Raw genomic sequence first — 54,083 nt, 5'->3', positions numbered from 1 at the left:
GCCAGGTTGCCGTGACCGGTTCGATCCGGCCGGATGGCGCGGAGACTGCTAGACCCTTCGACTCCGTCATCGAACCCGACGGGCTCCGGGGTCACTGGCTGGACGTCGCGGCCGCGCTCGGTGCGGGTATCGGGGCCGGCGATGTCGTGGCCGTCGAGCTGCGACCTCGAGGCGACTGGCCAGAGCCGGTCGTTCCCGAGGACTTCGCCGCCGCGCTCGCGGAGGCACCCGAATCCGTCGCCACCTGGAACGACATCACGCCGATGGCGAGGTGGGAGTGGGTGCGATGGATCAACGCGACCCGCAACCCGCAGACGCGTCTGCGCCGCGTCGAGGTCGGCCTCTCGAAGCTCGAGGCGGGCAAGCGCCGCCCGTGCTGCTTCGACCTCTCCTCGTGCACCGACCCTGAGCTGTCGAAGAGCGGCAAGCTCGCGGTCTAGCCTCGACGCCGACCGAAGACCGTTCCTGTGGCGAGCAATAGCGGCACGACCGAGACGCTCATGAGCACGATCCCGAGTGGGGCGAGCTGCGGCAGCAGGAGCACACCCGCGATGAGCAGCGCGGCGAACACGATCGCCGAGACGACCCCGCGCAGCATCCGCTCGAGTGAGCGCATGTACCGGTCGACGCTGGGGGTCTGCACCTTGAGCTGGCCGGCCTCGAGGCGAGTGGTGAGCGCGTCGAGTCGACCGGGGAGGGTGACTGCGGTCGCCAGCGCGGAGATCGCCTGCTTGGCGACGGCCTGTACCGTGTTGCCGCCCTCGTCGCGGGTGAGGGTGCGGGCGAACGGGTCGACCGCCTCCCACATGTTGAAGTCCTTGTCGAGCGCCGAGGTCACGCCGGAGACGAGCGAGATCGCTCGGATGATGAGCAGGAAGTTCTCGGGCAGCTGGAACGGCATCTCGCGGATGGTGTCGCGGAAGCGGTCGGCGAAGTCGCCGAGCTCGGCAGGGTCGACGCGTTGCAGCTCGGCGACGCCCATTCCTCCGAAGCGGCCGAAGAGCTCGGTCATCGCCTGCTCGAGCTCGATGGTGTCACCGGCAGGGAGGAGCACGCCGACGCTGCGCATCGACCGCACGAGCCCTGGCCCGTCGCGAGAGACGATCGCGAAGATCAGCTGGCGGAGGCTCGCGCGGAGGGTGTCGGAGATGACGCCCATCATGCCGAAGTCGATGTAGGTCAGCTCCCACGTGACGGGCGCGAGCGTCTCGGGGCCGCCCTCGGCATCGGCGTCCGTCGGGGCGGGCTGTCTCGGTGTGGCCAAGGGCGTGACGAAGATGTTGCCGGGGTGCGGGTCGGCGTGGAAGAACCCGGCGACGAACAGCTGCTGGAACGTGGCCCTCGCCAGTTCGTTTGCGACCTCGACGGGGTCGATGCCCGCCGCGCGCAGGGCATCCACGTCGGTGATCTTGATCGCGGTGACGTCGGAGAGGGTGAGGATGCGCGACGCGGTGCGCTCCCACACGACCTGGGCGGCCCCAACGCGCGGGTCGGTCTCGAAGTCGGCGGCGAATCGCTCGGCGCTCGTGCCCTCGTGGATGTAGTCGATCTCTTCGAGGCTCGTCGCGGCGAACTCCTCGACGAGGGCGGGGGCGTCAGCACGCTTCGAGACGAGCTCGACTCGCTTGAGGAGCTGGCCGACGCGGCGCAGTGCGCGGAGGTCGGTCTCCACGAGGTCCTCGATGCCGGGCCGCTGCACCTTCACGACGACGTTGGAGTAGCCGGTCTCCTCGGCGAGCGCGGGGGTGAGCACAGCGCGGTGCGCCTGCCCGAAGGAGGCGGCGGCGATGGGAGTCTCGTCGAAGCTCGCGTAAGCCTGTCCGAGCGGCATGCCGAGCTCAGCCTCGGCCTGTGCGCGGATGGCCGGGAACGCGACCGCGGGCACCTCATCCTGCAGCCCCTCGAGCTCCGCGGTGATCTCCGGTGGCAGCACATCGAGGCGCGACGACAGGAACTGGCCCACCTTGATCATGAGCCCGCCGAGCTCGACCGCGAGGGCGTGGAAGCGTCGGGCGAGGCGCTGCATGCGCGCCGTGCGTCCGCGTTCCGCGAGCTTCCCGAGACGGATGCGGGGCAGGAAGATCTCGAACCACCAGATCTGCACCATCGCACGCTGCGCGAACCGCACGATCCTGCGGTACCTGGCACGGCCTTCCGCCGAGAGCTTCGTATCGCTGCTGCGGACGGCACCGGGCCGGGTGACGGCTCGCGCCTGCGCCGCGGCTGCGGTCAGTCTGCTCTCGGCGGCCAGCTCCTCCGTGAGGCCGGGGCCATCGGTCACGTTCAGTCCTCGGCGAGGATCGAGTACAGCTTGCGCCGTGTCTCGTCGAGCAGTGCTGCGGCCCGTTCGGCCTGGTCGGGGGTGGCGCTGCTCTGCACCTGGACGACGGCCTGGGCGAGGCGAGCGCCGGCCTTCGGGAGGGTCGCTGCGCGCTCGGCGCGGCGGGCGGCAGGCGACTCCCAGGGGAGCTCTCCGGCTGAGGCATCCACCGCGACGGCGCGGCCTTCTTCGGTGAGCGCGTAGACCTTGCGCTCGCCGGTGACCTCGGGCACGACGAGGCCCTCGTCGGAGAGCAGCTGGAGTGTGGGGTAGACCGAGCCGGGGCTGGGCTTCCAAGCGCCACTCGTGCGGGCTTCGATGGCCTGGATCAGCTGGTAGCCGTGCTGTGGGCCCTCGAGGAGCGCGACGAGGAGGGCGGTCCTGACGTCTCCGCGGCCGGCTCGAGCAGTGGTCGGTCGCGAGGCGAAGGTCTCGCGGATCTCATCGACGGCTTCGCGGAGGCCGAAGCCGAGTCCGCCTGGGGTGTGCTGAGCGACCATGTGCATTCCTTTCGAGTGCCGAGCATCCGGTGGCGATCGTGTCGACCGGGTGGATGCGCGGATTGGCGATACCTGACGACACCCGACGATACATCGGTGAATGTCGGCGAAGCTGTGCATTCCGGGTGGCTCTGAGTGTTGACAGACAATCACTTGTCTTTGTTGCTAAGTACCAGTACTCGGTGTTACTTTGTACCGGTATTCATTGTTACTGAGTAGAGAAGGTGGCCGATGGGCAGGCAGGCATCCGAGATGCTCAAGGGCACGCTCGAAGGCATCGTGCTCGCGATCCTCGCGAAGCGCTCCGCCTATGGGTACGAGATCACGAGCTGGCTCCGCGAGCAGGGCTTCGTCGACATCGCCGAGGGAACGGTCTACGCGCTCCTCGTGCGCATCGAGCAGAAAGGCCTCGTCGACGTCGAGAAAGTCCCGTCCGAGAAGGGCCCGCCGCGGAAGGTCTACACGATCAACGCTGCGGGCACCGAGTACCTCGCGGAGTTCTGGCGCACGTGGGGCTTCCTCGTCGAATGCCTCGAGCAGCTCCGAGGCACCATCACCGCACCATCCGCTGCAACCAGCACAGACATCGAGAGAGGCAACTGACATGGCCGCCAAGTGGATCGAATCGCTCACGGGCTCATTCGAGGAGAAGAAGCAGTACAAGGAGGCACAGGCTCGGCTGGATGCGCTGCCGGAGCCCTACGGCAGGGTTGCGAAGGCCGTCCAGCGCTACCTCATGTACTCCAGTGGCGTCGTCGATGGCGAGTCGATGGTGCGCATGAACGCTGATCTCGCCGACCTCTGGGAGCGGGCCGTGGCCGATGACGCGCCTGTCCGCGACATCGTGGGCAGCGACCCGGTCGACTTCGCCGAGACGTTCGGGCAGTCGTACTCAGGGAAGCAGTGGATCGACAAGGAGCGCGCCCGCCTGGTCACGGCCGTCGAAGAAGCGGAGCGAGGGCAGTAGTCAGCCCCCCACCGACGGTCTCAGGCGGGCGGGAACGTGCAGGTGACGGTGGGGAGCTCGATTCTGAGGTCGTCGTTCGCCATCAGGTCGCTTGGAGCGATCGCCTTCGAGAAGAGCAGTCGCAGCGTGACCATTCCAGCCGCGCCTCCGGAGTGGTGGGCGAACGTGATCGGGGTCATCTTCGGGTCTGCGCTCTGCGTGACCGGAAGCGTCTGTGTCGGCGCCGGATCGGCGGATGCCGTGGAGAGCACTGCGAGGGATTCGATCATCGTCCCCCTCCCGTCGACGACCTCCACGGCGACCGCCGCGGGGCGGCTCGACCCCGCTGCAGACGAGCGGCGGGTCGCGCGCGCCCGGGTGGTGAAGGTGTACGTGCGGCCAGGGGTCACCGGGAAGGCGTAGCTCGCACTCCAGGTGGCGGGAGCAGCCGTGCCAGCGGCGTCCATCCCGGAGACCAGGGTGACACCCGTCGGGCTCTCGAAGCCGTTCGTGCCCGAGCCCTCGACGAACGCACCCGTGAGCGGGCCGGCGTCGATCTTCCACGCCGAGCGTGAGGTGGAGTTTCCGAGGCAGGGGTACTCGGGGGGAGCAGTAGGGGCGACCGCGGCCGCAACGACAGGTGCGCTCCAGGCCGGGCCCCTCAGAATCCGTCGCGCGGTCATCTGCAGGGTGGCGGTCAGTGTCGGTTCCCGTCGCGCTTCTGCTGTCGCTTTTTCGCGCTGCGTCGTTTGGTGATGATGCCGAGGGCAAAGGTGATGATGCGGAGGAACATGGTGGTGGAGCTTTCGGATTGGAGCTGGTTCGTGCTTGTTGGGTGTGGGTCTGGCTACTGCAGGCGAGTCGGCTTCTGGGTCTGTGCTCTGAACCCGCCGGTCAGCTGGAGGAGCACCGGCAGTTCCCTGCCGAGCAGTGCGTCGAGGGTTTGGAGGTCACGTTCGACGAGGTCTGCGGCGTCCCTCGGGGAGACCCCTCGCCGACAGCTCGCCGAGACTTTCAGCGCCGGGGTTCCGCGCACCTCGTAGGCGGAGACGGTTGTCGCGATGAACTCATCGCGTTCGCCGAGCGAGTCCGAGAGCGCGTCTCTGGCGACACTGACGTCCACGACAGTCGGTCCCGCCTTCGACGCTCGGTCGTGGACGATGGTGCCGGTGCGCCCCTGGCCCTGCCGAAGCGTGAAGGCGAGGAGCAGGATGATGCCGATCAGGAGGACGGCGACGACGGCGATCATCAGCCAGCTGAAGTCCGTGCCGGGGAACGGCGTCTGCTGGAGCCAGCTGCCGACCTGCGTGGTGACCGCTTCGGAGATCGGGGTCCAGGTGTCCTTCGCCCCGGGCAGCCAGGCGCCGATGGCGGCGGCGGCTCCGATGGCCAGGAGGAGGACCCCGAGGGTGGCGATGAGGAGGCGATTGAGGCCGCGGTTCGTGTTGTTCATGCGCCGACCTTTCCGGTCTGGGCGACGCGCACCTTGGCGGTGACGCGTGGGGTGAGCTCGTACTGCTCGAGCTGCTGCGTGACGGCCGCTGCGATGACGGCCTTGTCGACGGGGACACCGGATGCGGGCGTGAGGTGCACGTCAGCTCGTCGGTGGGACACGGACACGGTGACGTTGTCCGGGCTGACCTTGCCGGCGTGCGCCGCATGGCGGGCCAGTGCTGAGGCGATGACCGCGTTGTCGGCGACGGTTGCGGTCCTGGTGGAGGCGATCGTGTGTCGTCCGCGTCGACCTGGGGTGAGTCCTGCGATGAGCAGGATCAGCCCGATGATGGCGACGACGACCCCGGCGATGCCCACATATTGTGCGGGCTGCTCGAGGACACCCAGTGTCGAGGTGAACATGTCAGCCGGTGCCACCAGGAGCGCCGGGAGGGCGAGGAGTGCCAGCACCACCTCGGTGCCGACCCAGGCCGCGACGATGATCAGCAGCACGGCCAGGACGATCGCGAGCGCCGACCGTGGCGAATGCGTCTCGCGCCGAGCGACCCGTTTGTAGAGGGAATCGTGGTTGCTCATGTGACTCGTTCCTCGGGTCGGATGTCGAGCCCGGTGATCCGCAGCATGACGCGGTCGACGTGCGAGTCGGTCAACGTCTGGAAGCGGTCCCGGATCGCGACCTTCGCGGCTTCGACTCGATCGAGGATCGCCCCGCCGCTGCGTTCGATGGCGGCGTCCTGCGAGCGGATGCGGGAGAGGGAGGGCACACGAATCGGTGTGCTGATCCGCAGCGCGAGGTTGCCGTTGTGGTCGTCGAGGTCGACGTTGACGTTGCCGGCGTCGACCCCGAGGGCGTCACCGGCGACAGCTGACGCGACACGAGTCAGGGCCTTCGCGGTGAGTCGTGTTGTGCCTCGCTGCGCCGCGCCGTGGTGTGTGGTCGCGGCGATGCTCATGAGGAGGTGTTCCGTCCTCGGATGACGTCGACGAGGGCGCTGGCGTCGAGCTTTCCTTCGAGGATGCGTCCGATGACGCCGCCGATGATCATCGCGATCGCGACGAAGAAGAACGCCCAGAAGCCGAGGATGATCCAGGTGAGCGCGAGGACTGCGCCGATGAGGATGCCGGTTCGGGTGAGGGATGCGGTGTTCACTCGACTCGCGCTTCTTCCGTCTTGTTGGTGTCGTTGTCTTCGGAGGGGAGGTGGACGTCGTTGACGGTGACGTTGACCTCGGTGACCTCGAGGCCGACGATCGTCTCGACGGCGCGGATCACGTCGGCGCGGACGCCGTCCGCGACGTCCTGGAGGGAGACGGGGTACTCGGCGACGATGGTGACGTCGACGGCGACCTGCTTCTCGCCGACCTCGACGCTGATGCCCTGGCTCTGGTCGGTGGCGTTGATGGCGTTGCGGATGGCGCCGATCGCGCGGGCCGCGCCGCCACCGAGGTCGTAGACACCACGGGCGTCGCGGGCGGCGATGCCGGCGACCTTCGCGACGACGCCGTCATCGATCGTGGTCTTGCCGTTGGCGGCGTGAGCGGGGCGCAGATCCTTGCGGTCGCTGGACGAGGTGCTGACGTTCGGGGTGGTGTTCGACATGATGCTCTCCTTGTGGTTGCCCGGCGGTGCGGGTGCACCTGCTGCGGGGTCGTGCTGGTGAGACGTGTGCTTTTCATGATTTGTCACGAAATACTTGAGAAAAAAAATTTAGGGCCCGATCGCGCGTCGTGATGGTGCGGGCGAAGGGGTGAGAAGAGGTCTTGGTTGGGGTGGAGGTCGCAGCTGCGGTCCGCTGTAATGCGCGAGTGGTATTTCACATTGCGTGCACCTAGCGAAGTGAATTCGTATCTGCCCGGTGAGCATATGCACGGCGTACGCGGCGGTAGCCGAGAGTTCCTCCCCGCTTTGTGGCCCAATTCGGGTCTGATACGTCTCCTGATCTGGGTTTTCCTGTGAATGCGAATACTGGATCGGCTCGCGGACGACTTTGATTCAGCTCGCCGACGGAAATGATTCTGGCGGGGAAGAAGTCGCCGAGTGACTCGCAGTTTGCTGCGTTCCAGCTCACTTCCCCGGGTGTTTTCATCCGGTGAGATGCCCGACCTGGTTCTCCAACCCATCCGACAGAATGGAATGTGTGACGAACACCGCGCTCGTGTCGTCTCACCAGGGAACGTGCGGTCTGCGCGTTCTCCGAATGACATCGAGCGATTGGAGTGGGTGAGGTGCAGGAGCACACGAGTCAGGCAGACACCGAGGTTGCCATGAGGGAGTCGAGCGACGGCCAGTGGCCGACGCGGACGGAACTCCCTCGGGTGGTCTCGCTCACTGTCGACGAGGTGGGGCCGGAGGCCGTCGAGACCGTGCGGGGCTGGGGATGGCATCTCCAGTCGGACGGTCAGGACTTCAGGGTCGTCGGCGATGTGCTCAAGAACGACACCTTCGCCCTCAGCCGCTACCGCCACACGGCAGCGACCTTCCGATACGAAGTCCCGAGCGCCTTCGCCGGGGGCGCCGCCAGGCTGCTCCTCGCCTGCCTGGAAGGCGAGGTCGTGGTCGACATCGCCGGAACGCTGGAGACGCTCACCCCCGGCAGCGTGCTGTTCGCCAACCCGGAGGATCTCGTCAGCAAGACGTCGAATGGCCCGGTCAGCAGCCTCCTGGTCATCTTCCCCCGCCCCCAGTCCTTCACGGAGAACTACGTCGGAACGACCTCGGCGTCGGATGCCTACCTGCAGGTGCTCGTCGACGCCTCCGCATCCATCCTCAGCGGCGGACTCCGTGCTGAGGACCCCGCCTTCACCCGCGTCGGGCTGGGCGTCGAGGCGCTGGTCTGGGCGCTGGCGACTCAGACCGAGCTCCGCACGCTCAGCACGGCGAGCACCGACCTCGCTCACGTCTACAGCGAGGCCGTCAAGTACGTCTCCCGGTTCGCGTCAGACGAGGCGACCACGGTGAACTCGATGGCCGCCGCCCTCGGCGCATCCCGGGCGCACCTGTATCGGGCATTCGCCGCGACGGGTGACACCGCGTCGGCCTACCTCAGGAGGGCGCGCGTGCGCCTCGCACAGCGCCTGCTGCTCGAGGGAGCGAATCAGGATGCGGCCGCCAGGGGCGCGGGTTTCGGCACGGCGCGGCGCATGCGGAGTGCCCTGGCCGCGGCCCCGGACGCCGCGGTGTCGCCGCAGAAGGCGATCCTTCCCGCGGCGGAGTGAGCTGACGCTCGCTTGCTCGTCTCGCCCGCACGGAGTCTCGTCTTTCCGTCGAGCCCTCCGCTCGGCAGTCTGCCTCAGGGATAGATCGGGGTTCAGGGGTGCGAGTCCTGCGCAGCCACGTGCTCGACGCGCGTGTTCTCGCTCGTCAGCAAGCTCCCATCGGCGGCCTTCGGGGTGAGCTCCGGCACCCGGATGCCGTCCTCGCCGACCAGTGACGAGTGCGCCTCCCCGCTGGAGAAGGCGTGGTGTTCGCCCCACTGCCGCAGCGCGACGATGACGGGAAAGAGGTCACGACCCGCTTCAGTGAGCTCGTACACTCTGCGTTTCCCGGTCGGCGCATCCACCTGGGCCAGGAGCCCGGCCGAGATGAGTTTCCGGAGTCGATCGGTGAGGATGTTGCGCGCGATGCCGGTCCGCTGCTGGAAGTCGGTGAAGGAACGGGCGCCGTCCATGGCGTCGCGGACGACAAGCAGGCTCCAGCGGTCGCCGACCAGGTCAACGGTGCGGGCAACTGGACAGCTCGGGTCTGTCCAGTCTTGGCTCGCCGTGGAGCTCGACATGTGATCTCCCTTGAGTTGCGTACTGCAACCATTTTGCCCTACGTTCAAACAGTTGCAATGTGCAACTGATTGCGAGGGGTCTGTGAATCGAGGTACGAGAGCGCTGCTCGCGGTCATCTGCGGAGTCGCCGTGGCGAGCATCTACGCGAGCCAGCCAGTGCTCGGACAGATGGGTCGCGAGTTGTCGGTGCCCGTCGAGGCCGTCGGGTGGCTTGTCGCCGCCGCCCAGCTCGGCTACCTCGTCGGCCTGATCCTGCTCGTGCCATTGGGGGACCTGCTCAACCGCAGACGGCTCATCGTGGTGCACCTCGTCCTGCTGGCCGGTGCACTTGCCCTCGTCGCGGCTGCGCCCGTCGCCTGGGTCGCCTTCGCGGGCCTCGCGAGCACCGGGATGCTCGCCGTCGTCGTGCAGACGGTCGTCGCCTACGCCGCCGCGCTCTCGGACCCTGCGGAGCGCGGCCGCACCCTGGGTGTCGTCACCTCCGGCGTGGTCATCGGGATCCTCGGTTCCCGCATCCTGTCTGGCGCCCTTGCCGACCTCTGGGGCTGGCGCAGCATGTTCGTCGCCCTAGCGGTGCTCGCCGTTGGCCTCGCGGCGGTCGCCCTGTTCAGGCTCCGGGCGGACTCCCGCACCGTACTGGTGCCGCCGTACCTGGGGGTGCTGCGCTCGTTCTTCCACCTGCTCGCGCAGCCGTCCCTGCTCGGACGCGGTGCGATCGCCTTCTTCCTCTTCGCCTCATTCGGCGCACTGTGGAGCGGGATGACCGTGCCTCTGGCGGGTGCTCCCTGGCATCTCAGCGAGACGCTCATCGGTGTCGTGGGCATCGCGGGACTCACAGGTGCCCTCGGCGCAGCACGAGCCGGACGGTGGGCGGACGCGGGACACGCGAATCGCGTGGCGGGAATCGCGCTCGTCGTGCTCCTCGCGTCCTGGCTCCTCATCGCCCAGCTCACCTGGTCGCTCATCCTCCTGCTGCTGGGAGTCGTCGTCCTGGACTTCGCCGTCCAGGCCGTGCACGTCAGCAACCAGCACATCCTCACCAGCGCCGACCCGGGCCGGGTCAGCACCACCATCGGCGCATATATGGTCTTCTACTCCCTTGGCTCGGCCACCGGTGCGGCGTCCACCACCGCCGTCTACGCCTGGGCGGGTTGGCACGGGTCCGCGATGCTCGGAGCCGCGTTCGCGGCCGCCGGCCTCGTCGCCTGGGTGCTCGCCTCTTCCGTGCGGCGGGCCTCACACGCGACCGAGGGAATGTCGGAGCCCCGTCCTAGGCTGGTCGCATGACGACGGCGACATCACTCCAGGGCACCTTCAACTTCCGAGACACCGGCGGCATGCCGCTGGCGGCCGGCGGCACGACGACGCCCGGCGTCTTCTACAGGTCAGATGCGCTGAGCTCCCTCACCCAGACCGGCCTCGAGGAGCTCGCCGCGAGCGATATCGGTGTCATCGTCGACCTCCGCACCCCCTCCGAGCGGCAGATGGCGCCGGACCGCCTCCCCGTGAGTCGCCCGTTCCGTGTTGCGGAACTGCCCCTGCTCGAAGGGGCCGTATCCGGTCTTGTCCAGCAGGGGCTGCAGTCGGCGGCGGGCGGTGGAGACCCGGCCGAGCAGGCGAAGGCTCTCGACGCGGTGCTCGCGCAGATCCCGTCGCTCGGCGAGCTCTACGTCGGCATGCTCGAGCACGGGGCCACGTCGTTCGCTGAGCTCGCACGCCTGGTCGCCAACGCGACGACCGCCCCGCCGACAGCGGTGCTCGTGCATTGCACCGCAGGCAAGGACCGCACCGGAGTGGGCTCGGCGCTGCTGCTCGACGCGGTCGGCGTCGAGCGATCGGCGATCGTCGCCGACTACACGTCGTCCGGTGAGCACCTCGCGGGCGAGTGGGCTGAGCGCATGTACGGCATGGTCGCGCAGTACGGCCTGCCGCTCACCGACGAGATCAAGGACCTCGTCGCCGCCACCCCGGCCTCGGCCATCGAGCGTGCCCTCGAATGGGTGGATGCCCACGGCGGCTCGGCCGCCTACCTGCAGTCAGGCGGGCTCACCGGTGCGGAGTTCGCTGCGCTCAAGGGCCGCCTCACCGGCGCCTGAACCGGGATCCTCGGGCGTCGGGGCGCTCGGTGGCGCGGCGCGTCCCGCCGAGCGCTCGACGCCGATGCCCGCCACGATGACCAGCGCGAGACCCACAACCGGCAGGATGCCCGGCACCTGGTGCAGGAGCAGCAGCCCGATGACCAGTGCGACGGCGGGCTCAAGGCTCGTGAGGGTTCCGTACGCGGCCGCGGTGATGCGGCGCAGCGCCTGGATCTCGAGCATGAACGGCACGGTCGGCAGGAGAACGGCCAGGCCCAGGCCCGCGAGGGCGGCCTCCCAGGTGAGCAGCGGGATCGTGCTCGGCGCCGCGATGAGGCTCGCGATGACGGCGGCGACCGGAATCGACACGGCGAGGCCGCGTACCCCGCTCAGCTCGTCACCCACCCGCTGCGTGCAGAGGATGTAGACGGCCCAGCAGGCGGCGGCGGCGAGCGCGTACAGCACGCCGAGCGGGTCGATGTTCCCCGTCCACGGCTCCGTGAGCAGCACGACCCCGACGGCCGCGATCAGCGGCCAGAGCAGTGCCCGGCCGCGGCTGCGCAGCACGGCGACGGCAAGCGGGCCGAGGAACTCGAGGGCCGCGGCAGTGCCGAGGGGGATGCGGTCGATCGCGAGCGTGAAGAGCAGCGTCATTCCCGAGGTCGCCGCGCCGAGCACAACGCACGCCAGGAAGCTGCTGCGCGTGAACCACGAACGGCGTGGGCGCACGATGACCAGCACGAGCGCTGCCGCGAACACGAGGCGGATCCAACCGGTGCCGAGCGGGCCGAGCTGCTCGAACAGGCCCGTGCTGAGCGCGAGCCCGAGTTGCACGAAGAGCATCGCTGAGATGGTCATGAGCGTGCCGGAACGCGCAGTTCCCCGCGGAGCTGGCGCGAGCTTGGACGTGGTCATGGAATCAGGATGTCGCTCGGCGGTGTCCGTGTCCACGCGAGATGAGCGAACACATCGTTCGCGAAAGACGCACAATGATGGAGTGGACGGTGACGCCCGCGACCAGGATCACCGGCTGGAGGGCCCATGGAGACACGACGCCTCGAGTACCTCGTCGACCTCGACCGGCTCGGCTCCATGCGCGCGGTCGCCGAGCTCCACCGAACCACGACGTCCGTCGTGTCACAGCAGCTCGCACTCCTGCAGCAGGAGCTGGGTGCGCGACTCCTCGAGCGAATCGGACGCGGGGTGCGGCTGACCGCCGCGGGTGCTCGGCTCGCGACGCGCGCATCCGGAATACTGGCGAGCCTCGACGATGCGAAGCGCGACTTCGACCCCGAGGGTGAACCGCAAGGCACGCTGCGCGTTGCCGGCTTCGCCACGGCGGCCCGCGCCCTGTTCCCGATCATGCGCGAACTCGCCGCCTCGCACCCGGGGGTGCGCCTCGTGCTCGAGGAGCAGGAACCCGACGAAGCGCTCGCGCTCGTGGATGCCGGCCGAATCGACCTGGCACTCGTCTACGACTACACGCTCGCCCCGCTGCGCATCCCCGCCCGCTACGAGAGCGTGCGGCTCTGGCAGGGGGAGTGGGGCATCGGCATGGCGGACCGCCACGCCGACGCGCTCCCGGGCCGCGGGCGGGTGCCGCTGCCGAACCGCGAGCTCATGCTCGCGCTGCGCGACCAGGAGTGGATCGGCAACTCCAGGAACAACGCCGATGAGATCGCGATCGGCGTGCTCGCATCGCTCGCCGACTACGAGCCGAACGTCACCCACCAGTCCGACGACCTGGCCCTCGTCGAAGACCTCATCGCCGCCGAGTTCGGGGTCGGGATGCTGCCCCTCACGAGGCAGCAGCGCGACAACGTGCGGATCGTGCGGATGCAGGACCCGCCCATGCTGCGCGCATCCGCCGCGTACCTCCGCGGCACCGCGGAGTGGCCGCTGCTGCGCCACGTGCTCGACCGGCTCACCCCCGGCTGACCTGGTTGCGCCCCCTCCTGCTGGCCTTCCGTCCGCGGTCCGCCCGGTGTTCGCTCCACATTCAGGCCCCCTGGTTCTCGGGATGGGTTCCACGCTTCGGGATGGGTTGCAAGCCATCTGCGTGCGTCGGAGCCATCCCGAAGCGTCGGTGTCCTCCTGACCTGAGTCCGCGGTCGCCGACGGCCGACCGGATTGGCGCGGCGGACCGGACGCGGTTCCGCGAATCTCCCTCGCGCGTGGGTGTGGCTGCTGTTTCGGGATGGGTTCCACGCCTCGGGGTGGGTTGCAAGCCATCCCGAAGCGTGGAACCCATCCCGAAACGGGGTGGTGGGTGGCCGATCCGCCGCGCTGGAGCCGCCGCGCTAGATCCAGCCGCGCTCGCGGGCCACGACGGTCGCCTGCTGCCGGGTCGAAACGGCGAGCTTGCCGAGCGCCGACGACACGTGGTTGCGGACGGTGCCGGGGGAGAGGTGCAGGGTGCGGGCGATCTCCGCGATCGTCTCGCCGCGCTGCCCGGCCCGCAGAACGTCGAGCTCTCGGTCGGTGAGGGGGCTGCGTTCGTCGGCGAGCGCATCCGCGGCGATCTCCGGGTCGACGTAGCGTCGGCCAGCGGCGACGCGGCGGATGATGTCGGCCACCTCCTCGGCGCGGCGGGACTTCGGGATGAACCCCTCCACCCCCGCGGAGAGCGCCCGACGCAGCACCCCGGGCCTCGCGTGCCTCGTGACGACGATGCACCGCACCTCGGGCAGCCCCTGCAGACGTTCGGCGACTTCGACACCGTCGAGGCCGGGCATCTCGAGGTCGAGCAGGCAGATGTCGGGCTTGAGGCGCAGGGCCGTCTCGACGGCGGCCGTACCCGTGCTGCACTCGGCGATCACCTCGAGGTCGTCCTCGAGGCGCAGCAGCGAGGCGAGCGCCGTGCGGATCATGTCCTCGTCGTCGGCGAGCAGGACCCGGATCATGCGTGTCCCTCTGCGCTCGCCGCAGCCTGCTGGGCGGCGACGGGCAGTCGCACCTGCACCGTGAAGCTCGTGCCGTCGTTCCAGGCTTCGACTTCACCGCCGCTCGACTCGAGGCGCTCGCCCATGCCCGTGAGGCCGCTGCCCCAGGCGACGTCGGCACCGGCGCGAGTCCCGGAATGAGTACCGGCCCCGGCGCCGACCCCGCTGCTGTCACTGCGGTCGGCGGCATCGTTCACCATCCGGTAGAGCCACGTGTCGCCGTCACGGCTGAGCTCGATCCGGGCGCGGGCGCCGTCGCCGTGCTTGAGCACGTTGGTGACGCTCTCGCGCACGATCGGTCCGAGCACGGCGGCTGGGGCCGATGCGGTGCCCGGTCCCACGTGCATCCGCACGTCGTGGCCGGCGGCGCGCAGCAGGTCGGCCGCGTTCTCGAGCTCGTCGGGCAGGGGCACGCCTCGGAAGCTCGTCGCGAGCGCCCGGGTGCCGGCGCGCGCCTCGTCGACGGCGCCCTGGGCGGCGCGGATCTGCTCTGCAGCCGCCGCCGGGTCCTTCGTGAGGAGCCGCTCGGCGAGCTCGAGCTGCAGCGCGATCACCTGCAGGTGGTGGCCCTGCAGGTCGTGGACGTCGTTGGCGAGGCGAAGGCGCTCACGGGTCGCGGCGAGCTGGCTCTCGGCGGCGCGGGCCCGATCGAGTTCGAGGACGATCTCCCACCACCATAGCGAGAAGGCGGTCATGGTGGGCAGCATCACGATGAAGAACGCGGGTGCCGAGAACGCGCTGGAGGGGATGCCCTGCCTCGTGAAGCTGGACGCCTCCACGAAGACGAGCGCGGTCACGAGCACCGTCGCCCCGACGACGACCCGCCACCGCACGCCGGGTGTCCACGGCCGGACGGCCAGGACGAACCCGAGAACCCCGACCGCGGCCAGTACCGACGACGTGCCGACTCCGAGCAACAGCGCGCCCAGAGCGGCGAACGCGAACCCGGTCATGTTGAGCGGCGACCGCGGGTGCCGTTCGCCGTCACGGGCGGCGTGCACGCTCGGTCGGTAGTCGAGGAGCAGGAAGACGCTGGACGCGATCCAGGCGGCCCCGCCGGCGATCGCGACGGGGAGCCGCCAGGGCGCGTCGAGCGCCGGCGACGCCCAGGCCCACAAGACCCAGAACATGCCCGTGAACGCGACGAAGGAGACGACCCCCACCGCCGTGTACCACCAGGTGGCGGTCACGCCGCGGGCCAGCGCGATCTCGCCGATGCGTGGAGTGCTCATCCCTCCACGGTAGGCCAGCGGGGGGCGCGCGACCCGTGACATATGTCACGAAGCGGCACGCGCATCCTCACGAGGAGTGGTGACGCGGTGACACTGCTGCTGCGCGAGCATCCCGACTGGAATGGAGTCATCACCGCGGTACTCCGACGCGGCAGCTCAGATCGCAGCTTCGAAAGGCCACACCATGAATCCCATCGCAGAGCTCATCCTCGGCTTCCAGAACCTGATGGCGCAGCTGCCCGAGTGGCTGCAGCCGCTCATCGTGGCACTCGCCGGCGCGGTTCCCTTCATCGAGGGGGAGGGGGCGGCGACGATCGGCATCATCGGCGGCATCAACCCGGTTATCGCCGCGGTGGCGGGCGCCCTCGGGAACTTCATTGCGGTAGCCCTGGTCGTGTACCTGGGCGCTGCCATCCGGGCCCGCTTCGCGAAGTCGCCGGCGGATGCGAAGCCGAAGACCGCGAGCCGCGAGAAGTTCCAGCGCGCGTTCAACCGCTACGGGGTCGCCGGTGTGAGCCTCCTCGGCCCGCTGCTGCTCCCGACGCACTTCACGGCCGCCGCGCTCGCGGGAAGCGGCATCTCGAAGGGGCGTGTGCTGGTGTGGCAGGCGGCCGCGATCGTCCTGTGGACGACCCTGCTGACGCTCATCATCACGGGCGTCATCCAGTTCGCGGTCTGACGGCTCGCTGTTCGAGCCGACGCCACGTCAGGCTGAGGATGGCGGCTGGCGCGGGTCAGCTCTGAGGGGTCCACCCGAACGGGGTGGGTCCCTCGAGTGTCGCGCGCTCGCGGTCGGCTGCCGCTGACCAGCCCTGGGCCGCATCCACGGCGTCGAACCCGCCGCGCGCGACGCGGAACCCGACGTCCTCGTGGTGCATGCGGGGCGCACCGCCGCGGCGAACGGAGGCGCGGACGCTCCACGTGTCGTCGGCGTAGCCGCCGCCCCTGAACACGCGGTAGTCGTCGTAGCGGGCAGGGTCGAGGTGATCCCAGCACCATTCCCACGTGTTCCCGAGGGTGTCGAAGAGGCCGTTGAGGTTGGGGTGCTTGCCGCCGACGGGCTGCGGACTGGTGACGCCGTCGAGGCTCGTCCAGGCGACGTCGGCGAGCGGCCCGTACTGGGCGGTGGTCGACCCGGCGCGGCACGCGAACTCCCACTCCGATTCGGTGGGGAGGCGGATGCCGTCGGAGTCGACGTGCCACGTGACCTGCTCGCCGTCGTACGAGTACGCGGGGTCGAGCCCTTCCCATTCGGAGGCGGCGTTGCAGAAGCGGATGGCGCGCAGCCAGCTGACGTCGGTCGCTGGCCGTTCGGGGTGGCTGGTCCCATCGTCGGTGGCTTCGCCGAGGAGCTCGCCGAGCTGCGACTGGGTGACGGCGTAGACGCCGATCTCGAACGGTTCCAGCTCGACGCGCCTGCGCAGCTTCCGTCGGGCGTCGTGCAGCTCGACGGTGCCGCCCTCGATGGCCGAGAATTCGATATCCATTGGGGCCATCCTCGCACCGGAGGCTGCCACCGGCGCCTGGCGAGTGATTGTCGGGGCGTGAGAGCATGCCGGGATGATCGACTCCGCCGCCTTCGTGACCACCCCCGACGGTCGTCGCCTGCGCACGTTCGCGAGCGGGCCGCTCGATGCAGGCACGGTGGTCGTACTCGAGGCGGGCCTCGGTGCGAGCGGCCTCTACTGGGGGCTTGTGCACCGGATGCTCGCGGAGCGCGTGCGGGTCGTCGCCTATGAGCGTGCCGGGTATGGGGAGAGCGCACCGGATCCCGCCCCGCGCACGCTGGAGCGGCTCGCGGATGACCTCGACGCGGTGGTGAACGCGCAGGAGCCCTCTCGGCTGGTGCTCGTCGGCCACAGTTGGGGTGGGCCCATCGTGCGGCGCTTGGCAGCACGTCGCCTGGCGGCGGGTGCGCCGATGGATGGGGTTGTGCTGGTCGACCAGAGCGACGAGCACGCGGCCCTGTATTTCCGGCCCTCGACGCGGCTGCTGTTCGCGTTCTCGGCCGCGGTGCTGGAGCCCGCCGCCCGACTCGGCCTGCTGCGTGTGCAGCTGCGGAGCCTCATCGATGGGATGGACCCGATCGCTGCGGCGCAGGCGCTGGATGCGTCGACGAACCCGGCCGCGGCACGGGCCGCCGCCGCAGAGCAGCGAATGGTGCGGAGCGAGCTCGCCGGGTTGCGGTCGCGTCCGCCGCGGCTTGGCGACCTCCCCATGCGGGTGATCTCGGGCACGAAGGAGACGCCGGGGGACCGCACGCGCGGCCCGCTGATCGCGGCGCACCTCGAGACGGTCGCCGCGCATCCTGGGGCCGTGCACGTGCGGGCGGAGCAGTCGGGCCACGTGGTCACTGCGTCCGAGCCTGAGCTGGTGGCGCGGCAGGTGCTCGAGTTGGCGCTGCACGCAAGCGATCGCGGGGTCGACTCGCGTGCATCCGGAGACGATTCATCGATCTGAGGGCCAAAGGGACGCGGTCGCCAACGCCCCCGAGCCCGCCAGGATCAGCGGCGCGGTCTCACGGTTCGAGAGCATCGAGGATCGCGACGACGGGGCCGTCCTCTGCCTCTCGCCAGCCCTGTCCTGCCCAGAGATTGACGAGCGTGCTGTCGCCCGCAGCCGTGGCTTTCGCCCGCATGGGGCGGGTCAGGTGATGCAGTGCTGGGTACCCGACTGGCGCATCCACGTGGCTCTCGACGAAGGCGTTGACGAGCGCACGTGCGGGGCGGCCCGTGAATGCCCGCGTGAAGGCCGTCTCGGTGTACTGCTCATCTGCGAGCGCAGCCTTGTGCACGGCGGATGCTCCGCTCTCGTCTGACCGAAGCACCGCGGTGCCGACCGCGACCATGTCAGCGCCTGCGCCGAGGAGCTCGAGCACCTGCTCGCGACGCGTGATCCCGCCCGACGCGATCAGGGGCAGGTCCGTGACCGTCCGGACGCGCTCGATGAGCGTCGCGAGCGCGATGTTCTCGGGGAAGGTGTCCGGATTCCACACGCCGCTGTGTCCGCCGGCGTCGTGCCCCTGAACGGTGAGGGCGTCGGCGCCGGCTGCCGCGGCCTGTCGGGCCTCATCGACGGACGTCACCGTCTGTATCGTGAGAATCCCTGCCGCCTGCAGCCTCCGAAACGTCCCCGCCGAGGGCAGCCCGAACGTGAAGCTCACCACCGGCGTCCGGCTGAGGATGACCGCATCCAGCTTCTCCGACCATTCGTCGTCGTCTTCCAGCCTGGCGGCCATGGTCGCGGCATCGTCGTGCGTCGACGCGTGCTCGCGGATGCTCTCCCAGTACGCGGAGTATCCCGCCTCGTCGATGGGGTGGGGGTTGGGGACGAAGAGATTGACGCCGAACACCGACACCCCGGCCTCGGTCACCTCGGCGATCTGTGCGTTCAGCGCCGCCGCCGTCTTGTACCCGCCGGCGAGCTGCGCGAAGTGTCCTGCGCGGGCCGCGGCGACGACGAGACCAGGGCTGCTCGGGCCGCCAGCCATGGGTGCGACGGCAACGGACTTGAGTGTGTCCAGTGGGGAGGGGAGCGTCATGGTCTTGCCTTTCCGCGGGTGTGCATTGGTTCGGTGATGTGGGTCACAGTGGCCCCATGAGGGACCCGTGCGTGTGATGGATGTGCGCGCGGAGCTCGGCGAGGAACGCGCCTCGATCCCCGGTGCGCACGTGCTCGACGAGGCGTCGGTGCTCCGCGATGAACTCCGACCACCGGCCAGCGACGTCGTCGTAGGTTCGGAGCGTCATCGCCGCCTGACGCTGTCGGAGCTTGTCGTAGAACTCCAACAGGATCGGGTTCCCTCCTGCTTCGACGAAGATGCGGTGGAAGTCGATCGTGAGCTGCACGACGCGTTCGTAGCTGCCCTGCTCGAGCTCGGTCAGCTGATCCTGGATGGACTTCTCGAGCCGGATGCACAACCGCTGCCGTGCCTCGACGGACAGGGAGTCCAGGGCGGCAGACTCGAGTACCTGCCTCGCGTCCGCGACGGCTCGCGCTTCCTCGGCCGTGAGGGTGCGGACCAGCGCCCCGCGCTGCGGGAAGATCGTCACCAGCCCATCTGCTTCCAGGCGACGGAGGGCGCCGCGCACCGGAGTCCGGCTGACCGCCAGGCGCTTCGACAGGTCGTTCTCGCTCAGCATGCTGCCTTGCGCGAATGTTCCGTCGCGCAGCCACGCGAGCATCTGCTGGTAGGCCACCTCGGTCGCGGTGGGTGGCGGTGGCGTCCTCATGGGCCGAGTGTACAACTGGGATCCCAGTTGTACGGGAAGTTCAGCTGGGATCAATACTCCGAGGCGGCCACCCGGGTCAAGCCGTCACCGGTTTTCGGCGGTCGTTCACGCCCCGCAGGTAGTCTGCTTAGAGCGGTTGGGCCTCCTTGTGTGTCGCCGACCTTTCCGCGGTTCCCCCATTCGAAGGATGTTCATGAGTTCCCAGCCCTCCCCAGGACCGAGTCGTCGGGCCGTCGTCACCACTGCCGCCTGGGCGTTGCCGACCGTCAGTGCCGCGCTCGCCGCGCCCCTCGCGGTCGCCTCGACCGCGCCGGCTCCAGAACCCCTCACGCTGGGTCCTGATGGGGCGGTCGTCTCCGACGGTGAATCCACGGTCTCGCTGCGCGGGTTCGCGGCCACGACCGAGGCGGGGACCCGTCCGCAGACCGTGCAGCTCGCATACTCTTCGCCGATCACGGGCCCATCGAGCGCCGCCGTCGATTCCGAGACGGGCGAGTTCGAAGTCACGGTCAACGTGAGCGGCTTCTATGCGGGGGCGAGCTCGGGCCAGGAGTTCACGGGCACCGTCTCGGCCTCGATCACTGACGGCGCGTCGGTCTCGGTGACGGTGGACGTCGTCGCCCCGCGCACCGCGCCCGGAGAGACGACCGGCACCATCAACTTCTCCCCCAACCAGTACCGGGGCAGCGAGGTCGACGGGGTCACGATCTTCCCGACGCTCACCGGCGTCGTCACCGTCAATCGCGGTGCGCTCCCGGCCGAGGTCATCCTCAGCTTCTCCGACGTCAGCGAAGGGCGCGTGGATCTGCGCCGCGACGCCGGGCTGATCGTGCCGATCAACCCGACCACGGGCGCGTTCAGCGTAGACGGCGTGTACAACGCCATCACCGGCGGAGAGAACCCGTTCGGCTTCATCTACGCGGGCGTCAACAACGCCGCGAACGTCACCTACGGCCTCGCGGTGGCGGAGCTCGACGGGTAGTCGATCACCCAACTCCACGCGCACTGAACTCAGCCCCTGACTGCCAAGTCGGGGGCTGAGTCGTGTGCCGTGGGTACGCCAGGCGGGGTTCAGCTCGACTCATCGGGAGTCGGTAGGAGGGGGGATCCGCGTGCCCGAGGGTATTCAGGCCAGGCGCGACGGTGCGCTTCCGAGGAGCTCGGTGATTCGCGCGAGGTCGGACTCGCCGATGTTGGCGAGCGGTGAGCTGGTCGAGGCGAGCTCGACGATCGCGTCGCGAGCTGCACGGCCCTCGGGAGTGAGCTCGATGACGCGCTGTCGGAGGTCGGTCGGGGACGGCTTTCGCGTGACGAGCCCCTTGGCCTCGAGCTGGTGGCACATGAAGGTCACGTTCTGCGGGGTGCAGTGCGTCCGTTCGGCGGCCGTGCGCATCGACGGTGCTGGCCCGTCGGGGTCGATCACCCAGAGCAGGTGAGCGGTGACTGCGGTGAGCCCGAACTCTGCAAGTGCCGGCTCGAGCGCATCGTTCGTGCGGGCGACGACGTCGTACGCGGCGAAGAGGGCCTCCGACAGCTTCTGTGCGCGTTCGTCTCCCATGCGCTCACCCTAGCACTTGCTACAAGACTTGAAGCTTCTGCTACAGTCACTTCAGAACTTGAAGGAAGTGGGTGGTCGACGTTCAGCTGCCGCCTGGCTTCCCCGCGAACGCAACAGCCGCGCGCCTCCGTGCCTGAACAGAAAGCCTGATCAATGGACACACCACGACTCGATGGACGGTCGATCATCGTCACCGGCGCAACCAGCGGCATCGGCTTCTTCGTCGCGGAAGGGCTCGCTCGCCTCGGTGCGCAGATCATCGTGGCGGCCCGCTCCGCGGAGAAAGCGCAGAGCGCCATCGCACTCCTTGCGGAACCCGCCCGCCACCGCCACCTCGAACTCGACCTCGCGGACCTCGAATCCGTTCGCGCGGCCGGGTCGCGCATCGGCGCCGGTCCGCCGGTCCACGGTCTCGTGATGAACGCCGGCGTCATCGCCGCTCACCCCACCTACAGCGAAGGTCCGTTCGGGGTCGAGTCCACGGTCGGAGTCAACGTCCTCGCGCACCTCGAGTTCCTGAGATTGAGCTTTCCTGCGCTCACGCACGCGCCTGAGGCGCGGGTCATAAGCACGGGCAGTTTCCTCACGAAGAAGATTCCGTTCGATGCGGACGGCTGGCTCGCTCCCTCCGCGTATCGCCCTCGCGCCGCTTACGCGATGTCGAAGCATGCCGCGGAGATCGTCGGATTCGAGCTCGACCGACGTCTTCTCGCGAGTGGTTCTCGCGTGAGATCGGTCGTCACTCACCCCGGTTCCGCGATCGACGCGTTGACGCCGGACCGGCCCCCACTGCAGCAGCGCTCCGCGCTCGTCCGCACGCTCGCGACAGCCGTCGCTCCTGTGTTCTCGAGAGTGGTGCAGGGCAAGGATGCGGCTGCGCATCCGGCGATCGCCGCGATGACGACACCTCTGCTTCCGGCCGGCGCCTACTTCGGCCCCCGGACGGGAGCCACCGGTGCGCCGATCCTCACGACCCCGGTGCCGACAAGCCTCAACCCCGAACTCGGTCGAAGCGTCTGGCAGCAGGTCGAAGAGCGTCTCGGAGCTCCGATCATTCCGGAGTGATGAGCGCGCGTGCTCCCTGTTGCTGTCAGTGATCGCCGGGCGGCTCAAGCGCATCGTCGCGTTCTGTTCGACCTCCACGCTCTTCCTCGGCACGCCCGGCGCACGCCCGAGCGCGCAGGTAAGGCTATCCTTAGCGAGCCAGTCGGCAGACTCGACTCGATCCAGGGAGCCCATGTGCGTCAGCGCGCCACCTTCAGCCTCGTTCTCACCGCCGCAGTCGTCCTCGGGCTCTCCGGATGCGGAGCGTCGGAGGCGGTCGAATCCAACTCGGCTGCGAGCGCGGGAGACGGGGCGACGCAGTACCCGCTGACACTCGACAACTGCGGAACGCAGGTGACGATCGACGCGGCCCCGGAGAGGGTCGTCTCGCTCGACCAGAACTCGACGGAGATCCTCCTGTCGCTCGGGCTCCAGGACCGCATGGTCGGCACGGCATCCTGGACCGACCCGGTCCTCGACTCGCTGGCTGACACCAACGCCGCCGTCCCGAGGTTGGCCGACAACGCCCCCACCTACGAGGTTGTTCTCGGCGCGGACCCCGACTTCGTGACCGCCTCCTTCGGCCGGCACTTCGCTGAAGGCGGGGTCACCTCGCGCGAACGATTCGCTGAGACGGGCGTCAACAGCTACCTCTCGCCGACGGACTGCGACAACGGGACCAGCATCAACGGCGGAGGGACGCGGACGACACCGCTCGAGGTCGATGCGCTGTACGCGGAGATCACGGAGCTCGGTGAGGTCTTCGACGTCGCAGATCGCGCGGCCGAGCTCGTGAGCGATCTGCAGACGCGCGCGGCAGCGGCGACCGAGGGCGTCGACTTCGACGGCGCGAGCGCTGCGTACTGGTTCGCCGACACGAAGACGCCCTACGTCGCGGGTGGCCTGGGTTCTGCCGCCATGCTCGGATCATCCACGGGGCTCACGAATGTCTTCGCGGACCTCGACGACGACTGGCCCGCGACGACGTGGGAGGACATCGTCGATCGAAACCCGCAGGTGCTCATCCTGGGCGACCTGCAGCGAGACCGATTCCCTGGCGACCGTCTGGACGAGAAGGTCGCGTTCCTGGAATCCGACCCGCTGACCAAGACGATGGATGCCGTGCAGAACAAGCGCTACATCGACTTGCACGGGGCGGAGCTCAACCCCTCCATACGCTTCGTGGATGGCCTCGAGAAGATCAAGGCGTGGTGGGACGAGCACGGGGAGGAACTCTGACCTCCGCCACGGGCCAGCGTTCCGTCGAACGCGTGAGCACCGAATCTTCGCGCGCGCCCCGGCCGCGACGCGTGCTGATCGCGTGCGCCCTGGTGCTCGCCGGTCTGCTTCTGCTCGTCGTCTCGGTCGGGACTGCGATCACGCTCGGACCGGCGGATATCCTGCCCGTCAACGTCCGTGACATCGTCACGAACCACCTCGGCCTGACCGACATCCCGGTGAAGGTGTCGAAGGACGCGATCGTCTGGGAGGAGCGGCTTCCTCGCGCCTTCGTGGCCGCCGCGTGCGGAATCGGCCTCGGGCTCTGCGGCGTGGTCATGCAGTCGCTCCTGCGCAACCCGCTCGCCGACCCCTTCATTCTCGGCATCTCATCCGGCGCATCGACGGGTGCCGTCGCAATCGGTGTCCTCGGGCTCGGTGGCGCCGCGATCGGGCTCTCCGGCGGCGCGTTCATCGGCGCACTCGTCGCGTTCGGGCTCGTCCTCCTGCTCTCTCAGCTCTCCGGCGGCGGGACCGACCGAGTTGTCCTCGCGGGGGTCGCGAGCACGCAGCTGTTCTCCGCCTTGACGTCGCTGATCATCTTCGCCTTCGCGGATTCCGACGAGACGAGGGGCGTCATGTTCTGGATGCTGGGCTCCCTGGAAGGGGTGAGGTGGGATGACGTCGTGCTCTGCGTCGTCGTCGTGGGCGCCGGGACCGTGCTCTGCGCGAGGTACGCCCACGCCCTCGACGCCTTCGCGTTCGGGGCAGACGTCGCGGCGTCCCTCGGTATCCATGTCGCGCGTACTCGAGCCGTCCTCCTCGTCGCGACCGCCCTCATCACCGCCACGCTGGTCAGCGTCGCGGGAGCCATCGGGTTCGTCGGCCTCGTCCTGCCGCACGCCGCCCGGCTGCTCGTCGGCCCGCGACACTCACGCCTCATCCCGGCGACCGCAGTCATCGGAGCGATCTTCATGGTCTGGGTCGACGCCGGATCGCGAGTCGCGTTCTCGCCCACCCCGCTCCCCGTCGGTGTCGGCACGGCCCTCGTCGGGGTGCCCGTCTTCATCGCGCTCCTCGCCCGGAGGAGGAGGCGCACGTGACGATCAACGCGGAGGGCGTCTCGTGGAGTCGAGGCGGAGCGCTCGTCGTGGACGGCGTCAGCCTGCACCCCCAGCCGGGCCAGACCGTCGGACTGCTCGGACCGAACGGGTCCGGCAAATCGTCGTTGCTCCGAGTGCTGCACGGGTTCGTGAAACCGAGCGCTGGCCTCGTGACCCTCGACGGCGTCGACATCAGCACCGTCGGGCGTCGTCACATCGCCCGGTCCGTCGCGTCGGTGACCCAGCATGCGGACACCGACGTGGACATCACCGTGCGCGACATCGCGCGCCTCGGGCGGATCCCGCACCGCTCAGGGCTCGGAGGAGACACCGCCGCCGACGATCGCGCGGTCGACCGCGCCCTCGACCACGTCGGTCTGCTCGAGCAGGCCAACCGCTTCTGGCACACCCTCTCGGGCGGCGAGCGCCAGCGCGCCCAGATCGCCCGTGCCCTCGCCCAGGAGCCCCACGAACTGCTCCTCGACGAGCCGACCAACCACCTCGACATCCGACACCAGCTGGAGCTGCTGGAGCTCATACGCGCACTGCCGGTCACGACCATCATCGCCATCCACGACCTCAACCTCGCGGCCATGTACTGCGACGTCCTGGTCGTGCTCCGGGATGGAGCCGTGGTCGCCGCAGGCACGCCGACCGAGGTGCTCACCCCTGAGCTCATCGAAGACGTCTACGGCGTGACCGCCGAAGTCTCCGTCGACGCCCGCCGGCAGACCCCCGTCGTCACCTTCACGAGACCGGGCTGACCGGGAGCGTTCCGCGCGAGTCGCAGTGCTCTCGGATCCTGGCACCTCCCGAGGTCGCACCGCCGGTCTCGTTGGACCGCGTGTGCGGGCCGCACATCGCGGCGGACGTCACCGGCGGGCAGATCTGCGCACACCACCTCACGGCGGCGCGGAGCGCGACGGGAACCCACGACTGCGCGAAGCACCCAGGTCTCGGCGCGCACCGCGACCCCTGGCAGGCGAGCTGCAGCCGTCCCCGCGCTGACTTCACGCGCCACCCGCGCGGGAGTCCGCCGCGCGCTGGCGCGCTGTCGCCACGACATGGTCGATGGCCTCCGCGCCTCGCATCCGACTCCAGAGCACGCCGGCGGCGGCGTCGAGGGGCAGGACGACCGGCACGAGCACGAGTGATCGCACACGTAACCGGTAATCCGGTCGCCGTTCGTGGGCGACGTCGCGTCGTACGACGCCAGGACGTAGCGGTCGGCCATGACTTCGGCCAGCGACATGTGGCTCAGTCTCCTCCAACTGCCCCTGGGCTGCGCGAGAGGAGCGCACTGTAGTGATGGTTTTGACGCATTTACGCAGATTTCGGTCTGTGGGACGCATCTAGTACCGGGGCGCTATGCGGGGGCTGGGGGCTCTCCTAACGTGATCCGAGATTCCCCTCCTCGGAACAGGAATCGCTGTCCCGTTCTCGAGCAGCTTTCTCCCCTCAGACGACACCCGAGAGGTGCCATTTCATGCAAGAAAATCTCAAGAGAGACGCACAGACGCGTCAGGGCGGAACGACGCGCCGATCGCTGGTGGCCGGTGCTGCCTGGACCGTCCCCATTCTGAGCCTGGCTGTCGCGACCCCCGCACGGGCTGCAAGCCGCTGTGTCGCCGCGACGCCTCTTGTCGCTGCCCGTCCCGCCGGGGCCACGTTCACGGACACGACGTTCGTCGTGCCCGCCGGCGTCACCTCGATCACCTATACCGTCGTCGGCGCCGCCGGCGGAGGACAGAATGCTACGAATTACGGAGGTGCCGGTGAGCGAGCGGAGGGCACGTTGACCGTTGTGCCTGGTCAGTCGCTCGTCCTCCGCGTTGGGGCTGGTGGAACGTACGTTGCCGGCCAGGCCCCACCCGCGGTCGGGGGCACGGGGTTCGGCAACGGCGGCGCATCCGGCCCTTCCGGCGGGCAGTTCCAGTTCGCGGGCGGCTCGGGTGGCGGCGGTTCTGCCATCCTGGTCGGCGGCGCCCCGCTGGTCGTCGCCGGTGGCGGTGGCGGCGCGGGCACCGGCATCAACGGGCCCGGCACCCTCCCAACGACGGTGACGGTCCCGGCCTCCGGTGGAGACGGCGGGTTCGCCGCGGCAAACACGTCAGTGCTCTGGAATGGCCCGAATCGAACGGTTACCGCGATCGGAGGTGCCGGTGGATCCGCCAGCGCTGCCGGGACAGGAGGCGGTACCGGCACATCGACCGCCGGTTCCACGGAGGTCTTCAACGGCTCGGGTGCGTCGGGCCAGACGCGCGCGGCTGGTGGCGCAGGCGGTACAGGCGGCAGCATCGCCTATGCCCAGTTCGCTACTCAGAACCCCGCGGGAACGGTGCTTGCAGGAGGGGCTGCCGGTGGTGGCGGCGGCGGCGGGTACACGGGTGGCGGTGGCGGCGGCGTCCGCGGCGCGAAGTACCTGAACCCCGAGACGGCGAACTACAGCGGGCTCCCGGCAAGAGCATCGGGTGGAGGTGGTGGCGGCAGTTTCGTGTCCTCGGCGTCAGTCGGCGGCGTGACTCCCGTAGCCGGAACCAGCAGCATCACCCGCGGCAACGAACGAAACACCACGCAGAACACTCGTCTCGGCGGCCGGATCGAACTGCGCTACGAAGTCTGCGCTTGATCTGACTGCCTTCGGCCCATGCCCCGACTTCATGACCGGTGGCGGCATGGGCGATCGCTACCGCGCCCGCCCCTGCCCTCGCAGCTCGTGCCCGAGAATCACCGCGTGGACCCTGTCGCGCAGGTGCAGCTTGGCGAAAATGCGGTTCACGTGGGTCTTCACCGTTGAGGGGGAGAGGTGGAGCGTCTTGCAGATCTCGCTGTTGGAGAGCCCGGCGACCATGCACCCGAACACATCTCGCTCGCGCGGGCTGAGCTGGCTGAGCGGGTCGACGTTCTCGGCACTCCGAGAACGCGCATGCGGTGAACCGCCGGAGGCGTAGTGATCGATCAGCTGTCTCGTGATTCTGGGCTCGACCACGGCCTCGCCCGAATGGACGGTCCTCACCGCCTCACGGAGCCGATCTGGCGGGGTGCTCTTGAGGAGGAAGGCGCTCGCCCCCGCGTCCAGGCCGCCGAAGGCATACTCGTCGACGTCGAATGTGGTGAGCACGAGCACCCTCGTGCTGGGGTGCACGGTCGTGATGATCCTGGTCGCCTCGATGCCCCCCATGCCGGGCATCCGCACATCCATCAGCACGACGTCGGGCTTCAGTTCCCGCGTGCGGCGGATCGCCGACTCACCCGTGTCTGCCTCGCCGACGACCTCAATATCGTCGGCGGCGTCGAGGGTGAGAGCCGTACCCATCCGAACGAGCTCCTGGTCGTCGACCAGTAGGGCCCTGATCTTCGGCGAACTGGGGCCGGTCATGTTCTGGTTGCCTCGTCGATCTGCAGGGTGGCTCGCGTCATCCAGCCGCCGCCCGGGCGCGGGCCAGCTGCGCTCGTCCCGCCGTACGTCGCGGCACGCTCAGCGACGCCGAGCAGGCCACGGCCGGTCCCCTGGCTCCGGGCCCTGCCCGAGTGCGGTCCGGCGCAGCCGTCGTCGGTGACCTGCACCGTGACCGTGCCACCTGCGACGTCGATGCTGACCTCGACTCGTGTGGCTCCTGTCGCGTACCGCAGCACGTTGGTGAGCGACTCCTGGACGATCCGGTACACCGTCGTCGCCAGTGTGGGGCTGTCGGGCATCGTCTCGCCGGAGCGGGCGAGTGTGACGGGCACGCCGGTGCCGCGAAAGATCTCGACCACCTCCTCCAACTCCGGCACGTTGTGGCCCGAGCGTTGGAGACTCTCGTCCAAGACCGCGTCCTCCCCCCGAAGCACGCGCAGGACCCTGTTCATGTCGGCAAGTGCGCTTCGCCCGACGTCGCCGAGCTTGCCGAGCGCGAGAGCCGACCGCTCCGGGTGCGTTTCCCAGCCCTTCGATGCACCGTCGGCGAGAGCGATCATCGTCGAGAGCGAGTGAGCGACGATGTCGTGCATCTCTGCCGAGATGCGCTGCCGCTCCACGACCCGAGCCGTGCTGAGCCGTTGGTTCACCAACTCCGCGAGCGCCTCTCGGCGCCGCGCTGCGCTGCGGACGGCGATACCGAGAGTGAGAGCGATCAGCGCCAGGGGGTCGAGGAGCGACGGTGCACGGGGGACTCCCGTCGTCAGGAACATGAGGAGCATGCCTGCCGCGGGCAACCCCACGGCGACTGCGTACCCCAGGAGTGCGGTCGTGATGGGAGTCAACGAGGCCAGGGTGTACAGCGCGACGGCGGCGGGCAGTCCGAGGAGCGCGACCGGGGTGGGGAGGAGCAAGCCCGCCGTGCTCACCGAGGCGACTGCCACGAGGATGGTGCGGGGAAAACGTCGCCGCCATAGGAGGAGGCCGCAGGAGAGTGGCACGAGGAGCAGGCCTGCGGAGGGATTCTGGGCACCTGGGAGCACGAGGACGAGCATCTGGGCTCCCAGGCACAGCAGGGCGACGACCGCGTCGACCGTCCTGGGGTGAGCGCCGACCCAGAGCAGGAGCCGCGTGCTGAGGACGCGGTCGACCTCCGCGGCATCCACCCCTGGCGGTGATGAGCGAGCACTCATACCCCGACCTCCATCCCGAGCTGTGCTCCCATTCTCGCTGCCAGCCCGCTCATGAGCGTGCTCAGGCGTCGCGGCGCTTGAGCACGACCGCTGCGCTCACGAACAGCGCCAGCGCCCAGAGCAGCAGGACGGCAGAACCGCCCCACGGTCCCATCGGGTCAGTGCCGGCGGGCGCCAGGAGCAGCGAGCCGGCTTGGATCGGGAAGAAGCGCATGATCTCAGTGCCGTACTCGGAGAACATCTGCGGGATCACGGGCACGATGATGAGGAAGACGATCGTCGCCAGTACCGCGGCGATGACGTTGCGGATGATCGCGCCGAGCGCGATGCCGATGACGCTGATGGCAGCGAGGTAGAAGCCCGAGCCGACGACCAGCCGGAGCAGGTCGGGTGTCTCGAGGAAGTAGCTGTACCCACCACCGGCGAGGATAGGCGGTGCGACCGCGAACCCGATCGCCGAGCTGACGACTCCGATGACGAAGGCGACGCTCGCGATGATCGCCGCCTTCGCGATCAGTGCCGGCGTCCGGCGCGGAACCGAGAGCAGCGTGGTGCTGATCTGCCCGGAGCGATACTCGTTCGTGACCATCAGCACCGCGAGCACGGCGAGGACGATGCCGACGTAGCCGGTCTTGTCGACGACCATCTCGGGGTACGCGTCGTAGTTCGCCTGGGGTGAACCGCGGTCGCGGAAGACATACGCCCATGGCATCGCGATGCCGTTGGCGACCAGGAGGAGGAACGTGAACCCTGCGAGGACGTTGTTCGAGGCCAGCCCACAGAACTTGATCCATTCGGAGCGGACTGCGCCGCCCAGGCTGACGTTCCGCACGGGGAACTGGCGCACGATGCGGGGAGGCGTGGCGGTTGTGATGGTGCCCATGAGGATGGTCCTTTCGTGAAGCAAGCGAGATCAGGCTGAGGCGTACTCGACGGAGTCGCGCGTGAGGTGGTTGTAGGCCTCTTCGAGGGTTTGCCGCAGGGGCGTCAGCTCGGTGATGAGCACCCCCGTCTCGCGGGCGGCGCGGGCGATCTGCTCGGCGGTGAGGCCTTCCACCTCCAACAGCTCGGGCTCGCTCGAGACGATCCTCACCCCCGTGCTCGTCATTCGGCGAGTGAGCGTGAGCGCATCCGGCGTGCGCACGCGGACGCGGAGGCCGTTCTGCTCGGTGAGCGCGCTGAGCGGTGAGTCCGCGATGATCTCGCCGCGGCCGATGATGATGACGTGGTCCGCGATGAGCGCCAGCTCGCTCAGCAGGTGCGATGAGAGGAACACCGTTCTCCCCTCGGCCGCCAGCCGCGCCAGGAGCTCGCGGACCCAGGTCACGCCCTCGGGGTCCAGGCCGTTGACCGGCTCGTCGAGGATGAGCGTGCCCGGGTCGCCCAGCAGCGCCGCGGCGATGCCGAGACGCTGACCCATGCCGAGGGAGAACCCGCCGACCTTCTTCCGGGCGACTGCGCTGAGGCCGGTTGCCTCGAGGACCTCGTCGACGCGCGAGCGCGGAATCCGGTGCGTCGCTGCGATCGAGGCCAGGTAGTTCAGTGCCGTGCGGGACTTGTGCGCCGCCTTCGCGTCGAGCAGAGCCCCGACCTCGCGCAGCGGTGCCGCGAACGCCCGGTACTCGGTGCCGTCGATGAGCGCACGCCCGGCGGTGGGGTGGTCGAGGCCGACGATCGAGCGCATGGTCGTCGACTTTCCTGCTCCATTCGGGCCAAGGAACCCGGTGACCTTGCCCGGCTGGACCGTGAAGCTCACGTCCCGCACTGCGTGCTTTCCCTTGTAGGTCTTGGTCAGGGCCTCAACTTCGATCGTCATCTCGTCGCGCTCCTCGTCATAGCGGTTGTCTCGTGCTCACGACGCTACGGACGAGGGGGTGGTGGCGGATGCCAACCAGGGGTTGAACTGCGGCTGATCGCGACCGGCCGGTCGAGGCCCACGTTCGATACCTCGATCGAGCGCGTGCCTATGTTCCCTGTCGTGCGTCCGCGACAGCGAGCGACAGTCCTGGGAGCAGCGCGGCGGCGACGATCGCGACCCAGAAGCCGTCAGTTGCACCGTGAGCGTCGATGATCGACCCAGCAATCGCCGGTCCGAGGGCGGTCCCGAAGCCGAGCCCCGCTGTCGACCAGGTCAGCGATTCCGTGAGGGCGTCTTCCGGGACGACCTCTTCGATGAGCTTGGCGGCCATGATCATCGTCGGGGCGAAGAAGATGCCGGAGACGAAGACGGCAACGCAGAGCGCTGCAATCGTGGGCACCCACAGCAGCGGCAGCACTGTGACGGCAGTTGCCAGGAGCCCGAGCCTCAGAAGTCGGGGCGTCGGTGTCTTCCACTCACGTGATCCGAAGAGGAACCCCGCGGCGCAGGAGCTGATGGCGTAGACCGACAGCACAATGCTCGCCGCAACGGGGGCCCCCTCCTGCTCGGCGAAGGCCACGCTCACGACGTCGATTGTTCCGATGATGGCACCCAGCGCGACCATGACGACGGCGACCAGTGCGACGGTCGGCTCCCTCAACGCGCTTGACCGGCGGCTCGACTGCAGTGCGGCTCTCACCGGAGGTTCGGTGTGCCGCTGCCCGGCAAGCCACAGGACGCCGACAAGCAGGAAAGCGCCGGCCACGAGCGGCCCGGCCTGTGGGAAGAGCGCGACGCTGAGGCCGATGGACAGGGGCGGGCCGAGGATGAAACTGGCTTCGTCGAGCACTGTCTCCCACGCGTACGCGGCATGCAACCTCGGCGTTCCTCGAAGGAGGTGAGTCCAGCGGGCGCGAACGAGCGCTGGTGCGCTCGGGGCGATCCCCGCGAGTATCGCGGTGGTGAACAGTAGCCACTCGGGGCCGCCGCTCGCCGAGGTGAGGGCGAGCAGCGCAATGGCGACTGCGCTGAACGCGGCGACGAAAGGGATAACCCTGCGCTGGCCGAAGCGGTCGACGAATCGAGCGACCTGTGGGCCGGCGATCGCCGCCGAAACTGCGTAGCTGGCGGCCAGGGCTCCGGCCAGCGCATAGCTGCCCGTGGTGCTCGAGACCATGGTGATCACCCCGATGCCCACCATCGAGAGCGGCATGCGGGCAACCAGGCCGGCGGCCGTCAGGGGTTTCGTCCCCGGCTCCTGGAACAACGTTCGGTACTGACCAGCCATGCTCTCGGCGGACCCTCTCCTCATATTCACATACAGTGCGTATGTGAATGCAAGCATGTTGGCATACGGTACGTATGTCAACTACGCTCGGACGTGATCGAGGAGGTCTCATGGCGGGTCGAACGAGAGCGCAGATGATCGACGTGACGCGCGCGAGTCTCATCGCCGCCGCGAGAACAGCGTTTGCGCGGGACGGCTACGCAGCCACGTCGATGGATGCGCTCACGGCTGCTGCAGGGCTCACGCGCGGGGCGCTGTACCACCACTTCGGCGGGAAGGAAGGCCTCCTGCGGGCAGTGGTCTCAGGCATTGACGGCGAGATCGATGCCGAGCTGCTCGCGATCTCGGACGCCGAGCCCCGAGCGGGTGACGCATTGCGCAAGCGGTCCCGCGCATACATCACTCGCACAAGCGCTCCTGAAGTTCAGCAGATCCTGTTCCACGATGCTCCGGCCGTCCTGCGCGAAGGGGGCGACGTCGCGTCGCGCTCCTGCGTCGACTCCATCGCCAAGATCATCGAGAGCGGACAGGCGACGGGGGAGATCAGTGCAGGCGCCTCGCCGCGGTCGCTTGCGATCGCGCTCCATGGCGCGCTCTCGGATCTGTCACGTTGGTCGTCCGAAGGTGATACTGCTCACGGAGAGGGGCGCCTCGAGGAGGCTCTTGCGGCCTCGGATGTGCTTGTTGTGGCCCTCAGCCCCCGAAGCTAGTCGTGCCGCTGGCGTCTGCCGTCGTGCCGTGCCGTGCAACGACCTCGTCGACCGTCGATGAGAACTCGCGAATGCGTGCGGTCTCCCGGTCGGCTCGCCAGACCAGGGCAAGTGACGATTCAGGGAGCCCGTTCAGCGGCACGAATGCAATGTCTGCGCGTCGACTGTAGTCGGCTGTTGCAGTGCAGAGGATCAGGCCGCGGCTGCTCGACGCCACCTGCGAGAGGCCTTCCTGCAGTGTGCTCGCTCCTCCGCGGAAGCGAACCGGTCTTCCGCCGGGAGTCGTGCTCGGTGAGTGCACGCGCTGCCAGTACTCGGGCGCGGGGCCGACGATCGGCACCAGGGTCATCTCCGACAGCTGCTCGGCGTTGAGCTCGCGCATCTTCGACACCGGGTGGTCGACGGAGACCGCCAGCATCTGACCGTGTCGCGAGAAGATCGGCCCGACCACCAGCTCAGGGTCGTCAACGGGCAGGAGCACGACTGCTGCGTCGACGCGGCCCGCCAGCACGTCGCTGAACGGGTCACCGAGTGGTAGCTCCTTGATGTGCACGGGGGTCTGCGGGTGCGCTCGCTCGAACTGCGCTATGGCCTTCGCGATCGAGTCGTAGATCGCGCCCTGGAATCCGACCCGGATCGGTGTCGGCGCGTCGCGCGCCCGCATCTGGGCGTGCTCGACCACCTCGACGAGCGCGCGGTGCGCTGGTGAGAGCGCGTCGCGGAACTCTGTCCCGAACTCCGTGAGTTGCACTCGACGGCTGCTCCGAGAGACCAGGCTCGCACCGATGCGCTGCTCCAGCGTGCTGATGAGCTGGCTTACGCGACTCTGAGACACGAAGAGGCGCTCGCCGGTTCGTCCGAAGTGCAGCTCCTCTGCGAGGACGAGGAAGCACTCGATCTCTCTGATCGGCACCTCAGGCATGTGTGACGGCTCTCCCCTCCGCGGTGGCTGGGAACCACGCAGGAACCCTTTATCGATAAGTCAGGCTAATGCAAGTATCAGTAATCTGCCGTTGATCCGAAGTCGCGCGGAGGGTTCGCTGAATGCATGACTTCGCCAGTGCCCCCAGCAGCAGCGCCCCAGTCCTCGGTGGCAGTTTCGGCCGTCTCTCGCCCGGGTCACGGCACCAGGAACCGCTGGGGCGCGGTTGCCCTCATGGCTGCAGCCACGTTCATCGTCGTCGCGGCGGAGATGATGCCCGTCGGTCTTCTCACCCCCATGAGCGCGTCGCTCGCCGAAGGCGAGGGGACGATCGGTCTCTCGCTCACGATCACCGGCCTGGTCGCAGCGGTCACAGCCCCGTTCATCCCCATCGTGACCGGGCGGATCGACCGTCGTGCGACGCTGATCGCGCTGATGGTGCTCGTCGTCGCGGCCAACGCGCTCACCGCCATCTCCGACACTTTCCTCGTCCTCGCGGCCGCCCGAGTGCTCCTCGGGTTGAGCATGGGAGGCGTCTGGGCCCTTGCGGCGAGCCTCGCTCCCAGACTCGTCGGAGCCCGTGCCGTGGGGCTCGCGACCACGGTCATCTTCAGCGGGATCGCGCTCGCTTCCGTCCTCGGAGTCCCCATTGGCACCTATGTCGGCGCTGTCCTCGGATGGAACGCGGTGTTCTGGGGCCTTGCTATCGCCGCGGCACTCATCGCGCTCGCGATGGCCACCACCCTGCCGGCGATGCCGTCGGAGGAGGAGGTTCCGTTCAACGTGCTGGTCTTGGCCTTCAAGAACCCGGGGGTCCGAGTGGGGCTCGCGATCACGGCCCTGTTGGTGACGGGGCACTTCTCGGCGTACACCTACGTCCGTCCGGCACTCGAGGTGGTCGCGGGGCTCGGCGCACCCGTCATCGGAACCTTGCTCGTGATCTACGGTGCCCTCGGGATTGTTGGCAACTTCGTGGCGGGTCCGCCTGCAGCCAAGGTGCCGAGGGTCGTGATCGTGAGCCTGAGCCTGGGGCTCGTCTGCGTGCTCGCACTGTTCCCCTCGCTGGCGACCGCGACGGTTGCTGCCGCGGTGCTGATGGCCGCATGGGGATTCTTCTACGGTGGCGTCTCCGTGAGCACCCAGGCCTGGATCGCCCGGGCGGCGCCCGAGCATCGCGAGTCCGTTGCCGCCCTCTGGGTCAGCGTGTTCAATGCGAGCATCGCTCTCGGCGCGTTCGCCGGTGGGAGGCTGCTCGACAGTATGGGGCCGAGCCCGGTCTTCTGGGTCAGCGCAGGCATCGGGGTGACCGCCTTCCTGATGGCGATCATCCGGGCCCCCGAGAGCGACGCGCGACGCGTGTCTTGAGGGTTGGCTTCCGGCATGCGATCACGCCGGGACGCAACCGCAGAGCGCATCGCTGTTGCCGAGGGGTCGAACATCCGTCGGCACCTCGCGGTCTCAGCAAACTCGCGGGCACCCCGCTTCTCATTTAGCTAGGTTAACTAGATAAATATTCGCAGGGCTCGAGGGAGAGCGGCCAGCTCCGACCCCTCACGGAAAGAGGGTCACCATGTCGAACTCAGGTCGGTGCGCGTCGAGCTGTGGCACGGTGCGAGGCTGCGCGCGATGAGCACGGTCGTGGCGGAACGGCCATGTGCCGATGGGGGAGCGGAATCGGGAGACGAGAGGCTGGATGCAGACCTCGCGCTCGTGGGATCCGGAGACCGTGCAGCGCTGTCTCGTCTCTACGACGCCCTGAGCCCGACGATGTTCGCGCTGGCGCTCAGACTCCTCAATCGAGAAGATCGAGCGCAAGAAGCCACCACCGACGCCTGGTTGACCATCTGGCAGTGCGCGCCTCGTCTCCCGCAGGGGCGTGCGCGGCAGACGATCCTGGCCGCGACGGTTCGATCGGTCTCGAAGCTGGCGGAGGTCGAGTGACCCCGAGCGCGTCATGAGGGTGGTGCGCTCGCAGGTGTGCTCAGAAGCCTTGTCCCATGTTCGGACCCGCTTCAGACGCCGCTCAGCTCGACGGCGGCCCCGGCCTGCACCGCTGAAGACTTCGTTCCTGGCATCGTCGCCGGTAACGTGGAAATGTACGCACTGACCGGAGTCCGTCCACTTCTTCGCGCTCGAAGGAAGCTGTCATGACCTCTCCTGAAGCACCGTCCGCTCCGCCGCACTCGATCCGCCAGCTCGACCAGCCCGGGGACCTCGCCTGGGTACTGCTCGCCCACAAGGCCTTCTCGGACTCCTTCGAGGATGGCCGCACCTACGAGCGTCTTGTCGCGCACGCCATCGAGGGCCATGCCGCCGTCGAGGAACGCGAGCGTGAAGGGGCATGGATCGCCGAGCTCGACGGAAGACGCGTGGGATGCGTCTTCTGCATGCCGGGGGAGGACGGCGAGGCCGCCCTCTTGCGGCTGCTGATCGTCACACCCGACGCGCGGCGCCGCGGCATCGGCCGGGCACTCGTCGACACCGGCGTCGACTTCGCCCGGAGACGAAACGCCTCACGTGTCGAGGTCTGGAGCGCCCGGGAGTTCACCGCCGCCGCTGGCTTCCTCCAGAGCGCCGGCTTCTCCCTGCTCTCCCAGGAGCTCGACCCGCGATTCGAACGAGACGTCGTCGGGCAGCGATGGGCTCGCCCCCTCGAGGCCTTTTCCAATCGATGAGCCGCGGATGTTCCCCGCGACCGAGCGTCGCGGGGGTGTCGACGGGCACATATTGGTGTCGGGAGAGAGTGAGACACTGCCGTGATGACTGAGCAGACCCCGCATCTCGTGACTCTCGACCTGACCGACGAAGATCGCCACTCCGTCCTCATCAACGCACTCCAGGAGTACGCCGACGCCGCCCTCGACAAGGTCGAGCGCCCGGAGAGCACCACCGCGGAGCGCGACCACTTCCAGATCGTGGCGACCACCGCCCAGGGCTTCGTCGACGAGATTCTGGCCGCAAGCGGTCATGCAGCTCCGGTCCCGGCACCTGATCTGTCCTCGACCTGACGATCGCGCGGACCCGGAGCTCCGAAGGCCGCTGACTGGCCGCGTGGGCAGGCGCGACTGTTCGCAAGGATGGGGTGCCAAGCGGCGTGTTTCGTCACGCTGGATGCATGGAAACGCAACGAACCGCAGACGCACACCCCACCGATCCAGCAACGAACGTTCGAAGCGGCAAGCCCAGGAAGGCGACCGCAGTCATCGCCGCTGCCAGCGTGCTCGCCGCCGGCGCGATCGGCGTCGGGGCATGGTCGAACGCGGCCAACGCCGACGCCAGTCCGGATCAGCACGAGGCGACCATGCAGGCGCTCGTCGACGCGGGATACCCCGGCGTGCTCGCATCCGTCACCGACAGCGAGGGCAGGACCTCGAACCTCGCTCTCGGACAAGGGGACATCGCCACGGGGGACGCACCGCCCGTGGATGGGGAGGTGCGCATCGGCAGCAACACGAAGATGTTCGTCTCGACGATCGTCCTCCAGCTCGCCGATGAGGGGCAGGTCGCCCTCGACGAGCCGATCGACGCGTACCTGCCCGGTCTCATCACGGGGGACGGGGTCGACGGCACGAAGATCTCCGTGCGCCAGCTCCTCCAGCACACCGCTGGCCTGCCCGAGTACGCGGACAAGATCGCGGCGGACGCGTTCGGCGCGCAGGAGACGTACATCTCTCCCCGGGCCATGCTCGATGTCGCGTTCGAGCGGCCCGCGGCGTTCGCCCCAGGGGAGCGGTGGGGATACAGCAACACCAACTACCTGGTGCTGGGACTCATGATCGAGGCCGTCACGAAACGGGCACTCGCCACCCAGATCGACGAGCGCATCGTCGCGCCGCTCGGCCTCGAGCACACCTACCTGCCCGCGCCAGGCGAACGGCAGCTGCGCGGCGAGCACCCCCGCGGGTACCACGCCGAGACGGCCGGCGACCTCCGGGACATCTCCGAGCTGGACCCCGCGTTCGGCTGGGCCGCCGGCGCTCTCGTGTCCACGCCGTCCGAGCTCAACACCTTCATGCGCGCCCTCCTCGACGGCCGACTCCTGAGCGAGGCGGCGCTCGCGGAGATGCAGACGACCGTCCCCGCCGGGGATGAGCTGACCCCTGGTGCCGCGTACGGCCTCGGCCTGCAGCGCTACCCGCTGTCCTGTGGCGGAGTCGCCTGGGGGCACGGGGGAGACATCCCCGGAACGCAGACCCGCAACGCCATCGGCCCGGACGGCACCGCCGTGACGATCGCCGTCACCGCGCTCCCCTGGGCGGTTGTCTCGCCCGACGACAACGAGCGGCTTCTCGCGCAGTACCGCATGGTCATCGATGCCCTCGACGAGACGCTGTGCGGGCAGTAGCGGACGACGAGTTCGCGCCGGGTGATGGCCTCGTCAGGGGCCACCACCCGGCGTGGTTGAATCGGGTCATGCGCTCATCGCCGCGGAACTCGGCCGTGATGGTCGCCCTCTGGTCGGTGACGCCCAGTCTCCTCGTGCTGGCGGGTGCCGTCGGATTCCTTGCGATCGGCACCTGGGATCGCGCCCTCTTCGCGTCGGTCCCCGGAACCGGGTCACCGCTGGTGCTGGCGAGCCTCATCGCCGTCCAGGCGCTGCTGCTGTGGCCGAGCCGCTTCCGCCCGCTGCCCGTGTTCGCGGCGATCGTCGGCATCGATCTCGCGATCCTCGGCACGACGGCCGGGGAGCTCGGCATCGGCGCGCTCGCCGTGGGCGTCGCGTCGTACCGGGTCGTGCGGCAACTGCCCCTCAGGGCGGCGCTCATCGCACTCGGCGTCGGGGCGGCCGCGACGACCACGGTCGGTGGCGTCGCAATGCTGCTCGGGTCACGCGAGGCGCCGCTCGTCCTGAGCGCCACGCTTCTCCTGCGCATCCTGCTCCTCTACGTCCTTCCCGCGGGCATCGCCGACTACGTGCTCGGTCGGGAACGCTTGACGGATGCGCTCCGAGAGCAGGCGCGCATGGCCGAGCAGCGTCAGGCGGAACGGGCCCGCGGCGAACTCAGGGCGGAGCGCACTGCCCTCGCACGCGAACTCCACGACATCGCCGGCCACCACCTGTCGGGCATCATCGTCAGCGCGCAGGCGGCAACCACCCTGACCCGCTCCGACCCTGACCGGGCGAGGGCCATGATGCAGGGCATCCAGGACGACGCACGCACGACGCTCGTCGATCTCCGGCGCACCGTTGGACTGCTGCGCAGCGACGACGACGACGAACGCACGGGCGGCCCTGAGCGCCCGAGCCCCACCCCGAACCTGGAGGGGATCGCGACGCTCGTGGATGCCGCGCGGGAGCGTGGTCAGGCCGTCGACTTCCGTGTAGCCGGTGCGCCTCGACCGCTCGGCCCGCTGACGGAGGCCACCGCGTACCGCATGGTGCAGGAGTCATTGGCGAACGCGGCACGTCACGCCCGGGGTGCACGCAGCGACGTCAGCGTGCGGTTCGGTGACGACGGCGTGGAGATCATCGTCGCGAACGCGCCAACCAGGCCCGGAGCGGATGCGGTCGTGCCACCTGCGCCCGCGCAGCCGGGGTACGGGCTCTCCGGCATGGCCGAACGAGCCGAGCTCGTGGGTGCGACTCTGAGCACAGGACCGACGAGCGACGGCGGCTGGCGGAATGCGCTCACGATCCGTGGCACGGGCCAAAGCCCGAACCGTGACAGGGAGATCTCATGATCCGGATCCTCATCGCCGACGACCAGGCGGTCGTGCGCGCCGGGCTGTCGGTGATCCTCGGCGCGGAGCCCGACTTCGACGTCGTCGCCGAAGCCGCCGACGGTGCAGAGGCGGTCCGGCTCGCTCGCGAGCTGAGCCCCGATGTGGTCTGCATGGACATCCGCATGCCGGGAACCGACGGCATCGCTGCGACGCGGATGATCGCTGCAGAACCGTCGCTCGACGCTGCGGTGCTCATCCTCACCACCTTCGACGTCGATGCGGACGTGTTCGCGGCGCTCGAGGCCGGGGCGGCCGGGTTCCTCCTCAAGGGCGCGGATGAGGCGACGCTGCTCGCCGCGGTCCGGTCGGTCGCCGCAGGGCACGGGACGCTCGACCAGCGCCTCACCAGGCGCATCCTCCACGAATTCGCCGAGCGGCGCCGGCCCGTGTCGCAGCCAGCCCCGACGACGGGGGTCGAGTTGACGGAGCGGGAGCTCGACGTCCTCGGGCTCCTCGCGCGCGGCCTGTCCAACGCGGAGATCGCCGGTGAGCTGTTCGTCGAACCCACCACGGTGAAGTACCACCTCGCGGGGCTCCTCCAGAAGACCGCGTCGAGGGACCGCCTGCAGGTCGTGCTCTGGGGCATCCGCGCGGGCCTTCTCGATGTCCGCTGAGCCCAGTCGCAGCGGAGCGCGGATGACGCGCCCTGGCGACTGCCAGGTTGCAACACGGTGACGTCGTCCCGCGCCGGGGAGCCGTGCGGTACCGACTGGGTAGACTGGCGGCAGATCGTGAGGAGCGAACGATGACGATGCAAGTGGGGCCTACAGCAGTCCCGGAACGCCTGTGGATGTCGATGATCGCCCGCGCCGTGCCCGCGCTCATCATCGCCGCCGTCATCACCTTCTCCCAAGACCACTCTGCGGCGTTCGGGTTCATCACGTTCGGTGCGTTCGCGCTCGCATCCGGCGTGCTCATCGGCTTCGAAGCCGTCGGCTTCAAGGACCACCCGGCGCGCGCGCTCACGTTCGCGCGAGCCGTCGTCTCGGCGCTCGCCGGAGGCTTCGCGCTCTTCATGGGCACCGCAGAGACCGAGCACGCGACCGCCGCCGCGTTCATCGCGACCGTCGCCACCTGGGCCCTCGTCACGGGAGCGCTCGAACTCATCAGCGCCCGCGTGGGCCGTGCCACCAAGTTCTTCTCGCGCGAGGTGCTCATCACCGGCGCCGTCACCGTGCTCCTCGGACTCCTCGTCGCGATCATCCCGCCCGACCTTCGCGTCGACTACGGCGGAATCGAGCAGGTCGAGGGCACCCTCACCGCATCCGTGCAGACCGTCGGCTACGTCGGCGCCTACCTCGCAGTGCTCGGCGTGCTGCTGGTCATCGAGGGGATCACCCTCCGCGGCATCCTCGCGGATGCACCGGCCGCCGAGCCAGAACTCACCAAGAAAGCCTGATTCCCCAGTGACACAACCCAAGCGCCGCGCGCTCATGAAGCCCTTCGAGCTGCTCGGCATCTCCGCCGTGATGGCGGGCTTCGTGCTCCTCATCCTGCTGCTCACGACACAGGACTTCCTGCTCGGCATCATCTTCGCCGGTGTCGCCTTCATCGTCTCGATCCTCGTGCTGGCGATGCTCGTGCTCTCCTACTCGCCGAATCCCGAGAACGAGATATACCTCGACCGCTTCGAGAACGCAGAGCAGGGCGTCTCCCGCAGCGACGAAGGCGAGCAGAGCCGCGCGGCCACGCAGGCGGCGGCCGCAGACGAGAAGGCACCCGTCGTCGACGAGGCTGCAGCCGAAGCGGAGCCCTCAGAGCGCATCGGCGAACCGGAGCAGGCCGCGGCGACCGAGGAGCCCGCAGCCACGCTCCCGGCAGATGCAGAAGAGGCCCCGCTCGACGAGACGACGTCGAACGAGGCCCCAACCAGCAAGTAGCTGGAGAACCAGCGGGCGTTCCGCCCGCGCGCTCAGCCCAGGTGGTCGACGAGGCGCGACGAGGCGCCCGTGTAGCTGCCGGGAGTGAGGGCGAGGAGCGAGTCCTTCGCCTCCTGGCCGATGTCGAGGCCCGTCACGAACTCCACGAGATCGGCCTTGCCGATGCGGCGGCCGCGCGTCAGGTCCTTCAGCACAGCGTAGGGGTCGGCGATGGATGAACGACCAGCGACGATCTCGGCTCGGATGACGGTCTGGATCGCTTCGCCGAGCACCTCCCAGTTGCCGTCGAGCTCGTTCGCCAGCAGCTCCTCGTCGACGGCGATCTCGCGCAGTCCACGCGTCACGTTGTCGAGCGCGAGCAGCGAGTGGCCGAACGCGACACCGATGTTGCGCTGCGCGCTCGAGTCGGTGAGGTCGCGCTGCAGGCGCGAGGTGACGAGCGTCGAGGCCAGCGAGTCGAGGAGAGCGCTCGAGATCTCGAGGTTCGCCTCCGCGTTCTCGAAGCGGATCGGGTTGATCTTGTGCGGCATCGTGGACGAGCCCGTCGAGCCGGCCTGCGGGATCTGACGGAAGACACCGCGCGAGATGTAGGTCCACACGTCGGTGCAGAAGTTGTGCAGGATGCGGTTGAAGCGCGACACGTCCGAGTACAGCTCGGCCTGCCAGTCGTGCGACTCGATCTGCGTGGTCAGCGGGTTCCAGGTGAGGCCGAGGCCGCTCACGAACTCGTCGGCAAGCGTCTCCCAGTCGGTGTCGACACTTGCCGCCTGGTGCGCGGCGAAGTTGCCCGTGGCACCGGCGAACTTCCCGAGATACGAGGTTTCCTCGACGCGCTTCAGCTGGCGGCGCAGTCGGTGCGTGAACACGGCGAGCTCCTTGCCCAGCGTGGTCGGCGTCGCCGGCTGGCCGTGCGTGAGCGACAGCAGGGGCACATCCCGCAGCTCGACGGCGAGCTCCGCGATGCGGTCCGCGAGACCGGAAGCCGAGGGGAGCCAGACGTCGGTGACGGCGTCGCGGATGGTGACCGCGTACGAGAGGTTGTTGATGTCCTCGCTCGTGCAGGCGAAGTGGGTGAGCTCGGCGAGCTCGCTCAGCCCGAGCTCCTCCAGGCGGGCGCGCACGTAGTACTCGACGGCCTTCACGTCGTGACGGGTGCGAGCCTCGACCTCGGCCAGCTCGTCGATGTCCTTCTGGCCGAAGTCGGTGACGAGTGCACGCAGTGCTGCGGCCTTGTCTGCATCGATCTTGTGCGAGCCGAACATCTCACGGTCGGTGAGGAACAGCAGCCACTCGACCTCCACGTGCACGCGGGCACGGTTCAGCGCGGCCTCGGAGAGGTGCTCGCCGAGACCTTCGACGCTCTTGCGGTAGCGCGAGTCGAGGGGGCTCAGCATCTGGGGAGGGAGGGGGCTCATTGTGCTCCTTGGGACGAGGACGATCCGGCGCGCGCCGTCAGCGCTGCCCGGACGACCGGCTCGATCTGACGAAGAAGCTCCTCGCACGCGCTCGTGATCAAGTCGCGCACGTGGTCGAAGAGCTGATCGTTGCCATAGTACGGGTCTGGGACTTCCGTGATCCCGCCCGGGGGCGCCGGGTGGAAGGTGAGGAGGGGCTGCACGAGCGAGCGTTGCTCGTCGTCGGAGGCCCACGCCTTGAGGATGCGCCGCTGGCCGCGGTCGAAGGTGATGATGAGGTCGAACGTGTCGAACCAGTCGACCTCGAACTGCTTCGCGCGATGGTTCTCCGCCGTGAACCCGGCCCGCTCGAGCGCGGACTGCGTGCGGGGGTCCGCCTTCTCGCCCACGTGCCATTCGCCGGTTCCCGCCGAGCTGATGCTCACGGCGCTGCCGAGGCCGATCTGCTCGACCATGTCGCGGAAGATGACCTCCGCCATCGGGGAGCGGCAGATGTTGCCGGTGCAGACGAAGATGATGCGAAAGACCGCGTCCTTGCTGTTTTTCGCCATGACGCCCATTGTCACGCATTCAGCACCGGTTCGCGTGCGTGTTCACCCGCTCTTTCGCTGCCCGTCGGAGCGAAGCCGCACTCTGCAGGCATCCGGCCTGTGGATGCGCGTCCCTCCACACCCGTGGGCGTGCATGCGTCGCCGCTTCTCCTGCCGCCGCAGGATCGGAGTCTCCGACGCACGAGAGGACCACCGCGAATGCCAGAGACCACGTCTTTCGTTCCCATCGCACCGTCGACGATCGGCCAGACACTGCCGTTCGTCGATGCCGCGAGGGAGCAGATCATCCACGCCCTGCAGCTCATCGCCCTCGACAACGCTCGCGCCCTGTACGCCTTCGGCTCGGGCACCACCGATATCTGCACGGGCCTCAGGCTGCTCGCGGTCTCCGACGCGTGGAGCTCGCCAGCGCAGCGCTGCCTTGCCATCGAGGCCGAGCTCCTCGCCGACGCGATCGGACTCGTCGCGACCGCCGCAGGGCTCGCCGAGGCCGAGTACCGCCGAGCGCATGGGGCATTAGGTCTCGAGCTCGAGGCGCTGGGGGCCCGATGAGCGGCGAGCTTGTCGTCGTCGGGCCCATCGCCGTCCGCGCCATCGCCGTCCGCGCCGGGCTGTTCGCCGACGACTTCGAAGCGCTCCGCACGATCCTCGCCGGTCAGGAGTGGCTGCCGCCGTCCGTATGGCTGAGCGGCTCGGGCCTCACATTCGCTGCAGCGGCGGCGCAGGCCGAGGTCGCCTTCTTCGGAGGGGCGCCGCTGGAAACCCAGCTGTCCTCGCTGGGCGAGCGCATCCAGCTTGCCGCCGAGCTGTACGAGCGGGCCGAGGCGGTCTCCGCGGCCGTCGTCCAAGCAGCGGGCGCAAGCGCCGCCAACTTCCTCGGACGCTCGTTGCCGCTGACGGTCGCGCTCCTCGGCCCGGCGGCTGGAATCGCGGCGCTCGCGGCTCTTGCGGGGGAGGCTCCGACGCTGAGCGACCCGCGGGTGCAGGAGCTCATCCGCGTCACCGTGGAGAACGCCGACGACTTCGCGCTCGGGATGCTCGGCCTCCCGCCGGTCCCCGGCGCCGACGGCAGCAGTCTCGTGTCGTGGGCGCTCGCCGGGGCAGGTGTGGCGGGGCTGACCCCGAGTGATCGCTTCAGGGTGGGGAGCGCCAGCGCTCCGCTCGATGGCCGGGATGCGGCTCCCACGGGACTCCAGTCGCTGGTCGCCGCCATCCCTCCCTCGGTCGACGGAGGACCGCAGGTGCGCGTCACGAGCTACGTCGACGCGGCCGGAGCCCAGCTCTACGAGGTCGCGATCACGGGCACCTCGAACCAGTCGTACGGCGCGACGGGGAACCCCTTCGACCTGGCCGGCAACCTCGCGGCGTATGCGGGGATCGACTCGCAGTCGGTGTCCGCCGTCCTCGCTGCGATGGCAGAGGCGGGTATCGAGCCGGGCGATGCCGTCGTGTTCGCCGGCTACTCGCAGGGTGCGCTCGTCGCTGCGTCGATCGCCGGGCTGGGGAGGTTCGACACGAAGGGCCTCGTCTCGATCGGGGGTCCCATCGACGCCGAACGGCTGAGGGCGCAGCTGCAGCATCAGCAGGCTGATGGTCGGGGCGATGATGCGTCGCCCGGGAGCCGAGCCCCGATCATCGAGATCCAGCACCGGGAAGACCCGATCGTCGGCCTGCAGGGGCTCGCCCCGGATGGCGAGGATTCAACGGTCGTGCTCGCCGAGGCCGATGCGGTGACGCCGTTCGACGACGACCCGCTCGCCGCCCACGCGCAGACGCGCTACCTCGAGACCGCCGGCATGGCCGACGCGAGCGGGGTGCCTTCCCTGGATGCGGCCCGCACGGACCTCCTCGACGTCTACGACGGCTTCGAGCTCGACGAGTCGAGGCTCTACACGGTTGACCGGCTCGACCCGCTTCCGGAACCCGGTGAGGCCATCGACGAGGTGAATCGTCTCATCGAGGAGAAGTTCGCGCCCATCACGAGCAACCTCAAGCCAGACGACATCAAGATCTGAACGCCTCGATCAGGCTTCCCGACGGCGACGCTCATCGCTCTTGAGCTTCGAGTCGGCACCGCGCACCCAGCCGCCGAGCACCGCGGTGACCACCGACATGATGAGCGCTGCGAGCACCGCCCACCAGAAGCCGGAGACCTCGATGCCGAAGCCGATGCTGTCGCTGATGACCCCGACGAGCCAGAACAGGAATCCGTTGACGATGAACGAGATGAGGCCGAGCGTGAGGATGTAGAGGGGGAACGCGACGACACGCACGACCCCGCCCACCACGGCGTTCACGACGCCCCAGATCAGCCCGAACAGTGCGAGCGTGCCGATGACGCCCCAAGTCGACTCCTCGAACGGGATGACCTGGACATGCGCTTGCAGGATGAGGGTCACGACCCAGAGGGCCACGGCGTTGATGAGGATGCTCAAGATGGCTCGCATGCCCCCATTCTCCCCGATCCTGCGGTGAAGCGGCTGGGGCGCTCGCCCGCCTCGTGTCGTCGATGCCGTGCAGGGTCGGCCCGAACTGTTGGAGGATTTCTCCTGAACGGCCATGGGGTGGAGAACTAGACTGGCGAAATCTCGGGCAACCGCATGCGAGATCGGAACAGCAGGAAGGCGCCACACGACGTGACTCCAGGCGACGAGACCGTGCAGATCCTCACTCCAGAGGGAGAGGTGAAGCCGACGAAGGCCGCCGAGCCCTTCCTGGAGCAGCTTGAGCTGCTCACCACGGAGGACTACCTTCGCGCCTATCGCGACATGAGCTACGTGCGGGCGTTCGACCGTGAGTCGACCATGCTGCAGCGCCAGGGACAGCTGTCCCTGTACGTCCCCGCCGAGGGACAGGAGGCCGCCCAGATCGGCTCCGCCTACGCCATGCGCCCGCAAGATGCGGTTTTCCCCTCCTACCGCGAGCACGGCGTCGCCTTCGTGCGCGGCGTCGACCTCGTCGACGTGCTGCGCCTGCTGCGCGGCGTGACCCACAGCGGATGGTCGCCGGAAGGCCACGGCGTGCGCCCCTACACGCTGGTCATCGGCTCGCAGACCCTCCACGCGACCGGCTACGCGCTCGGCCAGAAGTTCGACGGCGCCACCGGCACCGGCGACCTCGACAAGGACGAGGCGACCGTCGTGTACTTCGGTGACGGCGCGACCAGCCAGGGCGACACCAACGAGGCCTACATCTTCGCGACGAGCTACCAGGTGCCGCTCGTCTTCTTCCTGCAGAACAACCAGTGGGCCATCTCCGTGCCCGTCTCCGTGCAGGCCAACAACCCGCTCTACAAGCGCGCGGGCGGCTTCGGCATGCCCTCGACGCACATCGACGGCAACGACGTCATGGCGAGCTTCGCCGTCACGCGCGCGCACCTCGAGCGGGCGCGCGCCGGCGGTGGCCCCGGCTTCATCGAGGCTGAGACCTACCGGATGGGCGCCCACACGACGACGGACGACCCCACCAAGTACCGCACGAGGGACGAGGAGGAGTCGTGGCGCCGCCGCGACCCGATCGCCCGCCTCGGCGCGTACCTGCGCGCGCAGGACGTGGGCGAGGACTTCTTCACCGGCGTCGACGAGGCAGCGAAGGACTACGCGGCCGACGTGCGCCGCGGCGTCTTCGAGATCGAAGAGCCCGACAACGACTCCATGTTCGAGAACGTGTACAGCGACGCGCATCCGCAGCTCGAGGAAGAGAAGCAGTGGCTGCGCCGGTACGAGGCGTCCTTCGATGACAACGCGAGCCAGGAGGCAACCCGATGACCGACGTCGCCACGAGCACCACAACGCCCGAGTCGGAGGCGGATGCGCCGGAGACGGTCACCATGCCGCTCGCGAAGGCCATCAACGCCGGCCTGCGCCGCGCCATGGAAGACGACGACAAGGTCGTGCAGCTCGGCGAGGACATCGGCACGCTCGGCGGCGTCTTCCGCGTCACCGAGCACCTGAAGCGCGACTTCGGCGAGAACCGCGTGCTCGACACCCCGCTCGCGGAGTCCGGCATCATCGGCACCGCCATCGGCCTCGCCATGCGCGGCTACCGGCCCGTGTGCGAGATCCAGTTCGACGGCTTCATCTTCCCCGGCTTCGACCAGATCACGACGCAGCTCGCGAAGCTCACGAACCGCAACGAGGGCCGCCTGCAGATGCCGGTTGTCATCCGCGTGCCCTACGGCGGGCACATCGGCGCCGTCGAGCACCACCAGGAGAGCCCAGAGGCCTACTTCGCGCACACCGCCGGACTCCGTCTCATCTCTCCGTCGACGCCGAACGACGCGTACTGGATGATCCAGCAGGCCATCAAGAGCAACGACCCCGTCATGTTCTTCGAGCCCAAGAGCAAGTACTGGCAGAAGGGCGAGGTCAGCCTCGCCGCCCCCGCTGCCGGGATGCACGCGAGCCGAGTCGCCCGCGTCGGCACCGACGTGACGCTCGTCGCGCACGGCGCCATGACCGCGGTAGCGCTGCAGGCGGCGGCGGTCGCCGAGGCCGAGGGCATCAGTCTCGAGGTCATCGACCTCCGCTCGCTGAGCCCCATCGACTACGCGCCGATCGTGGAGTCCGTCCGCAAGACGGGTCGCCTCGTCATCGCGCAGGAAGCCCCCTCGAACGCCAGCATCGGCTCCGAGATCGCCGCGACCGTGCAGGAGCGAGTGTTCTTCTCGCTCGAGGCGCCCGTGCTTCGCGTGTCGGGCTTCAACGTTCCCTTCCCGCCAGCGAAGCTCGAGGCGAGCTACCTGCCGGACGCAGACCGCATCCTCGAAGCCGTCGACCGCTCGCTCGAGTACTGAACCAAGCCCGCACAGATAGAGGCAAGCACACCAATGAGCACCGAGAACTTCGAACTCCCCGACGTCGGGGAGGGACTCACCGAGGCCGAGATCGTCTCCTGGCACGTGAAGGCCGGCGACAGCGTCGAGCTGAACCAGACGCTGTGCGAGATCGAGACGGCCAAGTCGATCGTCGAGCTGCCCAGCCCCTTCGAGGGGCGCGTCGTCGAGCTCTTCGCGAGCGAGGGCCAGACCGTCGACGTGGGCAAGCACATCCTCTCCATCGAGACCGCTGGGTCCTCGAGCAGCTCCGAGGCGCCCGCCGCCCCGGAGGCACCAGCTGCCGACCTCGAGTTCGACGCGGCACAGGCGGATGCGGCTTCCACCGTCTCCAGCGAGGGCGCCGAGTCCGGCGCCAACTCGGTGCTCGTCGGCTACGGACTCGGTGACGCGCCCACGACGCGCCGCCGCAAGAAGTCGGCCGTACCAGCCCAGCCGACGCGCCCCGCGCAGATCCCCGCCCCGGCCCAGCCGTCGCATCGCCCGGCCGCGCAGGCTCCCGCTCCAGCACCTGGGGTGGCGCGGACGCAGGCCCGCCCCGGGTCGGTGCCCGCCGCATCCGCGTCGCCGATCATCGCGAAGCCCCCGATCCGCAAGCTTGCGAAGGACCTCGCCGTCGACCTGTCGCAGGTCGAGCCGACCGGGCTCGCCGGTGAGACGACCCGCGACGACGTCATCCGCCACGCGCAGCAGGCGAGTGTCTTCAAGAACCTCGAGACCCCCATCTGGGGCGAGGTACGCGAGGAGAAGCACCCCGTCAAGGGCGTGCGCAAGGCAACGGCGAACGCCATGGTCTCGTCGATGTTCACGGCACCGCACGTGACGCTCTTCACCGACGTCGACGCGACGCGCACGATGGAGTTCGTGAAGCGCCTCAAGGCGTCGCCCGACTTCGCCGGCGTGAAGGTGTCGCCGCTGCTCATCGTGGCGCGAGCCGTGATGTGGGCGATCCGCCGCAACCCGATGGTCAACGCCGCGTGGACCGACGAGGAGTACACGGTCAAGCACTACGTGAACCTCGGCCTCGCCGCCGCGACCCCGCGTGGGCTCATCGTGCCGAACATCAAGGATGCGCACGCCATGACCCTGCACCAGCTGGCGCAGGCCATCGAGCAGCTCACGTATCGCGCCCGCGACGGGAAGACGCCGCCGACAGAGATGCGCGACGGCACCTTCACGATCACCAACATCGGGGTGTTCGGGATGGACACGGGCACGCCCGTCATCAACCCCGGCGAGGTGGGCATCCTCGCGCTCGGCACCATCAAGCTGAAGCCGTGGGTGTTCGAGGATGAAGTTCGCCCCCGCATGGTGACGACGCTCGGCGCTTCCTTCGACCACCGCCTGGTCGACGGGGACGTCGCGAGCCGCTTCCTCGCCGACGTCGCGACGATCGTCGAGGAGCCTGCGCTGCTGCTCGACTGAGCCCCGCTGGCCGCGGTCGGACGCGTCCGCGCGCCCGGCCGTCCCCGCAACGGCGGCCAGAGTTGTGGCTAAACGCGGTTCCGCGTTCGCCGAGGCGCACTTCGCCACAACTCTGGTCACTGGTTGCGCCGGCTCCGGGGAGGCGTGCCTACCGCGCGTGCTCACCGCGTTGCACAGAGTTGTGGAGGGGTGTCGTTGGCGCGGGTCGTAGCAGCGTCTATCCACAACTCTGTGCTCAGTCACCGAGCCACCCAGCCGCCGGGGCGCCCGGGCGCGGGCTCGGTTCCCGGACCGTGAGGTGAGGGCGGACGGGGATGCACGCTCGCCGCGTTGCACAGAGTTGTGGCGGGGTGTCGTTGGCGCGGGTCGTAGCAGCGTCTATCCACAACTCTGTGCCCAGTCACCGACCCACCGAGCTACCGACCGCAATTCCCAGCCCGCGCAATTGACATTGATTCTCAGTACGAATTACACTCCACGGGTGAACCTTCGCTCTCCTGCCCTCATCGCCCTCGCCGGCCTGTCCACCCTCGCGCTCGCGGCCTGCTCCGGTCCGACCGCGGCAACCGACAGTGCCGCGGCACCCACCGCGGAGGGCGAGTCGTTCACCGTCGTCGCGACCACCACGCAGGTCGCCGACTTCACCCGCGAGCTCACCGAGGGCCTGAACGTCGAGGTCACGCAGCTGCTGCAGCCCGGCATGAGCGCGCACAGCTTCGAGCCGACCCCCGCCGACCTCGTCGCGCTCGGCTCGGCCGATCTCGTCGTCTCGAGCGGCGCTGGACTCGAGGAGTGGCTCGACGCGGCCGTCTCGTCGAGCGGTTACTCGGGCGAGGTCGTGGATGCCTCGGCCAACGTCACGCTGTCGGGCAGCCACGAGCACGAGCACGGTGAGGAAGAGCACGCCGAGGACGAGCACACGCACGCCGAGGGCGAAGAGCACAGCCACGAGGAGGAGGCACACGCGGAGGGCGAGGCGCACGCTGAGGATGAGCACGCCGAGGGCAACCCCCACACGTGGACCTCACCCGCGAACGCGAAGCTCATGGCGGCCGAGATCGCCACGCACCTCGAGGAGCTCCCCGGCATCGACGCCGCCGCGGTGCAGGCGAACGCCGACACCTATGACGCCGAGCTGACGGAGCTCGACACGTGGATCGCAGCGAACGTCGACGCCGTCCCCGAGGCCGAGCGGGTCGTCGTCACCAACCACGACGCGCTCCACTACTACCTCGACCAGTACGGCATCACGTTCGTCGGCTCGATCATGCCGAGCTTCGACGACAGCGCCGAGCCGAGCGCCGCCGAGATCGACTCCCTCATCGCCGAGATCAAGGAGCACAACGTGAAGGCCATCTTCACCGAGACGCAGCTCTCCCCGCAGAACGCAGAGACCATCGCGGCGCAGACCGGAGCGAAGGTCTTCTCGGGTGAGGAGGCACTGGCGACGGATGCGCTCGGCGAGCCGGGAACCCCGACGGGCACGTATGTCGGTGCGACGGTGCACAATACTCAGATGATCATCGATTCCTGGGGCGCCACCGCGACCGACGTGCCTGAGGTGCTCGCGCAGCAGTGACGCATCCAACCCCGCTCGTCTCGTACCGCGACGCCTCCATTGCCTATGGCAGGGAGGCGCCTGCGTTGACCGGTGTGTCGTTCGAGCTGGGTGAGGGCGACGCGGTCGCGCTGCTCGGCCCGAACGGCGCGGGCAAGTCGACGCTGCTGCAGTCGCTGCTCGGGCTCTTGTCGACCAGCGGCACCGCGGAGGTGCTCGGCTCGGCTCCGGGGTCTCGCGCGTCGGAGGTCGGCTACCTGCCGCAGTCGACGCACATCGACCCCGACTTCCCCGTCTCGCTCCGCCAGGTCGTGATGATGGGCCGCTACCGGCGCATCGGGCTGCTCCGGTGGCCGCGAGCCGCTGACCGCGAGATCGTGCGTCGCGCCATCGAGACGGTCGGGCTCACCGAGCTCGCCAACACGACCTTCGGGGAGCTGTCGGGTGGCCAGCGGCAGCGCGGCCTGCTCGCTCGGGCGCTCGCCACCGAGCCGAGGCTCATCCTCCTCGACGAGCCGTTCAACGGCCTCGACCGCGCCAACCGGGATGCGCTCATCGCGACCCTGCGCCGCCTCCGCGAGACCGGGGTCGGTATCGTCGTCTCGACGCACGACCTCGAGCTCGCGCATGAGGTGTGCTCCCACGTGCTGTTGCTCAACGGCAGGCAGATTGCCGGCGGGCCCATCTCGGAGGCGTTGACGGATGCGGCGCTCGCGGCGGCGTTCTCCGGCACGTCCGCAGACACCGAGGCGCACGGCGGCGCCCACGGCACGGTCTGCGCGCCGGGCGGCGACGACAGCGACGATCACGAGCGGGCCCGGGTGTGACCGATCTCTCCGTCCTGCTGCAGCTGCCGTTCGTGCAGAGCGCGGCCGTCGCCATCATCGTGCTCGCGGTCGCGAGTGCCATCGTCGGCACGGCCCTCGCGTTGCGCGGCCTCGAGTTCCTCAGCGACGGCCTGGTGCATTCGGTGTTCCCCGGCGTCGTGATCGGCTTCATTGCGGCGGGCACCGACGGCGTCTACGTCGGCGCCGGCATCGCGGCCCTGATCGCGACGGTTGCACTGACCATCGCCTCGGCGCGTGGCATCGGCTCAGACGCGACCATCGCCGTGGTCCTCGCCGGTGCGTTCTCCCTCGGCATCGTCATCGTCTCGCGCAGCGTCGACTACGCGTCAGGACTCGAGCATCTCCTCTTCGGGCAGCTCCTCACGGTCTCGAGCGCTGACATCGTCGCGATCTGCGTGCTCGGCGGCACCGCCGTGCTGCTGGTCCTCGGCACCTGGAAGGAGCAGCTGCTCGTCTCCTTCGACCGCAAGCAGGCGCAGGCGTCCGGCATGCGGGTGCTCGCCTACGAGCTGGCGCTGAACATCGCGATCGCGCTCGTGGTCGTCGCAGCCGCACGTGCGGTCGGCAACCTGCTTGTGCTCGCCCTCCTCATCGTGCCGGTCGCCGTCGCTCGCCTCGTCACGCGTCGAGTCTGGGCGATCGCCGTGGTTTCGCTCCTCGTGTCGGTCGGCTGCGGGCTCGTCGGCCTCTGGGCTGGCCTCTGGCTGTCGCTGGATGCTGGCATCCAGGCTTCCCCGAGCGCCGTGCTCGTGCTCGTGCTCGTCGCGCTGTACCTCGTGGTGGTCATCGTGACGAGGCTCACCGCGTTCGCCGCCGCCCGCCGCCGAGGCGCCGCCGCCGCTGCTGGCCGTGCCCCCGCATCCGCTGCCGGGGTGGTCTCGTAGCCATGGACTACTTCGCTCTCGCGCTGCTCACGGGCACGCTGGTCGGCCTCCTCAGCGGTCTCGTCGGTGTGCTGGTGCTGCTGCGCCAGCGTGCCTTCTACACCGTCGCCCTCACGCACGCGACGTTCCCCGGCGGTGTCTTCGCGGCCGTCGTGGGCATCAACATCGTCGTGGGCGCATCCATCTTCAGCCTGCTGCTCGTGGCGCTCATGGCCGCGCTCTCGCGAGTGCCGCGGCAGGGCAAGCAGGTGGCGGCCGGCATCATCCTGAGCTTCGGCTACGCGCTCGGCATGCTCTTCGCGTCGCTCAACCGCGGCCAGTCGGTGCGCGTCGACTCGTACCTGACGGGGTCGATCCTCGCCATGAACCCCACCAACGTGTGGCTGCTCGGTGCGGCGCTCGTGATTGTCCTCGGCGTGTACGCGCTCTTCGGCAAGCAGCTGCTGTTCTCGAGCTTCGACGCCCGCGGCTTCCGCGCGGCCGGCTTCCGCGAGGGAGTCTGGGATCTCGTGGCGCTGGCGCTCATCACGCTCACGGTGGTCGTCGCGATGCCGGCGATCGGGTCCATCCTGGCGATCGCCATGATCGCGGCTCCCGCGGCGGCGGCCAGGCTCCTCACGAAGCGCATCGGGTGGATGCTCGCCCTGTCCTGCGCGTTCGGCGTCACCGCCGCCGTGGTCGGCCTGCAGGTGTCCCGGTCGCTGTCGTTCGCGGCCGGCGGGTCGATGGCGCTCACGGCGGTCGCGATCTTCGTCATCGCGCTCCTCGCGAAGGGCGTCGTCGACCGGTTCGCGCAGGGCGTCTCGCAACGCGCATCCGCCCCCGGTATGGTCGGCTGATATGAGCGACGAGACGAACGGTGAGGGCGGCGCGACCGCCGGCGCTGCCGCGGCCCCCGTCAAGAGGAACACCCGTCAGCGTGAGGCCGTGCGCCGCGCTCTGGCGGAGTCGTCGGAGTTCGTGAGCGCCCAGGTGCTGCACCAGCGGCTGTCGGCGGCTGGCGAGCGCATCGGGCTGGCCACCGTGTACCGCACGCTTGGCGCGCTGAGCGAGAGCGAGGAGGCCGACTCGCTGCAGAACGCCGAGGGGGAGGTCGTCTACCGCGCCTGCGTCATGGGCGAGCACCACCACCACCTCATCTGCCGCAACTGCGGAGCGGCCGTCGAGATCACGGCTGACCCCGTCGAGC

General features: G+C 68.9%; 61 protein-coding genes (2 of these 61 cut by a window edge). 35 read left to right on the top strand and 26 right to left on the bottom strand.

The features are described from left to right. On the top strand, positions 1-440 hold the 3' portion of the coding sequence (locus C5B99_RS16305; protein WP_104243985.1) for a YdeI/OmpD-associated family protein. It extends 163 nt beyond the left edge of the window; the window shows 440 of its 603 coding nt (coding positions 164-603); its start codon lies off the left edge, out of view; it ends in the stop codon at positions 438-440. Here C5B99_RS16305 and C5B99_RS16300 read toward each other — a convergent pair. Both C5B99_RS16300 and C5B99_RS16295 read right to left on the bottom strand, forming a co-directional pair. Continuing rightward, a complete protein-coding gene (locus C5B99_RS16300; protein WP_258063495.1) occupies positions 437-2,128 on the bottom strand; it encodes an AarF/ABC1/UbiB kinase family protein in 1,692 nt (563 codons plus the stop codon). The genes C5B99_RS16305 and C5B99_RS16300 overlap by 4 nt on opposite strands. Positions 2,129-2,283: 155 nt before the next feature. After that, positions 2,284-2,820: a PadR family transcriptional regulator gene (locus C5B99_RS16295; protein ID WP_228496668.1), complete on the bottom strand. Its 537-nt coding sequence runs from the start codon at positions 2,818-2,820 to the stop codon at positions 2,284-2,286. A gap of 231 nt (positions 2,821-3,051) precedes the next feature. Here C5B99_RS16295 and C5B99_RS16290 point away from each other — a divergent pair, with 231 nt between their 5' ends. After that, a complete protein-coding gene (locus C5B99_RS16290; RefSeq protein WP_104243981.1) occupies positions 3,052-3,423 on the top strand; it encodes a PadR family transcriptional regulator in 372 nt (123 codons plus the stop codon). A 1-nt stretch (position 3,424) separates the two neighbouring features. Next, a complete protein-coding gene (locus C5B99_RS16285; RefSeq protein WP_104243979.1) occupies positions 3,425-3,787 on the top strand; it encodes a DUF1048 domain-containing protein in 363 nt (120 codons plus the stop codon). A 20-nt stretch (positions 3,788-3,807) separates the two neighbouring features. Here C5B99_RS16285 and C5B99_RS16280 read toward each other — a convergent pair whose 3' ends face one another. From C5B99_RS16280 to C5B99_RS16255, 6 genes are all read right to left on the bottom strand, one after another. Continuing rightward, the gene (locus C5B99_RS16280; RefSeq protein WP_104243977.1) at positions 3,808-4,449 is read right to left on the bottom strand and encodes a hypothetical protein; all 642 of its coding nucleotides are present in this window, start codon (positions 4,447-4,449) and stop codon (positions 3,808-3,810) included. Between the two features lie 164 nt (positions 4,450-4,613). Further along, positions 4,614-5,219, bottom strand: coding sequence for a hypothetical protein (locus C5B99_RS16275; protein WP_104243975.1), 606 nt, complete (start codon positions 5,217-5,219; stop codon positions 4,614-4,616). Beyond that, positions 5,216-5,797, bottom strand: coding sequence for a DUF6286 domain-containing protein (locus C5B99_RS16270; protein WP_104243973.1), 582 nt, complete (start codon positions 5,795-5,797; stop codon positions 5,216-5,218). The genes C5B99_RS16275 and C5B99_RS16270 overlap by 4 nt, the downstream gene beginning before the upstream one ends. Further along, entirely contained in the window at positions 5,794-6,174 is a 381-nt protein-coding gene (locus C5B99_RS16265; protein ID WP_104243971.1) for a hypothetical protein, read from the bottom strand. The genes C5B99_RS16270 and C5B99_RS16265 overlap by 4 nt, the downstream gene beginning before the upstream one ends. Further along, complete coding sequence (locus tag C5B99_RS16260) at positions 6,171-6,371, bottom strand: DUF2273 domain-containing protein (RefSeq protein ID WP_104243617.1); 201 nt, start codon at positions 6,369-6,371, stop codon at positions 6,171-6,173. Before C5B99_RS16260 ends, C5B99_RS16265 begins: the two co-directional genes overlap by 4 nt. After that, positions 6,368-6,820: an Asp23/Gls24 family envelope stress response protein gene (locus C5B99_RS16255; RefSeq protein ID WP_104243969.1), complete on the bottom strand. Its 453-nt coding sequence runs from the start codon at positions 6,818-6,820 to the stop codon at positions 6,368-6,370. The genes C5B99_RS16260 and C5B99_RS16255 overlap by 4 nt, the downstream gene beginning before the upstream one ends. Positions 6,821-7,485: 665 nt before the next feature. Between C5B99_RS16255 and C5B99_RS16250 the strand changes: the two genes are divergently transcribed. Continuing rightward, positions 7,486-8,436 carry a helix-turn-helix domain-containing protein gene (locus C5B99_RS16250; RefSeq protein WP_181065040.1) on the top strand — a complete coding sequence of 317 codons (951 nt, stop codon included), beginning with the start codon at positions 7,486-7,488 and terminating at the stop codon, positions 8,434-8,436. Between the two features lie 92 nt (positions 8,437-8,528). On the opposite strand, the gene C5B99_RS16245 is transcribed toward C5B99_RS16250, so the two are convergent. Next, positions 8,529-8,996: a helix-turn-helix domain-containing protein gene (locus tag C5B99_RS16245; protein WP_104243966.1), complete on the bottom strand. Its 468-nt coding sequence runs from the start codon at positions 8,994-8,996 to the stop codon at positions 8,529-8,531. Positions 8,997-9,078: 82 nt separating this feature from the next. On the opposite strand from C5B99_RS16245, the gene C5B99_RS16240 reads away from it, so the two are divergent. After that, entirely contained in the window at positions 9,079-10,284 is a 1,206-nt protein-coding gene (locus tag C5B99_RS16240; protein WP_104243964.1) for an MFS transporter, read from the top strand. Continuing rightward, complete coding sequence (locus C5B99_RS16235) at positions 10,281-11,093, top strand: tyrosine-protein phosphatase (RefSeq protein WP_104243962.1); 813 nt, start codon at positions 10,281-10,283, stop codon at positions 11,091-11,093. Before C5B99_RS16240 ends, C5B99_RS16235 begins: the two co-directional genes overlap by 4 nt. Here the strand turns inward: C5B99_RS16235 and C5B99_RS16230 are convergent. After that, positions 11,034-11,990, bottom strand: a complete 957-nt coding sequence (locus C5B99_RS16230) for a DMT family transporter (protein WP_219819667.1) — start codon at positions 11,988-11,990, stop codon at positions 11,034-11,036. The genes C5B99_RS16235 and C5B99_RS16230 overlap by 60 nt on opposite strands. A 126-nt stretch (positions 11,991-12,116) precedes the next feature. Between C5B99_RS16230 and C5B99_RS16225 the strand changes: the two genes are divergently transcribed. Beyond that, positions 12,117-13,013, top strand: coding sequence for a LysR substrate-binding domain-containing protein (locus tag C5B99_RS16225; protein WP_104243960.1), 897 nt, complete (start codon positions 12,117-12,119; stop codon positions 13,011-13,013). 362 nt (positions 13,014-13,375) lie between these two features. Here C5B99_RS16225 and C5B99_RS16220 read toward each other — a convergent pair whose 3' ends face one another. Both C5B99_RS16220 and C5B99_RS16215 read right to left on the bottom strand, forming a co-directional pair. Continuing rightward, positions 13,376-13,978, bottom strand: a complete 603-nt coding sequence (locus C5B99_RS16220; protein WP_104243958.1) for a response regulator transcription factor — start codon at positions 13,976-13,978, stop codon at positions 13,376-13,378. Continuing rightward, entirely contained in the window at positions 13,975-15,249 is a 1,275-nt protein-coding gene (locus tag C5B99_RS16215) for a sensor histidine kinase (RefSeq protein WP_181065039.1), read from the bottom strand. The genes C5B99_RS16220 and C5B99_RS16215 overlap by 4 nt, the downstream gene beginning before the upstream one ends. A 184-nt stretch (positions 15,250-15,433) precedes the next feature. Between C5B99_RS16215 and C5B99_RS16210 the strand changes: the two genes are divergently transcribed. Further along, a complete protein-coding gene (locus C5B99_RS16210; protein ID WP_104243954.1) occupies positions 15,434-15,928 on the top strand; it encodes a small multidrug efflux protein in 495 nt (164 codons plus the stop codon). 55 nt (positions 15,929-15,983) lie between these two features. On the opposite strand, the gene C5B99_RS16205 is transcribed toward C5B99_RS16210, so the two are convergent. Further along, positions 15,984-16,736, bottom strand: coding sequence for an SUMF1/EgtB/PvdO family nonheme iron enzyme (locus C5B99_RS16205; RefSeq protein WP_104243952.1), 753 nt, complete (start codon positions 16,734-16,736; stop codon positions 15,984-15,986). Positions 16,737-16,809: 73 nt separating this feature from the next. Between C5B99_RS16205 and C5B99_RS16200 the strand changes: the two genes are divergently transcribed. Beyond that, entirely contained in the window at positions 16,810-17,709 is a 900-nt protein-coding gene (locus tag C5B99_RS16200) for an alpha/beta fold hydrolase (RefSeq protein ID WP_104243950.1), read from the top strand. Positions 17,710-17,767: 58 nt separating this feature from the next. Here the strand turns inward: C5B99_RS16200 and C5B99_RS16195 are convergent, their stop codons facing one another. After that, on the bottom strand, positions 17,768-18,790 hold the full coding sequence (locus C5B99_RS16195) for a nitronate monooxygenase (protein WP_104243948.1): 1,023 nt from the start codon (positions 18,788-18,790) through the stop codon (positions 17,768-17,770). Between the two features lie 43 nt (positions 18,791-18,833). Then, a complete protein-coding gene (locus C5B99_RS16190) occupies positions 18,834-19,481 on the bottom strand; it encodes a GntR family transcriptional regulator (protein ID WP_104243946.1) in 648 nt (215 codons plus the stop codon). A 193-nt stretch (positions 19,482-19,674) separates the two neighbouring features. On the opposite strand from C5B99_RS16190, the gene C5B99_RS16185 reads away from it, so the two are divergent. Beyond that, a complete protein-coding gene (locus C5B99_RS16185; RefSeq protein WP_146081098.1) occupies positions 19,675-20,463 on the top strand; it encodes a hypothetical protein in 789 nt (262 codons plus the stop codon). A gap of 144 nt (positions 20,464-20,607) precedes the next feature. Here C5B99_RS16185 and C5B99_RS16180 read toward each other — a convergent pair whose 3' ends face one another. Beyond that, the gene (locus tag C5B99_RS16180) at positions 20,608-21,039 is read right to left on the bottom strand and encodes a MarR family winged helix-turn-helix transcriptional regulator (RefSeq protein ID WP_104243943.1); all 432 of its coding nucleotides are present in this window, start codon (positions 21,037-21,039) and stop codon (positions 20,608-20,610) included. A 153-nt stretch (positions 21,040-21,192) separates the two neighbouring features. On the opposite strand from C5B99_RS16180, the gene C5B99_RS16175 reads away from it, so the two are divergent. The 4 genes from C5B99_RS16175 to C5B99_RS16160 all read left to right on the top strand — a co-directional run bounded on the left by C5B99_RS16175 (position 21,193) and on the right by C5B99_RS16160 (position 25,168). Next, entirely contained in the window at positions 21,193-22,104 is a 912-nt protein-coding gene (locus C5B99_RS16175; RefSeq protein ID WP_104243941.1) for an SDR family NAD(P)-dependent oxidoreductase, read from the top strand. A gap of 174 nt (positions 22,105-22,278) precedes the next feature. Next, a complete protein-coding gene (locus C5B99_RS16170; RefSeq protein ID WP_104243939.1) occupies positions 22,279-23,322 on the top strand; it encodes an ABC transporter substrate-binding protein in 1,044 nt (347 codons plus the stop codon). Positions 23,323-23,396: 74 nt separating this feature from the next. Continuing rightward, positions 23,397-24,404 carry a FecCD family ABC transporter permease gene (locus C5B99_RS16165; RefSeq protein ID WP_374953472.1) on the top strand — a complete coding sequence of 336 codons (1,008 nt, stop codon included), beginning with the start codon at positions 23,397-23,399 and terminating at the stop codon, positions 24,402-24,404. Then, on the top strand, positions 24,401-25,168 hold the full coding sequence (locus C5B99_RS16160) for an ABC transporter ATP-binding protein (protein ID WP_104243935.1): 768 nt from the start codon (positions 24,401-24,403) through the stop codon (positions 25,166-25,168). The genes C5B99_RS16165 and C5B99_RS16160 overlap by 4 nt, the downstream gene beginning before the upstream one ends. A 246-nt stretch (positions 25,169-25,414) precedes the next feature. Here the strand turns inward: C5B99_RS16160 and C5B99_RS19400 are convergent, their stop codons facing one another. After that, positions 25,415-25,564, bottom strand: a complete 150-nt coding sequence (locus C5B99_RS19400; protein WP_181063007.1) for a hypothetical protein — start codon at positions 25,562-25,564, stop codon at positions 25,415-25,417. 326 nt (positions 25,565-25,890) lie between these two features. Here C5B99_RS19400 and C5B99_RS16155 point away from each other — a divergent pair, with 326 nt between their 5' ends. After that, complete coding sequence (locus C5B99_RS16155; protein WP_146082033.1) at positions 25,891-27,033, top strand: hypothetical protein; 1,143 nt, start codon at positions 25,891-25,893, stop codon at positions 27,031-27,033. Positions 27,034-27,090: 57 nt separating this feature from the next. Here the strand turns inward: C5B99_RS16155 and C5B99_RS16150 are convergent, their stop codons facing one another. The 5 genes from C5B99_RS16150 to C5B99_RS16130 all read right to left on the bottom strand — a co-directional run bounded on the left by C5B99_RS16150 (position 27,091) and on the right by C5B99_RS16130 (position 32,143). Then, positions 27,091-27,783 (bottom strand): response regulator transcription factor, encoded by a 693-nt coding sequence (locus C5B99_RS16150; protein WP_104243931.1) that lies wholly within the window; start codon positions 27,781-27,783, stop codon positions 27,091-27,093. Then, complete coding sequence (locus tag C5B99_RS16145; protein WP_104243929.1) at positions 27,780-28,997, bottom strand: sensor histidine kinase; 1,218 nt, start codon at positions 28,995-28,997, stop codon at positions 27,780-27,782. Before C5B99_RS16145 ends, C5B99_RS16150 begins: the two co-directional genes overlap by 4 nt. Positions 28,998-29,058: 61 nt before the next feature. Then, on the bottom strand, positions 29,059-29,880 hold the full coding sequence (locus C5B99_RS16140) for an ABC transporter permease (RefSeq protein ID WP_104243927.1): 822 nt from the start codon (positions 29,878-29,880) through the stop codon (positions 29,059-29,061). A gap of 30 nt (positions 29,881-29,910) precedes the next feature. Beyond that, on the bottom strand, positions 29,911-30,813 hold the full coding sequence (locus C5B99_RS16135; protein ID WP_104243925.1) for an ATP-binding cassette domain-containing protein: 903 nt from the start codon (positions 30,811-30,813) through the stop codon (positions 29,911-29,913). 148 nt (positions 30,814-30,961) lie between these two features. Continuing rightward, positions 30,962-32,143, bottom strand: coding sequence for an MFS transporter (locus C5B99_RS16130; protein WP_104243923.1), 1,182 nt, complete (start codon positions 32,141-32,143; stop codon positions 30,962-30,964). 110 nt (positions 32,144-32,253) lie between these two features. Here C5B99_RS16130 and C5B99_RS16125 point away from each other — a divergent pair, with 110 nt between their 5' ends. After that, positions 32,254-32,853 carry a TetR/AcrR family transcriptional regulator gene (locus C5B99_RS16125; RefSeq protein WP_219819665.1) on the top strand — a complete coding sequence of 200 codons (600 nt, stop codon included), beginning with the start codon at positions 32,254-32,256 and terminating at the stop codon, positions 32,851-32,853. Here the strand turns inward: C5B99_RS16125 and C5B99_RS16120 are convergent. Continuing rightward, on the bottom strand, positions 32,837-33,775 hold the full coding sequence (locus tag C5B99_RS16120; RefSeq protein ID WP_104243919.1) for a LysR family transcriptional regulator: 939 nt from the start codon (positions 33,773-33,775) through the stop codon (positions 32,837-32,839). The genes C5B99_RS16125 and C5B99_RS16120 overlap by 17 nt on opposite strands. Before the next feature lie 234 nt (positions 33,776-34,009). Here C5B99_RS16120 and C5B99_RS16115 point away from each other — a divergent pair, with 234 nt between their 5' ends. From C5B99_RS16115 to C5B99_RS19395, 9 genes are all read left to right on the top strand, one after another. Then, on the top strand, positions 34,010-35,140 hold the full coding sequence (locus C5B99_RS16115; protein ID WP_219819664.1) for an MFS transporter: 1,131 nt from the start codon (positions 34,010-34,012) through the stop codon (positions 35,138-35,140). Positions 35,141-35,401: 261 nt separating this feature from the next. Beyond that, positions 35,402-35,716: a sigma factor gene (locus C5B99_RS16110; RefSeq protein WP_146082032.1), complete on the top strand. Its 315-nt coding sequence runs from the start codon at positions 35,402-35,404 to the stop codon at positions 35,714-35,716. A gap of 206 nt (positions 35,717-35,922) precedes the next feature. Continuing rightward, positions 35,923-36,450 carry a GNAT family N-acetyltransferase gene (locus C5B99_RS16105; protein WP_104243913.1) on the top strand — a complete coding sequence of 176 codons (528 nt, stop codon included), beginning with the start codon at positions 35,923-35,925 and terminating at the stop codon, positions 36,448-36,450. Between the two features lie 84 nt (positions 36,451-36,534). Continuing rightward, positions 36,535-36,783 carry a hypothetical protein gene (locus C5B99_RS16100; RefSeq protein WP_104243911.1) on the top strand — a complete coding sequence of 83 codons (249 nt, stop codon included), beginning with the start codon at positions 36,535-36,537 and terminating at the stop codon, positions 36,781-36,783. Positions 36,784-36,890: 107 nt separating this feature from the next. Next, a complete protein-coding gene (locus C5B99_RS16095; RefSeq protein ID WP_104243909.1) occupies positions 36,891-38,120 on the top strand; it encodes a serine hydrolase in 1,230 nt (409 codons plus the stop codon). A 68-nt stretch (positions 38,121-38,188) separates the two neighbouring features. Continuing rightward, on the top strand, positions 38,189-39,457 hold the full coding sequence (locus tag C5B99_RS16090) for a sensor histidine kinase (RefSeq protein ID WP_104243907.1): 1,269 nt from the start codon (positions 38,189-38,191) through the stop codon (positions 39,455-39,457). Next, positions 39,454-40,113, top strand: coding sequence for a response regulator transcription factor (locus C5B99_RS16085; RefSeq protein ID WP_104243905.1), 660 nt, complete (start codon positions 39,454-39,456; stop codon positions 40,111-40,113). The genes C5B99_RS16090 and C5B99_RS16085 overlap by 4 nt, the downstream gene beginning before the upstream one ends. A 131-nt stretch (positions 40,114-40,244) precedes the next feature. Next, complete coding sequence (locus C5B99_RS16080; protein WP_146080612.1) at positions 40,245-40,898, top strand: hypothetical protein; 654 nt, start codon at positions 40,245-40,247, stop codon at positions 40,896-40,898. 7 nt (positions 40,899-40,905) lie between these two features. Beyond that, positions 40,906-41,379, top strand: a complete 474-nt coding sequence (locus tag C5B99_RS19395; RefSeq protein ID WP_181059541.1) for a hypothetical protein — start codon at positions 40,906-40,908, stop codon at positions 41,377-41,379. Between the two features lie 32 nt (positions 41,380-41,411). Here the strand turns inward: C5B99_RS19395 and purB are convergent, their stop codons facing one another. Both purB and C5B99_RS16065 read right to left on the bottom strand, forming a co-directional pair. After that, the gene (gene purB / locus C5B99_RS16070; RefSeq protein ID WP_104243901.1) at positions 41,412-42,794 is read right to left on the bottom strand and encodes an adenylosuccinate lyase; all 1,383 of its coding nucleotides are present in this window, start codon (positions 42,792-42,794) and stop codon (positions 41,412-41,414) included. Further along, positions 42,791-43,345, bottom strand: coding sequence for a low molecular weight protein-tyrosine-phosphatase (locus C5B99_RS16065; RefSeq protein WP_308471438.1), 555 nt, complete (start codon positions 43,343-43,345; stop codon positions 42,791-42,793). Before C5B99_RS16065 ends, purB begins: the two co-directional genes overlap by 4 nt. A gap of 198 nt (positions 43,346-43,543) precedes the next feature. Here C5B99_RS16065 and C5B99_RS16060 point away from each other — a divergent pair, with 198 nt between their 5' ends. Together C5B99_RS16060 and C5B99_RS16055 are read left to right on the top strand one after the other, a co-directional pair. Then, the gene (locus C5B99_RS16060; RefSeq protein ID WP_104243897.1) at positions 43,544-43,897 is read left to right on the top strand and encodes a hypothetical protein; all 354 of its coding nucleotides are present in this window, start codon (positions 43,544-43,546) and stop codon (positions 43,895-43,897) included. Then, positions 43,894-45,360, top strand: a complete 1,467-nt coding sequence (locus C5B99_RS16055) for a hypothetical protein (protein ID WP_104243895.1) — start codon at positions 43,894-43,896, stop codon at positions 45,358-45,360. The genes C5B99_RS16060 and C5B99_RS16055 overlap by 4 nt, the downstream gene beginning before the upstream one ends. A 9-nt stretch (positions 45,361-45,369) precedes the next feature. Here the strand turns inward: C5B99_RS16055 and C5B99_RS16050 are convergent, their stop codons facing one another. Then, positions 45,370-45,792, bottom strand: a complete 423-nt coding sequence (locus tag C5B99_RS16050) for a phage holin family protein (protein ID WP_104243893.1) — start codon at positions 45,790-45,792, stop codon at positions 45,370-45,372. Positions 45,793-45,981: 189 nt separating this feature from the next. Between C5B99_RS16050 and C5B99_RS16045 the strand changes: the two genes are divergently transcribed. From C5B99_RS16045 to C5B99_RS16010, 8 genes are all read left to right on the top strand, one after another. Beyond that, the gene (locus tag C5B99_RS16045; RefSeq protein WP_258063427.1) at positions 45,982-47,112 is read left to right on the top strand and encodes a thiamine pyrophosphate-dependent dehydrogenase E1 component subunit alpha; all 1,131 of its coding nucleotides are present in this window, start codon (positions 45,982-45,984) and stop codon (positions 47,110-47,112) included. Positions 47,113-47,174: 62 nt separating this feature from the next. Beyond that, complete coding sequence (locus tag C5B99_RS16040; protein WP_104244172.1) at positions 47,175-48,140, top strand: alpha-ketoacid dehydrogenase subunit beta; 966 nt, start codon at positions 47,175-47,177, stop codon at positions 48,138-48,140. A 33-nt stretch (positions 48,141-48,173) separates the two neighbouring features. Beyond that, the gene (locus C5B99_RS16035) at positions 48,174-49,604 is read left to right on the top strand and encodes a dihydrolipoamide acetyltransferase family protein (protein WP_104243889.1); all 1,431 of its coding nucleotides are present in this window, start codon (positions 48,174-48,176) and stop codon (positions 49,602-49,604) included. Positions 49,605-50,085: 481 nt separating this feature from the next. Then, entirely contained in the window at positions 50,086-51,183 is a 1,098-nt protein-coding gene (locus C5B99_RS16030; RefSeq protein ID WP_104243887.1) for a metal ABC transporter substrate-binding protein, read from the top strand. Then, positions 51,180-51,989, top strand: coding sequence for a metal ABC transporter ATP-binding protein (locus tag C5B99_RS16025; RefSeq protein ID WP_104243885.1), 810 nt, complete (start codon positions 51,180-51,182; stop codon positions 51,987-51,989). Before C5B99_RS16030 ends, C5B99_RS16025 begins: the two co-directional genes overlap by 4 nt. After that, positions 51,986-52,894, top strand: coding sequence for a metal ABC transporter permease (locus tag C5B99_RS16020; RefSeq protein ID WP_181065038.1), 909 nt, complete (start codon positions 51,986-51,988; stop codon positions 52,892-52,894). The genes C5B99_RS16025 and C5B99_RS16020 overlap by 4 nt, the downstream gene beginning before the upstream one ends. A 2-nt stretch (positions 52,895-52,896) precedes the next feature. Continuing rightward, positions 52,897-53,733, top strand: a complete 837-nt coding sequence (locus C5B99_RS16015) for a metal ABC transporter permease (RefSeq protein ID WP_104243881.1) — start codon at positions 52,897-52,899, stop codon at positions 53,731-53,733. A gap of 1 nt (position 53,734) precedes the next feature. Then, positions 53,735-54,083 carry the 5' portion of a Fur family transcriptional regulator gene (locus C5B99_RS16010; protein WP_104243879.1) on the top strand. It continues 110 nt past the right edge of the window, so the window shows 349 of its 459 coding nt (coding positions 1-349); it begins with the start codon at positions 53,735-53,737; its stop codon lies beyond the right edge, outside the window.

The organism is Pseudoclavibacter sp. Z016 (assembly GCF_002931215.1).
Classification (GTDB): domain Bacteria; phylum Actinomycetota; class Actinomycetes; order Actinomycetales; family Microbacteriaceae; genus Pseudoclavibacter.
Note: the sequence above shows the minus strand (reverse complement) of the source record. Positions and strands in the feature narration are given on the sequence as shown.

What these genes read in the sequence shown, in the direction of transcription:
- C5B99_RS16295 (WP_228496668.1), bottom strand. Translation starts at nt 2,820, where the DNA reads ATGGTCGCTCAGCACACCCCAGGCGGACTCGGCTTCGGCCTCCGCGAA.
- C5B99_RS16290 (WP_104243981.1), top strand. Translation starts at nt 3,052, where the DNA reads ATGGGCAGGCAGGCATCCGAGATGCTCAAGGGCACGCTCGAAGGCATC.
- C5B99_RS16285 (WP_104243979.1), top strand. Translation starts at nt 3,425, where the DNA reads ATGGCCGCCAAGTGGATCGAATCGCTCACGGGCTCATTCGAGGAGAAG.
- C5B99_RS16280 (WP_104243977.1), bottom strand. Translation starts at nt 4,449, where the DNA reads ATGACCGCGCGACGGATTCTGAGGGGCCCGGCCTGGAGCGCACCTGTC.
- C5B99_RS16275 (WP_104243975.1), bottom strand. Translation starts at nt 5,219, where the DNA reads ATGAACAACACGAACCGCGGCCTCAATCGCCTCCTCATCGCCACCCTC.
- C5B99_RS16270 (WP_104243973.1), bottom strand. Translation starts at nt 5,797, where the DNA reads ATGAGCAACCACGATTCCCTCTACAAACGGGTCGCTCGGCGCGAGACG.
- C5B99_RS16265 (WP_104243971.1), bottom strand. Translation starts at nt 6,174, where the DNA reads ATGAGCATCGCCGCGACCACACACCACGGCGCGGCGCAGCGAGGCACA.
- C5B99_RS16255 (WP_104243969.1), bottom strand. Translation starts at nt 6,820, where the DNA reads ATGTCGAACACCACCCCGAACGTCAGCACCTCGTCCAGCGACCGCAAG.
- C5B99_RS16250 (WP_181065040.1), top strand. Translation starts at nt 7,486, where the DNA reads ATGAGGGAGTCGAGCGACGGCCAGTGGCCGACGCGGACGGAACTCCCT.
- C5B99_RS16245 (WP_104243966.1), bottom strand. Translation starts at nt 8,996, where the DNA reads ATGTCGAGCTCCACGGCGAGCCAAGACTGGACAGACCCGAGCTGTCCA.
- C5B99_RS16235 (WP_104243962.1), top strand. Translation starts at nt 10,281, where the DNA reads ATGACGACGGCGACATCACTCCAGGGCACCTTCAACTTCCGAGACACC.
- C5B99_RS16230 (WP_219819667.1), bottom strand. Translation starts at nt 11,990, where the DNA reads ATGACCACGTCCAAGCTCGCGCCAGCTCCGCGGGGAACTGCGCGTTCC.
- C5B99_RS16225 (WP_104243960.1), top strand. Translation starts at nt 12,117, where the DNA reads ATGGAGACACGACGCCTCGAGTACCTCGTCGACCTCGACCGGCTCGGC.
- C5B99_RS16220 (WP_104243958.1), bottom strand. Translation starts at nt 13,978, where the DNA reads ATGATCCGGGTCCTGCTCGCCGACGACGAGGACATGATCCGCACGGCG.
- C5B99_RS16215 (WP_181065039.1), bottom strand. Translation starts at nt 15,249, where the DNA reads ATGAGCACTCCACGCATCGGCGAGATCGCGCTGGCCCGCGGCGTGACC.
- C5B99_RS16210 (WP_104243954.1), top strand. Translation starts at nt 15,434, where the DNA reads ATGAATCCCATCGCAGAGCTCATCCTCGGCTTCCAGAACCTGATGGCG.
- C5B99_RS16205 (WP_104243952.1), bottom strand. Translation starts at nt 16,736, where the DNA reads ATGGATATCGAATTCTCGGCCATCGAGGGCGGCACCGTCGAGCTGCAC.
- C5B99_RS16200 (WP_104243950.1), top strand. Translation starts at nt 16,810, where the DNA reads ATGATCGACTCCGCCGCCTTCGTGACCACCCCCGACGGTCGTCGCCTG.
- C5B99_RS16195 (WP_104243948.1), bottom strand. Translation starts at nt 18,790, where the DNA reads ATGACGCTCCCCTCCCCACTGGACACACTCAAGTCCGTTGCCGTCGCA.
- C5B99_RS16190 (WP_104243946.1), bottom strand. Translation starts at nt 19,481, where the DNA reads ATGAGGACGCCACCGCCACCCACCGCGACCGAGGTGGCCTACCAGCAG.
- C5B99_RS16185 (WP_146081098.1), top strand. Translation starts at nt 19,675, where the DNA reads ATGAGTTCCCAGCCCTCCCCAGGACCGAGTCGTCGGGCCGTCGTCACC.
- C5B99_RS16180 (WP_104243943.1), bottom strand. Translation starts at nt 21,039, where the DNA reads ATGGGAGACGAACGCGCACAGAAGCTGTCGGAGGCCCTCTTCGCCGCG.
- C5B99_RS16175 (WP_104243941.1), top strand. Translation starts at nt 21,193, where the DNA reads ATGGACACACCACGACTCGATGGACGGTCGATCATCGTCACCGGCGCA.
- C5B99_RS16155 (WP_146082033.1), top strand. Translation starts at nt 25,891, where the DNA reads ATGCAAGAAAATCTCAAGAGAGACGCACAGACGCGTCAGGGCGGAACG.
- C5B99_RS16150 (WP_104243931.1), bottom strand. Translation starts at nt 27,783, where the DNA reads ATGACCGGCCCCAGTTCGCCGAAGATCAGGGCCCTACTGGTCGACGAC.
- C5B99_RS16145 (WP_104243929.1), bottom strand. Translation starts at nt 28,997, where the DNA reads ATGAGTGCTCGCTCATCACCGCCAGGGGTGGATGCCGCGGAGGTCGAC.
- C5B99_RS16140 (WP_104243927.1), bottom strand. Translation starts at nt 29,880, where the DNA reads ATGGGCACCATCACAACCGCCACGCCTCCCCGCATCGTGCGCCAGTTC.
- C5B99_RS16135 (WP_104243925.1), bottom strand. Translation starts at nt 30,813, where the DNA reads ATGACGATCGAAGTTGAGGCCCTGACCAAGACCTACAAGGGAAAGCAC.
- C5B99_RS16130 (WP_104243923.1), bottom strand. Translation starts at nt 32,143, where the DNA reads ATGGCTGGTCAGTACCGAACGTTGTTCCAGGAGCCGGGGACGAAACCC.
- C5B99_RS16125 (WP_219819665.1), top strand. Translation starts at nt 32,254, where the DNA reads ATGGCGGGTCGAACGAGAGCGCAGATGATCGACGTGACGCGCGCGAGT.
- C5B99_RS16120 (WP_104243919.1), bottom strand. Translation starts at nt 33,775, where the DNA reads ATGCCTGAGGTGCCGATCAGAGAGATCGAGTGCTTCCTCGTCCTCGCA.
- C5B99_RS16115 (WP_219819664.1), top strand. Translation starts at nt 34,010, where the DNA reads ATGGCTGCAGCCACGTTCATCGTCGTCGCGGCGGAGATGATGCCCGTC.
- C5B99_RS16110 (WP_146082032.1), top strand. Translation starts at nt 35,402, where the DNA reads ATGAGCACGGTCGTGGCGGAACGGCCATGTGCCGATGGGGGAGCGGAA.
- C5B99_RS16105 (WP_104243913.1), top strand. Translation starts at nt 35,923, where the DNA reads ATGACCTCTCCTGAAGCACCGTCCGCTCCGCCGCACTCGATCCGCCAG.
- C5B99_RS16100 (WP_104243911.1), top strand. Translation starts at nt 36,535, where the DNA reads ATGACTGAGCAGACCCCGCATCTCGTGACTCTCGACCTGACCGACGAA.
- C5B99_RS16095 (WP_104243909.1), top strand. Translation starts at nt 36,891, where the DNA reads ATGGAAACGCAACGAACCGCAGACGCACACCCCACCGATCCAGCAACG.
- C5B99_RS16090 (WP_104243907.1), top strand. Translation starts at nt 38,189, where the DNA reads ATGCGCTCATCGCCGCGGAACTCGGCCGTGATGGTCGCCCTCTGGTCG.
- C5B99_RS16085 (WP_104243905.1), top strand. Translation starts at nt 39,454, where the DNA reads ATGATCCGGATCCTCATCGCCGACGACCAGGCGGTCGTGCGCGCCGGG.
- C5B99_RS16080 (WP_146080612.1), top strand. Translation starts at nt 40,245, where the DNA reads ATGACGATGCAAGTGGGGCCTACAGCAGTCCCGGAACGCCTGTGGATG.
- purB (WP_104243901.1), bottom strand. Translation starts at nt 42,794, where the DNA reads ATGAGCCCCCTCCCTCCCCAGATGCTGAGCCCCCTCGACTCGCGCTAC.
- C5B99_RS16065 (WP_308471438.1), bottom strand. Translation starts at nt 43,345, where the DNA reads ATGGCGAAAAACAGCAAGGACGCGGTCTTTCGCATCATCTTCGTCTGC.
- C5B99_RS16060 (WP_104243897.1), top strand. Translation starts at nt 43,544, where the DNA reads ATGCCAGAGACCACGTCTTTCGTTCCCATCGCACCGTCGACGATCGGC.
- C5B99_RS16055 (WP_104243895.1), top strand. Translation starts at nt 43,894, where the DNA reads ATGAGCGGCGAGCTTGTCGTCGTCGGGCCCATCGCCGTCCGCGCCATC.
- C5B99_RS16050 (WP_104243893.1), bottom strand. Translation starts at nt 45,792, where the DNA reads ATGCGAGCCATCTTGAGCATCCTCATCAACGCCGTGGCCCTCTGGGTC.
- C5B99_RS16040 (WP_104244172.1), top strand. Translation starts at nt 47,175, where the DNA reads ATGCCGCTCGCGAAGGCCATCAACGCCGGCCTGCGCCGCGCCATGGAA.
- C5B99_RS16035 (WP_104243889.1), top strand. Translation starts at nt 48,174, where the DNA reads ATGAGCACCGAGAACTTCGAACTCCCCGACGTCGGGGAGGGACTCACC.
- C5B99_RS16015 (WP_104243881.1), top strand. Translation starts at nt 52,897, where the DNA reads ATGGACTACTTCGCTCTCGCGCTGCTCACGGGCACGCTGGTCGGCCTC.